The sequence below is a fragment of the Streptomyces sp. NPDC001828 genome (assembly GCF_042892175.1).
GTDB lineage: Bacteria > Actinomycetota > Actinomycetes > Streptomycetales > Streptomycetaceae > Streptomyces.
This window is the reverse complement of record NZ_JBIATV010000011.1, coordinates 111682-168119: the sequence shown is the minus strand read 5'-3', so window position 1 is coordinate 168119 and position 56438 is coordinate 111682. Positions and strand designations below refer to the sequence as shown.

The window sequence follows — 56438 nt, the reverse complement described above, 5'->3', positions numbered from 1 at the left end:
CTGCTGGCCGAGTACGTCCAGGCCCGCGATGTGACCCTGCTGCTGGCGGACTACGGCTTGAGCGTCCTCCAGCCCGTGACCCACTTGCCGCACACGGGTGAAGCGACAGGCGTCCATGACGGCAGTCCCGCGGGACGGGCGTTCACCGGCCAGGCCCCCGTCGTGGAAGTCACCGACGAGCCCGGCGCCGTCCGGGCCCATCTACCGATCACCGTGCGAGGTGACCGGCTGGGGGTTCTCTCCGTCGATCTTCCCGAGACGGCCGTCTCGGGCACGTCGGAGGTGCTGGACCTCGCCACCTTCGCGACAGCTCTGGGGCATGAACTGCTCGTCGCGGAGCGCGACACCGATCTGTACCTCCAGGCCCGACGGCGCAGACGGCTCACCCTCGCGGCGGAGATGCAGTGGCAGCTCCTGCCGGGACGCGGTTTCGAGAGCGACGAATTCACCCTCGGCGCCCACCTCGAACCCGCCTACGCGGTTGGTGGCGACAACTTCGACTGGAGCGTCACCGACGACTCGCTGACCATCACCGTCACCGACGGTCAGGGCCACGGCATCCAGGCAGCCCTCCTGACCAGCCTCACGGTCAACGCTCTGCGCAACGCCCGCCGGGCCGGCATCTCCCTCGCCGACCAGGCATGCCTCGCCGACCAGGCGGTCTACGGCGAATACGGCGGCGAGCTGTCGGCCCCGAGCCTGTTGCTGCGCGTCGACTTGGCGACCGGCAGGACCTGCGCTGTGGACGCGGGGTCGCCCCAGCTGTTCCGCCACCGCCAGGGCACCGTGGAGCGCGTCCCGCTCGATGCCCAGCTGCCGCTCGGCATGTTCGAGGAGACCCAGTACAACGAGGAGCGGTTCAGCCTTGAGGCCGGTGACCGTCTGATCATCGTGAGCAGCGGTGTCCACGCTTCGCAGAACAAGGCGGGTAGCTCCTTTGGCGAGCTGGCGCTCCGGGAGACCGTCGCTGCCGCACGCGGTGTATCGACGCACGAGACGGCCCGTGCCGTGGTGGACGGGCTGATGCAGTACCACGGGGGCGGAGAGCTGTCCGCCGACGCGGCGGTCCTCTGCCTGGACTGGAGGGGCAGACGGCCGACGGCGGACTAGGTGGCCCGGCCGCGACACCGAGGTCAGGAGGGCTCAGGAAATCAGGGCTTCAGCGCTCAGGGATCGTGTTCTCGGCCTGAACGGCTTCGACGTCTTGGACGGCTTCGGTAAAGGCGCGCAGGCCGACGAGGAGTGCCTCACCCTGAGCCGCGGGCACGTGCAGAAGAACCTGGTTGATCGCGGCGAGTCGACGCTCGGCCAACGCTTCCAGAATGTGCCGGCCGTGCGGAGTCAGCGTCAGCTCGATCTCGCGACGATTGGTCGACGGGCGGCGCCGATCGAGCAGCCCCGCCGCCTCCAGCCTGTCGCACAGTCTGCTGGCCGCGGGGGGCGCGGCACCGATGCGTTCCGCCAAGCCAGTGAGGTTGATGCCCGGCGAGCGACGGGCGATCAGGAGCGCCTCCAGCTGAAGGGCGGACAGGCGTGGCACCGCTCCTTGTGCCGCGGCGTTCCAGGTCACGATCAGAGCTTCGGCGGCTTCGGACACCTGCTGGGCGAGCGCAAGCACAGAATCGTCATCCGAAGATCCCGCGCGGTCCATATGGCCGACTCTCCCACTGAGCTGGTGCACATCCCCTTCAGATCCCACCCGTCTCGCTACGGGTCCCCGAACGGTCTCCACCTAATATGCCCGCGCTGACCAATCTATGCCTGTCCACGTCATCTTCCGCGTCGGAAGGACGCGAGTTCCGTGCCGGAAGAACGCGAGCTACCGTGGCCTACGCGCGCGAGGCCGGGCGCCGAGGGGGTTGACCAGGAGCCGGGCCGGACCGATCACCTCGCTCCTGACTTTCATGGACGTGGCGGCAGTGGGTAGGCGCACGTGAGCGAGAGAAGACAGCTTGTGATGCAACGCCGATCCAGGATGGGGGAATGAGGTCCATGGTCGCCGCCCTCGAAGACCGCGCATCGACCGAACAGGACTCTGCGGTGCCCCTCCGATTCAGTGCCGCCTGGGAGACGACCGAGTTCTCCATCGCCGATGCCAGAACAGCCGTGCGTACGCTGCTCGTTCAGGCCGGGTACCGCCCCGACGAGCAGCATTGTCTGGACGCCCAACTCGTCGTGAGCGAGCTGGTCACCAATGCGCTGCGCCACGCGCCGGGCTCGGGCAGCCTCGCGCTGGAGGTGAACGAGGGCGCGGACCTGTTGGAGATCACCGTGCGCGACGGCTCGCCGAATCCGCCTCGACCGCAGGTGCCCGACGCCGCGCGAATCGGCGGGCACGGCCTGCTGCTGGTCACCCGGGTGTGCGCCCAGCTGCACACCCGGCTCCTGACGTCCGGCAAGCAGGTCATCGCCTGCCTCCGTTTGGGCGGCTTGGGCAGCGCCCCGGACGAGGATCCGGCAGCCATGAGGTGAGTCACCGCGCCTCGGCACGGCTCAGGGGCTTCCCGGTGTGGTGGGGTTGCCTTCGAGCCCACTCGAAGGTGTTCTCTGGTGAGAGACCGCCGTCCCGTACAGACCGTACGGATGACGAGTTTCCTTGAGGAGCACACCATGACGCAGAAGATCTGGTTCATCACCGGCGCCTCGCGCGGCTTCGGCAGGGAGTGGGCCATCGCCGCCCTCGAACGCGGCGATTCGGTGGCCGCGACCGCGCGCGACCTCTCCACGCTGGGTGACCTCCGCGAGAAGTACGGAGAACGACTGCTGCCCCTGCGGCTCGACGTGACCGACCGTGACGCCGGCTTCGATGCGGTACGGCAGGCGCACGAGCGGTTCGGGCGCCTCGACGTGGTGGTCAACAACGCCGGTTACGGCCACTTCGGCATGATCGAGGAACTCACCGAGGCCGAGGCGCGCGCCCAGCTGGAGACCAACCTGTTCGGCGCCCTGTGGATCACGCAGGCGGCGCTGCCGTTCCTGCGTGAGCAGGGCGGCGGCCACGTTCTGCAGGTCTCCTCCATCGGCGGCATCAGCGCCTTCCCGATGGTCGGGATCTACCACGCCTCGAAGTGGGCGCTCGAGGGCATGAGCCAGGCGCTTGCCCAGGAAGTCGCGTCGTTCGGCGTCAAGGTCACGCTGATCGAGCCGGGTGGGTTCGCCACCGACTGGGCGGGTTCCTCGTCGAGCACGTCCGATCCGCTGCCGGCGTACGCCGACTTCCACGAGCAGGTGCGGGAGCAGCGCCGCAAGCGCGTCGGCACGCCGGGCGATCCGACCGCGTCCGCCGCTGCCGTGCTGCGGATCGTCGACGCCGAGGAGCCGCCGCTGCGCTGCTTCTTCGGTACGGCGCCGCTGGGCATGGCCAAGGCCGACTACGAGCAGCGTCTCGCGGTGTGGGAGAAGTGGCAGCCCGTGGCAGAGCTGGCGCAGGGCTGACCCTGGGGCCCGGCGCGCGGGGTATGCGCGGCCGCGTCGCGCGGCAAGCCCGTGCGCGAAACAGGGGGCCGACCGGAGAGAACCCGGTCGGCCCCCTGCCGGGACGGCGATGTGCGGTCAGGGGCGGTGGCGCCGGCGCGGCAGGCAAGCGTCGACGCTGCCGTACGTGTCGGTGTGCCCCCCGACGGTCCGGCGGTTACGGGCCGGCCGGAAGCGTCGCAGTGCGCTCCCTTGCCGAGGGCCTTCCGGGGGCGGCCCCTTGTTACTCTCCCCGATCATGCGAGCTCTCTTCCCAGGATCCTTCGATCCGGTCACCCAAGGGCACGCGGACATACTCCGCCGTGCTGCCCTCCTCTTCGACGAGGTCGTGGTGTGTGTGATGTTCAATGCGAACAAGACCGGTCGCTTCCCCGTCGCCGAACGGCTGGACCGACTCCGCGCCGCGGCAACCGAGTTGAGCAACGTCACGGTCGACTCCCACACTGGCGGCCTGCTGGTCGACTACTGCCGCCGGGCCGGAATCGACGTCGTCATCCGGGGAGTCCGCGGCGTTGCGGACCTGGACTACGAAATGCCGATGGCCCGCATGAACCACGAACTGGCCGGTGTCGAAACGTTCTTCATCGCCGCAGACCCCGGCCTGGCCCACATCTCCTCCACCCTCGTCACCACGATGCGTCAACTGGACGCTGTTCCCAAGTGATGAGTTGAGCCGCTGCCCGACGGGCCGGGGCGTGGAGATATCGCCTTCCCGGAGCACGTGCGCTCCCTCTTCGACGACGGAGTGGACCCGGCCCGCAGGTTGTCCCGGCGGAATCCGGCGGACGGGACGCGCCTGCCGGCGCTGCTCGGGGGAGCCGCCGGTGGCGGTCCGATGCCGGACGGGCGCCTGTCGCGCGGGGTCCCAGACCTTGCTTCACCTATCGAGATTCGATAGATTTCCATCGTAGCTCGATGGAAGGATGGGTCATGGGAAAGCTGGCAGTGCGTGCGCTGCGCGCCGTGCTCGGGGTGGTGCTCACCGGCACCGTGTGCGTACAGGCACTGATGGTGTGGGCGTTGATCAGCGGGAAGGACCCGGAGGACGGGTCGCTTCCGCTGACCGCCCTGCGCGTGATCACGATCCTGGGCGTCGGGGCGGCCCAGGTCGCCCTGGTCTGTGTGTGGCGGCTGGTCACGATGGTGCGCCGCGGCACCGTGTTCTCCCACGCCGCCTTCCGGTACGTGGACGTCATCATCGGCGCGATCGTCGCGGCCGCCCTCGTGTGGTTCGCGGTCACGGCCGTCAACGCGCCCGGCCAGCGGGACGACCCCGGCGTCACCTTCATCATGGGCGGGATCGGCCTGGCCATCCTGGGAGTCGCGCTCATCGTGCTCGTGCTGCGGATGCTGCTCGCCCAGGCCGTCGCCCGCGACGTCGAAGCGGCGCGCATGCAAGCCGAGTTGGACGAGGTGATCTGATGCCGATCGCCGTCGACATCGACGTGATGCTGGCCAGAAGGAAGATGTCCGTGGGCGAACTCGCGGACCGCGTGGGGATCACGCCCGCCAACCTGGCGGTGCTCAAGAACGGCCGCGCCAAGGCGGTGCGCTTCGCGACGCTCGCCGCGCTCTGCGAGGTGCTCGAGTGCCAGCCGGGCGACCTCCTCCGCTGGGAGGCCGAGGAAGCAGAGGAAGCCGAGGGCGCCGGGGACGACGCCGGGGACGCCGAGGGTGCCGGGGGTTCGTGGCATCCGGCGACGGCGCCTCCGTAGAAACCCGCTTGGCGGACTGGGGAGGCCCCTGCTACTTTTCCGGTGGCCGTGCGAGAGAACGAGGAGGTGGTACCCGTGAACACAACTACGTGGGTGCTCTCCTCCGGGGTCACGGTCGGGCGATAGGTCGTCCGGGAGCGCCATTCCAGCGCATTCCCGAAAGGCACGACCATGCACTTCACTTCTGAACGGCGTCTCGACGACGGTGTCCTCGAGCGCGCATTCACCCTCGGCGACATCCCCGGCATCCTGTGGACGCCCGCGTCCGCCGCCGCGTCCGCACCGACGCCGCTGATCCTGCTCGGCCCCCCTCCCCTCGGGCTGGGCAAGGTGTACCCCCGGCTGGTGGCCCGGGCCCGGCACGCCGCGGCGGACGGCTTCGCCACGGCCACCATCGAACTTCCGGGCAAAGGCGACCGGCCCCGTTGGCCCGCCGCCGAGCAGGCGCTCGCCGACCTGCGCCGGGCTCTGGAGGCCGGCGAGCCGGTCAGCGACGAGATCATCGACGCCGTCATCCTCCCGCTGGTCGACAAGGCGGCCCCGGAATGGCAGGCAGCCCTGGACGCCCTCCTGTCCCTGCCGGAGATCGGCGGCCCGGTCGGGTACTCGGGGGGAGTGATCTCCATCGGAGTCCGGCTCGCGGTGGTCGAGCCCCGCATCGTGGCCGCCGGCCTCTTCGCGGGGAGCTTCGTGCCGCGCGCCGTCTTCGAGGAGGCGCGGCGGGTCACCATTCCGCTGCACGTCCTGCTGCAATGGGACGACGAGGGGAACGACCGGCAGGCGGCCCTGGACCTGTTCGACGCCTTCGGCTCCCAGGAGAAGTCCCTGCACGCCAACATGGGCGGCCACACCGGGGTCCCGCAGCACGCGGGAGAGGCCGCGGCCCAGTTCTTCACCCGCCACCTGAAGTGAGACCGGCCCCTCGGGCCGGCGGCAGACGGTAAGCGGCGCCGGCCGTGATGCCGTCATCGAGGGCTCCGGCTCTCGATGACGGCGCCCGGGGGACCTCCGCCCGAGCGCACGCGAGGCGCCCGCTCGCTCGGTGGCCGATCCGGGGGCGCAGTCGCGTCGGCCTCCGCGTACGCCGCGTCACGACCCAACTCCCCACAGCGGAAAGGGAGTCGGTGTTGGACCAATCGTGCTCGACCCATCGTGGACAGGGCGGGGACGGGTCTGCGAGGCTGATCTCGCGCCGGGCCATGAGGCCCGCCGTCTGGATCAAGGTGCCGTAGGTCCCCACTTGGGAGGGGTTGCGTTCCGTGCCAATATCCGAATCCACCGTGGCCGCCGTCAGCGAGACCGTGCTCAAGGTCGTCTCCGATGTGCTCAAGCAGCCGGTGGCCCTGACGGACAACCTGCTGATGCTGGGCGTCGACTCGCTGGTGGGTACCCGCATCGTCGTCATCATCCGCTCCGAACTCGCAGTCGACGTACCCCTGTTGACGCTCTTCGAGAACCCCGTGCTCCAGGACTTCGTGACCGAGGTGGCGGAGCTGGTTCAGGAGAACGACGGCTGAACGTCTCTGAGCGCTGCGTGGGGAGGCGAGATGCGGAGAAGCGGACCGACGGTGCCGCTGACGATGGCGCAGGAACCGATCTGGCTGGAACAGCTCAGACACCCGGACCGGCTGAACGCGGGGTTCTTCTTCGCCACCATCCACGGACCGGCGGCGGCCGGTGACGTGGCGGCCGCCTGCGCGTCGGTCTGCCGCCGTCACCCGGAGCTGCGCGGGACCGTCGAGGAGCGTGACCAGCGCTACTGGTTCCGGATCAACGACCTCGACGACGTATTCGAGTTCGAGCAGGCGGCGCTGCCCTGCCCGGCGGGTACCGAGCAGGACGCGGCGCGCGCCTGGTACCTGGCCCGGCGGCCGCTCGACTGGGACCTGACCGCCCGGGCGCCCATCCGCTTCATCCTCCTGGACCACGGCGGGGACCGGCGCACGCTGGTCGTCGCCGTGCACCACATGGCCTTCGACGGCCGTTCCAAGTTCGTGTTCGCCCGGCAGTTCGCGCGGGAACTGTCCGCGATACGCGGACGCGGCGGCCTCACCGGCGCGGAGCCCAGGTCCACCGAGCCCATCGAGAAGTCCGAGCTCACCGCGCCCATCGAGGAGTCCGAGCCCGTCGCCCCGCTCGCGGCCTCCGACGAGCCGGACCCGGCGACGCTGGCGGCGGCGACGCGCTACTGGCGCGGCTGCGACCTGCCCTCGTTCCCCAGCCTGGTGCTGCCCCGGCCGGACAGGGCGACGCCGGCGTCGGGCACGGCCGCGACGCCGCGGTTCGAACTGCCGGACGCGGCGTTCCGGGGGCTCCGCGCCCTCACGGCCGAGGCCGGAACCAGCTTCTTCTCGGGGCTGCTTGCCGCGACCGCCGCACATCTCGCCCGATACGGCAACGACCGGCTGGCCCTGTGCATCCCCGTCGACACGAGCACCGAGGCCACCCGGGACCGGATCGCCATGCAGGTCAACATGGTTCCGTGCGCGATCGTGCTGGAACCGGGGGCGACGTTCCGGGACCTGGTGGTGGCCGCCGGGCAGGCCGTCGCGACCGTCGACCGGTTCCGGCGGGTCCCCTTCCACCTGCTCATGCGCGAACTCCGCCGCGCCTACGGCACGGACGTCGGCCCGGGCATCTTCGACCGCTTCGGAGTGTCGTACCCGCGCGTCGCCGCCGACCTGGGGGAGGTGGCGGGCCTGCGGATCGAGTGGGAGTTCTTCGCGCCGAACTCCTCGCAGTCCTTCCAGACCACGCTGCAGTTGCGCACGACGCCGGACGGCGCCTTCGGCCGCCTCGACTACGGAACCTCCGTCTTCGACGCCGAGACCGCCGAGGACTTCGCCGACGGCTGGTGCCGGACCCTGGAGCACGCCCTTCGAGACCCCAACTCACCTGTTGTGCAAGGTAGTTCGATGCCCACGGCCGCAACGCCCGCGCGGGCGGCGGATGCCGTATCCGGGCCGAAGCCGGTGCCGACGCCGGTGCCGGCGGGAGCGGGCACTGTGGTCGTCCCGGTCGAGCGGTTCCTGCCGACCGAGGACCGGCTGGAGCACGTCAAGGCCGGCGGCCGGATCGTGCTGGTGCTCGACCACGAACAGGCCGGGCAGGTCGCCTGGGGGGAGTGGCAGCCGGACCCCGGCACCCCCGACGCGGCCCTGCCGCTGCCCCATCTCACCGGCCGGTGGCGTCCGGCCGTGGTCGCTCCGGACGGCCAGGAACTGCCCGCGCGCACGCCGGGCCTGCTGGTCCTGCGTCCGCCTGGCGGCGGGGACGACGTGCCGACGGGGTTCCGCGCGCGCATCGACGGCGAGCGGCGCCTGTGCTTTCTCGGACCGGCCGAACGGGCCGGCGACTTCGGAGGCCGGCTCCTGGAAGGGGGACAGGCCGAGCGGCGGATCGCCGCGCTGCCGGGAGTGCGCGACGTCGTCGTCGTACCGGGGGAGGACGCGGCCCATCCCGCGCCCGGCGTCCTGGTGGTCCCCTCGGCCGAGACCGGCTCGGATCCCGGGGCTCGGCGCACCTGGCGGCGGCGGGTCCTTCGGGTCTGGCCGCCGGAGGCGCCCCGGCCGACGCGTGTCGCACTCGTCGACGCGCTGCCGCTCGACCCGTCGGGTGCGGTGGACCTGCCACGTGTCCGGACGATCTGCCGCACCGGCCGACGCCCCCTGGACGGCCTCGGGCCCGCAGGCCCCGGCACCGCGTGACGCAAAGGCCCCTTACGGAACCGATCAAGGAGACCGCAGCGGCCGTGTTCGACGGCGTACCGGTCCGCGTCGAGGAGAGCAGCGCGAGTACGTCGAGGACCACTGAACCGACCGGCCGGGCCCATCGCCCCGCGCCCCCTTTCAACAGGAGTCACTGTGTGCGGAATTGGCGGCATCATCTCGTTCACTGCGGACCTCAGCGAACGGCACCGGACCGCTGACGCGTTCGCGGCGGCGCTGCACGACCGCGGTCCCGAGTCGGGCGGCCGCCGGCTGAGCCGGCACGCGATGCTGGTGTTCACGCGGCTCGCGGTCATCGACCCGGCCGGCGGCGGGCAGCCGATGGTGGGCCGCAGCACTCCGGCCGGCGGCGGCCGGCCGGAGCCGGTCGTCCTGGCCTACACCGGGGAGGTCTTCAACTTCAGGGAGCTACGGGGCGAGTTGATCCGGCGGGGCCACCGTTTCGATACCGACAGCGACACCGAGGTCGTGCTGCGCGCCTACGAGGAGTGGGGGCCGGCCTGCGCCGAACGGCTGCGAGGGATGTTCGCGTTCGCCGTCTGGGACGCGGCCGCCGAGCAACTCCACCTCATCCGCGACCGGTTCGGCATCTACCCCCTCCACTACACGCTCACCGGCGAGGGATTCGCGTTCGCCTCCGAGCCCAAGGCGCTGTTCCGCACCGGCCAGGCCCGGCCGGTGGTCGACCGCGACGGGCTGCGCGAACTCCTCGGCTACACGCCCACCCCCGGCCTGACGGTCTTCCGCGATGTCCGGGAGGTGATACCCGGCGAGATCGTCACCTTCGGCCGGAACGGCCTCGCCCGCCGCCGCTACTGGGACCTGCCGGCGCGCGAGCACACCGACGGCCTGGCCGAGACCATCGCCACCGTGCGGGAGATCCTCGAGGACAGCGTGCGCCGCCAAGTGGTCTCCGACGTGCCGCTCGGCGTGATGCTCTCCGGCGGCCTCGACTCCGGCATCGTGTCCGCGCTGGCCGACCGCGAGGTGGGCGCCGCGGCCGGCGGCGACCGGCTGCGCACCTTCTCCATGGAGTACGTGTACAACCTGGCGAACTTCCGCAGCGACGAGATGCACGAGTCCCCGGACAGTCCGCACGTGGCCACCATGGTCGAGCACCTCGGCGCGGACCACAGTGAACTCCTGGTGACCACCGACGACTTGATGGACCCGGTGCAGCAACTCGCCGTCGTCAACGGGATGGACCGCCCGATCATCGGCCTGGAGACGCACGTCGCGTTCCGCCGCCTCGCGTCACGGATGCGGCCGACGGCGACCGTGGCGCTGTGCGGGGACGGCGCCGACGAGCTGTTCGGCGGCTACATCTGGTTCCAGGACCCCTGGTACGTGCAGGCGCCGACGTTCCCGTGGATCGGCCCGTTCCACGGCATGGAGATGCACTCCGGACTCGTCGACCGGCAGCTCTACCAGGAGCTGGACGTGCCCGGCCACATCGACCAGCGCTACCGCGAGGCCCTCGCGGAGACCCCGCTGACCGGCGAGGAGACCGCCGAGGACCGCCGGATGCGGGAGATCACCCACCTCAACCTCACCCGCTACCTGCGCACCGTCCTGGACCGCCGCGACCGGATGGGGCAGGCCGGGCCGCTGGAAGGCCGGGTGCCGTTCGTCGACCACGTACTGGTGGAGTACGTCTACAACATCCCCTGGGCCATGAAGAACCTGGACGGCCGGGAAAAGGGGCTGCTGCGTGCCGCGATGGGGGACCTGCTGCCGGACAGCATCGTGCGCCGCGGCAAATCGCCCTTCCCCACCGCCCAGGACCCGGCGTACAGGCAGTCCCTGCGCAAGCAGTTGCAGACGATCAGCGAGGACAGGTCCAGCGCGGTCGCCGAACTCCTGGACCCCAAGCGGGTCGAGGCGGTCCTCTCGGACCCGTCCCAGGGCCTTGGCGCGGGCGTGAACCGGCTGAGCATCGAGGCGGCCCTGCAACTGCACTACTGGACAACGGAATGCGGTGTGGAGTTCGCGCTGTGACCCTCTCCCGCGCCCAGGAGCAGATGTGGTTCCTGTACCGGATGGAACCGTCGGCGGCCTACACGGTGCCCGGCGCCTACGACCTCACGGGGCCACTGGACGTCGACGCGCTGCGGGCCGCCCTGCAGGCGGCCGTCGACCGCCACGAGATCCTGCGCACGGAGTTCACCGAGGACGGCGGCCGCCCGGCCGCCCGGGTGCACCCGCCCAGCCCGTTGCCCTGCCCGGTGGTGGAGCTGACGGGTGAGGCGCGGCTGCGCGAGGCACTGCGGGCGGCCTGCGCCCGCCCGCTGCCGCTGACCGGGCCGCACCGGATGCACGCCGTGATCTACCGGCTCGGCGCCGAACACCACGTGCTGTTCCTGATGTTCCACCACATCGTGGTGGACGGGATGTCGGTGCGGCTGCTCCTGGACGAGGTGCAGCGGCACTACCGGTCCGCCGGCCGGGACACGCCGCAGGCGCCCGCGCCACGGTTCGCCGAACAGGCCGCCGCCGACCAGGCCACCGGCGCCGCTGCCGACGCCGGGCACGTCGCCTACTGGCGCACCCGGCTGGCCGGGCTCGACGACGTCGAACTGCCCGCCGACCGGCCGCGCCCGGCGACCTCGTCGGCGCATCGCGGCGAGCTCCTGCGGCACGACCTGCCGCCCGGCTTCATGTCCGCCGTGACGGATCTGGCGGTGCGGGAGCGGGTCACGCCGTTCATGGTGCTCCTCGCGGCGTTCGCCTGGACCCTGAGCCGCACCACCGGCAGCACCGACATCCCGGTCGGCGTGGCCACGTCGAGCCGGGCGAGCGCCGAGTCCTTCGAGACCGTCGGCCTGTTCGTGAACATGCTCACCGTCCGCAACCGGACCGACCCCGACCTGACCTTCAGCGCGTTCCTGCAGCGGACGCGCCAGGACTTCCTGGCCGACCTCGGGCACTGCGGGCTGCCGTTCGGCCAGGTGGTGCGCGCCCTCGGGCCGCCGCGTCACCGGGGGGCCAACCCCCTGTTCAAGATGGCCCTGGGCTACGAGCGCAGGAGACCGGACGACGAACTGGCACCCGGCGTGGCCCTGCGGGCCCGGGACGTGCGCGAAGTCGCCACCGGCCGGGTGAAGTTCGACCTCGACATCCAGGTGTCGGCGGCCGGGGACGCCTCGCTCCTGTACGTCGAGTACTCCCGCGACCTCTACGACCGGTGGCGGATCGAGCAGCTGCTGCGGCACTTCGAGCACGTGACGGCCGCCGCGGTCGCCGACCCCGGCCTGCCGCTGCGGGAGCTCCACCTGGTGGACGAGCGGACCCGGCACGAGCTGATCGGGCGGCTGACCGGACCGCGCCGGGCGACTCCCGCCGCGCTCCTGCACGAGCTGTTCGAACAGCGGGCGCGGGCCGCTCCCGACCGCATCGCCGCGGAGTGCCCGGACGGGAGCCTGAGCTACGCGGCCCTCGACGCCCGCGCCGACGCCGTCGCCGACGACCTGCGCCGAGCCGGGGTCCGGCCCGGAGAGCGCGTGGCCGTCCGACGCGGACGCGGGCTCGCCCTGCTCGCGGGTGTGCTCGGCGCGCTCAAGGCCGGAGCGGCCTATCTGCCGGTGGACCCACGGACCCCCCGAGCTCGGGTGGACGCCCAACTCGCCGACTCCGGCGTGCGGTTCACCCTCGACGACGACGGCGTGCACGCCCTGCCGACGGGCTCGGCCGGCGGACCCCTGACAGCGCCGTCGCGCCCGGCCGCGTACGTCCTCTACACCTCCGGATCGACCGGGCGCCCCAAGGGCGTCGTGGTGTCCCACGCCGCCGCCGTCGACTTCGTGACCCAGTTCGGCGACCGCTTCGGCATCGGTACGGGAAGCAGGGTCCTGCAGTTCTCCAACCTCACCTTCGACGTGTCGGTCCTGGAGATCTTCACCGCGCTGTGCCGTGGCGGGACGGTGTGCATGCCGCCCCTCGAAACCGTCCGTGCCCCCGGTGAACTCGCCGACTACCTGCTGGAGGCACGCGTCGAGGTGGCCGCGCTGCCGCCGACGGTGGCCGACCTCGTACCGGTGCGCGCCGGCCTTCCGCTGCGGGTGCTGTCCCTCGGCGGCGAACCGGTCCCCGCCGCGCTGGCCGCCCGCTGGCACGGGCCGGGACGGCAGGTGCTCAACTCCTACGGCCCCACCGAGACCACCGTCATCGTCGCTTCCCACGTCTGTGGGCCGGACGAGGGCGAGCCGGTTCCGTTCGGACGGCCGCGCGCCAACACGCACGCCTATGTGGCCGACGCCTTCGGGGGCCTGGCGCCCGAAGGCGTGCCCGGCGAGCTGTTCCTGGGCGGAGCGTCGGTCGCCGACGGCTACGAGAACGCGCCCGACGCCACGCGCGCGTCGTTCGTACCGGATCCGTTCGTGCCCGGGCGGGGCACGGTCTACCGGACCGGGGACCGCTGCTCGCTCGGCCGGGATTCCGCGCTGACCTTCCACGGCCGGCTCGACGGACAGGTGAAGATCCGCGGCTTCCGGGTGGAACTCGGCGAAGTGGAGGCGGTCCTGGCCGATCACCGCGATGTCGGCCGCGCCGCCGTCGGCGTCCTAGGCTCCGGCCCGGGCGCCCGGCTCGCCGCCTGGGTGGTGCCCGCCGCGGACCGCTGCGACACGACCCGGCTGATCCGGTGGCTCGCCGAGCGGCTGCCCGCGTACATGGTCCCCGCCACCGTCGAGGTGATCGGCGCCCTGCCGCTCACCCCGCACGGAAAGGTCGACCGGGCCGCGCTCCCGCAGCCGCGGCGGCACTCCGGGGCGCCCGCCGAGCCGCGCAACGCCGAGGAGAAGGCGGTCGCCGAGGCGTTCGCCGCCACGCTGGGCCTGGAGCGGGTTGGTATCCACGACGACTTCTTCGACCTCGGCGGCACCTCCCTGCAGATCATGCGGCTCCTTGAGGAGGTCGGGCGGCGGCTCGGCGGCGCGCCGTCCGTCGGCGACGTCTACGCCGCCCCGACCGCCGCGGCGCTCGCCGAACGCGGGGCACGCGCTCCCCGGGACGTCCCGCCCGCGCAGCTGTCCGCCCTCACCGGCGGCGTACGGACCGACCCCGCCGCCCGGCCGCTGTTCCTGATCCACCCCAGCGCCGGATCGCCGCTGTGTTACGCGCCGCTCGCCCAACTGGTCGGCCCGGGACTGGAGTGCTGGGGTGTCGCGGCGCAAGCGCTGCACGGCGGCCCGCCGCCCGGCTCGGTGGCCGCCATGGCCGACCAGTACGCCGCCCTGATCGCCCGCGCCTGCCCCGACCGCTCGGTGTACGTGGCCGGATGGTCCTTCGGCGGGATCGTCGCGCAGGCCGTCGCCCAACGGCTGCGCCACCGCCTGGACCGCGAGGTCGCCGGACTCGTCCTGATCGACGCGGTGCTGCCCGAGGGTCCGCCGCCGGCCGACGACGCCCTCGCGGACAGCTTCCGCGAGGAGGTCGCCCTGACCCTGGGCGCGGGCGCGGTTGCCGGGGGCCGTACCGGAAACGGACCTGCGGCCGCCGACGAGCTGCGGCAGCGCTTTCCGCTCTACTCCGCGATCGTGCGCGCGGTGTACGGTCACCGGCCGGAACCGGCCGACGTGCCCACCCTGCTGGTGTCGGCGGCGCGGTCCGGGCCGTCCGCGAAAGCGTGGCACGGGCTGCTGACCGGGCCGGTGGCCGAAGAGGTCCTGGACGCCGACCACTTCGGCCTTGTCACCGGTCCTGCGGTGGCCCAACTCGCCTACTGCGTAACCGAGTTCGTCAGTCGGCTTCGATGAGCCGGATCGCTCCCATCGGGCACTTGTAGGCGGCTTCCCGCACCGCCGGATGCCACTCGGTGTCCGGCTCCGCCGTCATCGCCACGACCGTCCCGTCGTCCTCGCGCTGGGTGAACACGGCGGGGACGGTCATGGCGCAGACGCCCGAGCCCACGCACGCCTCGCGGTCCGTCTCGATCGTCAGACGCTCAGACATCCCACTCCACCGGCAGCGCCTTGACCCCCCACACGCCCATGTCGTGCCGCATCTCGATCTCCTCCCGGGGTACCGCCACGCGCAGGCCGCGGAGCCGCTGGAAGAGCACCGAGTAACCGATCCGCAGCTCGGCGCGCGCCAAGTGCTGACCGGGGCAGGCGTGGACGCCGTGGCCGAAGCCCAGGTGACCGGTGGTCGTCCGCCGCAGGTCCAGCCGGTCGGGGTCGTCGAACCGCTCCGGGTCGCGGTTGGTCGCGGGCAGCGAGACCAGCACCACCTCGCCGCGCCTGATGTGCCGGCCCGCCAGCTCCACGTCCTCCAGGGCCCCGCGGAACGGGCCCATGTGGAAGATGGTCTGGTGCCGCACCAGCTCCTCGACGGCGTCGTTCATCCCGCTCATGTCGCCCAGCAGGACGGCGAGTTGATCCGGATTCTCCAGCAGCGCGTAGACGCCGAGCGCGATCATGTTCGCGGTCGACTCCAGCCCGGCGACGAGCAAAGTGACGCCGACGCCGGTCAGCTCCTCGTCGGTGAGGTCGCTCTCGGTCAGACCGCTGAGCAGGTCGTCGCCCGGGTGCGCGCGCTTGGCCACCGTCAGCTTGCTGATGTAGTCGTAGAGGTACGCCCAGGCGCGCGCGGAGTCGATGGTGCTGGTCTTCATGTCGACCAGTACGTGCGAGCGTTGGAGGAACGCCTCGCGGTCCTCCACTGGCACGCCCAGGAGTTCGCAGATCATCGCCGAGGGAATCGGCACCGCGAAGTCGCGCAGGAGGTCCGACGGGGGTCCGATCCGGATCATCTCGTCCAGGCAGGCGTTGGCCATGTCGGTGATCCTCGGCTCCAGCATCGCCATCCGCCGCACCGTGAACTGCCCGGCGAGCAGCCGCCGGTAGCGCGTGTACTCCGGCGGGTCCAGCCGGCTGAACATCCCGGGCAGCGTCGGCATGTGCCGCGTGGTCACCCGGGCCCGCTCGACGGGCCAGCGCCGGTACTCGTTGCGGTTGCTGAACCGGTTGTCGGCGAGCACCTCGCGGGCGAGCGCGTGGCCGGTCACCAGCCAGCCGCGATGTCCGTCGGGGAAGACCAGCCGGCTGAGCGGTGCCCGCTCTCTCAGGGTGCCGAGAGCGTCCGGCGGATGGAAGGGACAGGAGCGAGCCATCGGGAGGCCGTGGATCTCCGGGGTCATCTCCACCATGGACTTCAACATAGCCGCCATCCCGCACCCGGCCAAGGGACCTCGACCGTAAGGAAGTTACTGCTGACGGCTCGTCACCTCGGTGCCAAGTCGGTCCACTTCGCGTCGAGCAGCGCTGCCGGACGCTCACCATTGGCGGCCCGGAACTCCTCAAGGGCGTGCCGGTTGTGCGTGCGGACCGCCTGCGACCAGCCGGCCTCGCCGCCGGCCGAAGGCTCGACCAGCGCCCACTTCGGCTCGATGTCCATGCCCCGCAGCACCTTCGCGTGCAGCGCGTTCACACCGAAGTCGATCCTGCTGCCGCCGCGCCGCGCCGCTTGCTCGATGGGCAGGTAGTAGCCCAGGTTGAAGTAGAGCGCGGTCTTGCGCGCCACCTCGTAGTCCAGGCCGAGCCAGGGCACGATCCACTGCGAACCGTGGACGAACCCGCTCACCGCGCCGACCAGGCGCCCCTCGTCGCGGCAGACCAGCACCAGAGTGTCCTCGCCGAACAGCCGCGCCTGGGCTTCCAGGTTCCCGTGGATGACCGCCGGGTCGATCGGCGGATACCCGTGGTGCTCATAGGTCGCGACGATGAGCCGCGCGATCTCGTCGAAGTCGCCGGGCACGTCGGCCGGACCCCAGGAGAGCCCGCTGTCACGGAAGATGCGGCGCTCGCGGCCGACCTCCGTACGCCGGTGCGCGGAGAGCGAGCGGAGATAGCCGTCGAACGTGGGGGAGGACAGCTCCAGGGTCGCGACGGTGCTCAGCAGTCCGGCCGACGGGTGCCCGTAGCCCGCCGCCGTCAGTTCGTCGAGCCGTGCCCGCGGCACGCACAGGAACGCCGTGTGGTCGGCCCCCAGCGAGCGGGCCAGGGAACGGAACTCGCCCACCATGGCCCTGGCCAGTGCCGCCCGCTCCCGCGACGGCACGTCGGGCCGGATGAGCAAGCCGTCGTTGTGGTAGCCGTACGCCGACCCGCCCAGCACGGACAGGCCCGCGGGCACCCCGGCGTCGGCGTGGATGACGTGCGTCAGCGTGAACGGCCGCGGCATCACGTCCGGGCCGCCCGCGTACGTGGGCAGCGCGGCGACCAGCCGCCCGTCCCCGTCGTGCCACAGCAGGTAGCGGACGCTCGCCGTGAGCCGCTCCTCGAGGAACCGCTGCCAGCGGTGGCAGGCGAAGAACGACGCTTCGGCGGTCACCGCGTCCCACGCCTCGGGCGCGATCTCGTCGACGGACTCCACCGCCGTGCACGTCGTGTCCGGGAGGGAGGAGGTCGTCTCGGTGTCGGGGTCCACGGTGCCGCCCTTCGTACGCGTCGGCCCAACGGCCCTTATGGATCAGTCGAATTGGCGCTTGCCGTGCGCTAGGGTGTCACACCGTGGCGGTTCGGAATCTCACTGGAGGCCCGCAGGGCGAGTCCGGCGACCACCGCGCCAGAAACCTCACGCTGTGGCTCTCCGGCGTCAGCCTCTCCCTCTTCGGCGACTGCGCGCTCTGGCTGGTCGCGGGCCTGTGGGTGAAGACCCTGACGGGGAGCGACGCGGCGGCCGGCCTGACGTTCCTCGCCTACCTGGCTCCCGGAATGCTCGCCCCTCTGCTCGGCATCGTCGTGGACCGGGTACGGCGCCGGCGGCTGCTGATCGCGATCAACCTGGTGATGGCCCCCACGATGTGCCTGGCACTGCTCGCCCACACGAAGTCCGACGTGTGGCTGATCTACGCCGTCCTGCTGCTCTCCGGGCTCGGCTCCAGCCTGCACGCCTCGGCCGGCAGCGCGATGCTGCCCAGGCTCGCCGGACCGGAGGGGCTCGGCCGGGCCAACGCGAAGCTGCGCACCCTCAAGGAGGCCGCCCGGCTGTGCGCGCCGGCCCTCGGCACGGCCCTGTTCGCCACGTGGGGAGCGGCCTCCGTCGTGGTGATCGACGCGGCGACCTACCTGGTCGCGGCCGTGTGCGTCTGCCTGGTGCGGGTCGAGGACCCCAAGCCGCAGTACGAGCGGGGCGAGCCGGTGCTGCGTCAGATGAGCGCGGGCGTGCGCTTCATGTGGCAGTGCCTGCCGCTGCGCGAGACGGCGCTCAGCCTGGTCGGGGTGCTCGCCGTCTTCGGACTCGTCCAGCCGGCCGTGTTCGCCCTGGTCTCCCACGGCCTGCACCTGTCGGTGACGTTCGTGGGCGTGCTCAGCACCTGCCAGGCGGCCGGGGCCATCGTCGGCGGGATCGTCACCGTCAAGGTCGTGGACCGGCTCGGCGCCCGGCGCCTGCTGCTGTGCGGGCTGCTCCTCTACCTCGTCGGATTCGCGGCGCTGCTCATCCCCGCCCCGGCCGGTGCGGTCGCCGGGTTCATCGTGATCGGGGGCGGTGTGGCGCCGGTCGTCGTGGGCTTCTACACCCAGGTGCAGAGCCTGTCGCCGGACGCGATGCTCGGCCGGGTGTCCTCGGTCGCGGACTCGATCATCAGCCTTCCGCAGACCCTGTTCATCGCGCTCGGCTCCGCCACGATCGCGGCGGTCGGCTACCGGTCGATGCTGCTCTTCATGGTGGCCGTGATGGCCCTGTCGACGTGGTTCTACGCCGTCCGGCTGCGTGCCACGCCGACGCCTGCGGTCCTGGCCCCGCGCCCCGCGCAAGGCGCCGCACAGCCTTAGCGGCAGCGGGCACGCCGGAGCGCGGAGGCCGCCTCGGGTCGCCAACTTCCTTTGCCGAGAACCTATTTCGGCCTGTTGCCCGCAGGACCGATGTTGGGCAGGATGGCCATCGCGGGGAGCAAGGCCCGATGAGAGCCGTCCTTCACTTCGTGTGCCGACGGCTGAACCACAACGGGGGGCAAGCGCACGTGTCATCGTCCGTGGCCAGGTCCGATCGAGCCGCCGAGCGGGCACGTGCCGCAGCCACCACCGCCACGGCGCCCGCGCGGCCGCGTCCCCGCCCCCACTTCCGAACCGCCCGGCTACCGGTCCGGTACCGACGCGGGGTGACGGCACGCGGGTGACCGATCTTCCGGACCCGGCCGCTCCGGCACTCCCCGACGAGAGATGGAGGTACCACCGATGGCAGGTGAGTCAGGGCTCGGCGGCACGACGGCGGACGTGGTGGGGATCGGTTTCGGCCCCGCGAACCTTGCGTTGGCCATCGCCCTCCAGGAGCGCTCGGACGCCGGTGCCCTGCGGGCCCGGTTCTTCGAGAGGCAGGCCGAGTTCGGCTGGCACCGGGGCATGCTGATCGACGGCGCGACGATGCAGGTGCCGTTCCTCAAGGACCTCGCCACACCGCGCAACCCCGTCAGCCGGTTCGGATTCCTGTCGTATCTGCACGCGAGGGAACGCATGATGGACTTCCTCAACCGGAACTCCTTCTTTCCGCTGCGCACCGAGTTCCACGACTACCTCGCGTGGGCCGCCGACCAGTTCGCCGACCAGGTGGACTACGGATGCGAGGCGGTCGAGCTGCGGCCGGTGAAGGACCGGGACGGCGTCATCCGCTCCGTGGACGTGGTCGTCGCGCGGCAGGGCGTGCTGTCCACGGTGCGGACCCGTGCCGTGGTCCTCGCCTCCGGCCTCGAGCCGGTCCTGCCGAGCGGCGTCGACGCCGGGGACCGCGTCTGGCACAGCTCGGAGCTCCTGTTCCGGGCGGAGAAGGCCGCGACCGGCGAGCCCCTGGCCTTCGTCGTGGTCGGCGCCGGTCAGAGCGCCGCCGAGGCGGTCGGCTTCCTCCACGACCGGTTCCCGCGGGCCGAGGTGCACGCGGTGTTCGCGCGGTACGGCTTCAGCGTCGCCGACAGCAGCTCGTTCGCCAACCAGGTCTTCGACCCGGTGGCCCTCGACCAGTACTTCGGCGCGCCGCCCGAGGTCAAGGAGATGCTGTTCGACTACCACGCCAACACCAACTACTCGGTGGTCGACGACGACTTGATCCGAGACCTGTACGACCGGGTGTACCGCGAGGGACTGAGGGGCGAGCGGCGTCTGCACGTCCACCGGGTGTCCCGCGTCCGGGGCCACGCGGCCGGCTCCGACGGCATCAGCGTCGACATCGAGTTCCTGCCGACCGGCGCGGTCACCAGCGTCGGAGCCGAAGCGATCGTCTACGCCACCGGCTACCGGCCCGGCGACCCGCTGGCGCTGCTCGGTGAACTCGGTGACGGCTGCCTGCGGGACGAACAAGGCCGATTGCGGGTCGGCCGCGACTACCGGATACAGACCGCCGACGACCTGGAGGCCGGGATATACCTCCAGGGCTCCACCGAGCACAGTCACGGCATCTCCTCCAGCCTGCTGTCCAACACCGCCGTCCGTGCGGGGGAGATAGCCGAGGCGCTGGGGGCCCGCCGGTGACCGGGCGCATCGACCGCATCGACCACATCGGCGTGGTCTGCCTGTCCCTGGACGAGGCCGTGGAGTTCTACCGCTCCACCTACGGGTTCGAGCTGCGCCACGTCGAGGTCATCGAGAGCCAGGGAGTGCGCGAGGCGGTGATGGCGATCGGCACCGCGGCCGACGACCGGGCCCCTTACGTACAGCTCCTGCAGCCGACACGTCAGGACTCCGCGGTGTCCCGGTGGCTGGAGAGGCGGGGGCCGGGCCTGCACCACATCGCCTTCGGCACCGACGACGTGCGCACGGCGGCCGCCTGTCTCGAGGAACGCGGCGTCGTGCCGGTCATCGACCCGCCGGGCACCGGGTCGCGCGGGACGCAGGTGACCTTCCTGCACCCGCGCGACTGTCTGGGCGTACTGACCGAGCTGGTGGCACCCCCGCAGGACCGGGCCGCATCCGACGCCGCCCCGGCGCGGCACTGAGAGGGGGCGCGGCACCATGTACGTTCCGGACGTCTACCGTGTCGAAGGCGACGAGTGGCCGCGCCGCGTCATCGCCGAGCACGCCCTGGCGACCCTCACCACCAACGGGCCCGAGTTCCCGCACGCCACCCACCTGCCGTCGCTGCTCGCCCCGGGCACCCCGGGCGACGCGCCGCTGGTCGGCGCGGAACTCCTCGGCCACATGAACCGGGCCAACCCGCACTGGCGCGCGCTGGCCCCGGGCGCCCCGGCCCTGATGGTGTTCCAAGGGCCCGGCGCCTACGTCACCCCGGCCGTCTACCACGTCGAACCCGCCGCGCCCACCTGGGACTTCGTCTCCGTCCACGTCCGGGGCCGGCTGCGTCCGGTCCAGGACCGCGAGGAGACGCTCCGGATCATCCTGGCGACCGTGGCACACCTGGAGGGGACCGTCGGCGACACGTGGGACCCGACCCCGTCCCTCGGTTACTTCCGCCGGATCCTGCCCGGCGTCGGCGCCTTCCGGCTGGAGATCCAAGCCGTGGACGCGATGTTCAAGCTGAGCCAGGAGAAGGACGACGAAGTGCGGCAACGGGTCGTCGACCGCTTCGAGGACGGCGACGGCCGCCATCGGGGACTGGCCGAGCTGATCCGCGTACACGGTGGAGATGCCTGCGGGCGGGAGGCGCAGATATGACGGACCACGCGACCACGGCCGTGCTGTGGGGCGGTGACGCCGACCCGACCTGCCTGTTCACCGCGTTCTTGGAGACCGTCGCACAGCGGCCGGACGCGCGCGCGGTGGACGACGGCAGCGTCGGGGTGTCGTACGCGGAACTCCTGCGCTGGGCCCGGAGCATCGCCGTCCTCCTCGACGAGCACGGCGTGGCGCCCGGCGACCCGGTCGCCGTCACGGGGCGGCGCGGCGCGGCCGTCGTCGCGGCGATGCTCGGCGTCACCCTGCACGGCGCGGTCTACGTGCCCCTCGACCCCGAGTATCCGGCGCCCCGGCTCCAGCACATGCTGGGGGACAGCGGCGCCAAGGTCCTCCTGCACGAGGGGCCCGCCGCCGCCCTGGACAGCGCGTCTGCGGCGGTGGAGATACCGGCCCTCGGCGAACTCCCGGCCCCGGACGGCCTCCTGGCCGCCCGGCGCCCCGCCGCGTGCCGGCCCGACACCGCCTTCTACGTCATCTACACCTCCGGCAGCACCGGCTGGCCCAAGGGCGTCGCGATCCCGCACAGCTGCCTGGACAACATGGTCCAGTGGCAGGCCACGCACTCGCCCCGGCCCGACCTGCGCACCGCCCAGTTCGCCCCGCTGAACTTCGACGTCTTCTTCCAGGAGGTGCTCGGCACCCTGCGCGGCGGCGGCACGGTGGTGATCGCCCCGGAACGGCTGCGCCGGGATCCGGTCGGGCTGCTGGACTGGCTGGTCGAGGAGCGGATCGAGCGGCTCTTCCTGCCCTTCGTCGCCCTGCAGATGCTGGCGACCGTGGCGGGCGCGACCCCGGACCTCGGCGGTGTCCGGCTCGCCGAGGTCAACACCGCGGGCGAGCAGCTGGTGGCGACCGAGCAGATACGGGAGATGTTCCGGCGGCTGCCGGGCGCCCGGCTGGTCAACCACTACGGCCAGAGCGAGTCCGCGATGGTCTCCTCGCACATCCTTCCCGCCGACCCCGGGCAGTGGCCGGCGACACCGCCGATCGGCGTCCCGCTCCCGGGCTGCGAGCTGCTCGTCGACCCCGAGTCCGCGGACGACCCGACGGTCGGTGAACTCCTCGTCGCCGGCCTTCCGGTGTCCCTCGGCTACCTGCACCAACCCGAGCTGACCGCACGGCGGTTCACCACGGTACCGCCCACGCCGCACGGCCACACCCGGACGTTCCGCACCGGCGACCTGGTGCGACTCCGGGACGGCGTCGTGCGGTTCCTGTCCCGCATGGACGACGACGTCAAGATCCGTGGCTACCGCGTGAACCTGACCGAGGTCGACGTGCACCTGCTCGGCCGCCCCGGCGTCGGGGCCGCGGCCTGCGTCGCCATGGAGACCGCCGGCGGAACGCGTGTCCTGCGCGCCGCCGTGACCGCCGACGCCGACGGCCCGCCACCCGACGTGGCCGCCGCCCTGGACCGCCTGCGCGAGGTGCTGCCCGAGGCGTCGGTGCCGCTGTCCATCACCGTGCTGAGCGACCTGCCGCGCACACCGAGCGGGAAGACCGACCGGGACGCCGTGGCCGAGCTGATCGCCGCGGACGTCCACCACCGCTGAGAGGGGACGGAACCAGTATGGACGCGCTTGCCGAAGCCGTGGTCAACGGTGCGCCCGGGCACGAACTCGAGCGCATACCCGTTCCCGACGACTACGTCGCGGTGCACACCCGCGCCGAGGACGCGGGCATCTTCCAGGGCGCCGAGGACAAGGACGTGCGCCGCTCGCTGCGGGTCGGCGCGGTGCCGATGCCCCGGCTCGCCCCGGACGAGGTGCTGATCGCCGTGATGGCCAGCGGCATCAACTACAACACCGTGTGGTCCGCCACCTTCGACCCGGTGCCGAGCTTCGCGTTCCTCAAGCAGTACGCGCGGCAGGGCGGGGACGCGGCCCGGCACGACCAGCCGTTCCACGTGCTCGGCTCGGACGCGGCCGGTGTCGTGGTGCGTACCGGCGCGGGGGTCCGCCGCTGGGCGGTCGGCGACCACGTGGTGGTGGCGACCGCGCACGTCGACCACGAGGAGCCCGCCACCCACGGGGACGCCATGCTCGGAGGGGAGCAGCGCGCCTGGGGATTCGAGACGAACTTCGGCGGCCTGGCGCAGTACGCCGTGGCCCGCGCCAGCCAGCTGATCCCCAAGGCCGGGCACCTGACGTGGGAGGAGGCCGCGAGCGTCCCGCTGTGCGCGGGCACCGCCTATCGCATGCTGGTCAGTGACAACGGCGCCCGCATCAAGCAGGGCGACGTCGTCCTCATCTGGGGCGCGGCAGGCGGCCTCGGCGCCTACGCGGCGCAGTTCGTCCGCAACGGCGGCGGCATCGCCGTCGGCGTGGTCAGCTCCGACGAGAAGGCGGAGAGCGCCCTGCGGATGGGCTGCGACCATGTCATCGACCGGCGGGAACTGGACCTCGACGAAGGCCCCGCGGTGGCCGGCAAGCAGCTCGGCAAGCGCATCCGGCAGGCGGTCGGCGAGGACCCGCACGTCGTGTTCGAGCACGTCGGCCGGGCCACCTTCGGCACCTCGGTCTTCGTCGCCCGGCGCGGCGGCACCGTCGTCACCTGCGGCTCCAGCACCGGATACCAGCACGAGTTCGACAACCGGTACCTGTGGATGCGGCTGAAGCGGGTGATCGGCAGCCACGGCGCGAACCTCGAAGAGCAGTCGCAGGTCAACCGGCTCGTCTCGCTGGGGCGGATCAAGCCGGCCCTGTCGGTGACGTATCCGCTGGCCGAGGCTCCGCAGGCCGCCCGTCTGGTGCAGGACAACGAGCACATCGGCAAGGTCGGCGTCCTGGGCCTCGCGCCGGAGGAAGGGCTCGGCGTCACCGACCCGATCCTGCGCAAGGGACTCGGCGAGGCGAACATCACCCCGCTGCACCGCTGAGCGGACCCGAAAGGAGCGGTCATGGCACGGCCCGGCGAGTACCCGTATGACGCGGGCATCCATCCGACCGGCTACACCACCAAGCTGTGGACCATGCGGCAGCTCGCCGGTCTGGCCAGCGCGGCCTCCACCAACGAACGGTTCCACTACCTGCTGGACCTCGGCGAGACCGGGCTTTCGCTGGCCTTCGACCTGCCCACGCAGCTGGGCCTTGACCCCGACGACCCGATGGCCGACGGGGAGGTCGGCCGTACCGGCGTCTCGATCGCCACCGTCGACGACCTCGCCGCGGTCTTCAAGGGGATCCCGCTCGACGACGTCTCGGTGTCGATGACCATCAACGCCACCGCGCCGATGCTGCTCGCGATGTGGGTGGTGGTGGCCGAGGAGTCGGGCGTCGATCCGGCCCGGCTGCGCGGCACGCTTCAGAACGAGATGCCCAAGGAGTTCCTGGCCCGCAAGGCCGTCGTCTACGACCTCGACACCAGCATGCGCTACTCGCTTGACGTGATGGAGCACTGCGTCCGGCACCTGCCCCGGGTCAACCCCGTATCGCTCTCCGGCGGGCACGCGCGTGAGGCCGGGGCGAGCAGGCCGCTGGAGATCGCGTGCGGGATCGCCGACGCGGAGACGTACCTCCAGGGCATGATCGAGCGCGGACTGGACGCGGACGAGGTGGCCCGCCGCTTCACCTTCATCTTCGGCGCGCACATGGAACTCCTCGCCGAGGCAGCCAAGTTCCGCGTCGCGCGGTCGATGTACGCCAGGCGGCTGCGGGAGCGCTGGGGCGTCACCGACGAGCGGGCGATGCGGATGCGGGTCCAGGTCAACACCTTCGGCTCGGTGCTCGCGCATCAGGAGCCGCTCAACAACGTGATCCGGGCGACGATCCAGGCGCTCGCCGCGGTGCTGGGCGGCGTGCAGTCGCTGCACGTGTGCAGCTTCGACGAGGCGTACCAGACGCCGGGGGAGCTGGGCGCGCGGATCGCGCTGCGCACTCATCAGATCCTGGCGGAGGAGACCGATGTGGCCCGCTATGTCGATCCCCTGGGGGGATCGGAGGCGGTGGACGCCCTCGTCGCCGGGATGACCGCCGAGGTCGAGGACTGGCTCGACCGGATCGAGGAGCATGACGGCATGCTGGGGAGCATCCGCAGCGGCTGGCTCGAGTCCGAGATCGACGAGCTGGCCCACCGCGACCCCGGACCCCGGGTGGGCGTCGGGGACCGGATGTACTCCGAGACCGAGCAGGAGGTCCTGCGCCGCGAGCGCCACGCCACGCCCGACTCAGTCCAGCGCGAGGTCGAACGTCCCAGCTGTGCGCCGGAGTTGGCGGCGGTGCGGGAGGCGGCCCGGGGCGGCGCCAACGTCCTGCCCGCCCTGATCGAAGCCGCCCGGGCCCGCGCGACCATCGGCCAGCTCCGCACCGCGCTCACCCCTCCACCCTCCTGACCCCGCGAAAGACGATCCGCTCATTCCCGCCGTGACCAAGGACGATGGAGGTGGAGGCCGTGTCCGAGACTCCGGCCCGCCTGGCAGGACTTCCGTTGCGGCGGGAGTGCCCGTTGGCGCCGCCCGCACCGCTCGCGCGGCTCCGGGAGCAGCGCCCGCTGATCCCCATGACGTACCCGGACGGTCACGACGGCTGGCTGGTGACCAGCTATGACCTGGCCAGAGCCGTCCTGGGCGACCTCCGCTTCAGCAACCGCAACGAGCTGCGGCACTATCCCGTACAACTGCCGCGAGCTGGGGGGAAGTCGTCCCGCACCCCGCCGGGCATGTTCAGCCGCATGGACCCGCCGGACCACACCCGCTACCGGCGGCTGCTGGCCCCGTACTTCAACGTGCGGCGCATCCGGCTGCTCGCGCCGCGCGTCACCGGGATCGTCGGGCAGTTGCTGGACCGGATGGCCGAGCAGGGGCCGCCCGCCGACCTCGTCGAGATGCTGGCGCTGCCGATGCCCTCGCGGGTCATCTGCGAACTGCTCGGCGTTCCCTACGAGGACCACGAACGCTTCCAGCAGGACAGCGCGACCCTGTTCGATCTGACGGCGGAGGTCGGGGCATCGAGCCTGGCCTGGGCATCCCTCTACGACCGGCTGCGCCGACTCGTCCTGGTCAAGCGTGCCGCGCCCGATGACGATCTGCTCAGCTACCTGACCGGGTGCGACCTGAGCGACGAGGAAGTGACGTTCATGGGGATCACCCTGCTGGTCGCCGGGCACGAGACGACCGCGAACATGCTGTCCCTCGGCGTCTTCGCCCTGCTCGAACACCCCGGTCAACTGGCCCGGCTCCGGGCGGAACCCGCGCTGATCGAGCACGCCGTCGAAGAACTCATGCGGCACCAGACCATCATTCACGCCGGGCCGACGCGCGCCGCCCTGGAGGACGTGGAGCTGGCCGGGGAGGTGATCAGGGCCGGGCAGGTGGTGACCGTGTCGCTGCCGGCGGCCAACCGCGACCCGCTCCGCTTCCCCGAGCCGGACGTGCTGGACATCTCGAACGCCGCCGCCCAGGGGCAGTTGGGCTTCGGCTTCGGCATCCACCAGTGCACGGGGCAGCAGTTGGCGCGGCTGGAGATGAGCATCGCCCTGAGTGAACTGCTCCAGCGGTTTCCCACGGTCCGCCTCGCCCGGCCGGCGCGGGAGATTCGCACACGGGACACGATGACCATCTACGGCGTCCACAGCCTGCCGCTCACCTGGGACGGCGAGGAGGGCTGAGCCCGGGACAGCGGGGCTCAGCCCCGGGAGCGGGCCGGGTGAGTCCGGACAGCGGGGCTCACGTTCGGGAGTGAGCCCCGCCAACCCCCTTCCAGACAGCGCCAGTTGGCGCTCACCGGCCGGTTCCGGGGCCGGCGCCGCAGGCCCACGCCTAGCCCCGGGCGAAGACTCCCGGCGGGAAGGCCCCTGCGGAGCGGGCCCGGCCGGTCAGCCGTCCTCCGATCTCCGTCAGATGCTCGACCCCGGCCTCGCCGAGATGCTCGTAGGGCGCTGCGGCGAGCCGGTCGGTCATCTCCTCCACCTCACGGCGCAGTTCGACGCCGCGCGGGGTGAGGGCCCCCTCGGCGTCGAGCAGGCCGCGGACGCGCAGCCGTTCCTCGGCCGCGTCCCACTCCTGCCTGCTCCAGCCCCGGCTGGCGCAGGCGAACTCCGGTGTGAAGCCGTTGCCGGTCGCGGTGTGGCTGACCAGCGCCTCCAGGCCGTCGAGCCCCGCCGCCGACAGGGCCACCAGGTGTCCGTCGCCGCGGTGCTCGCGCAGCAGGGTGATGAAGTACCACAGCGCCAGATGGGGCCGCTCCGGCCTGGGCAGCGCGGCGTGCGCCGCGTACAGGGGGCGGCCCGCGACGCCGCACGCCTCGGCGGCCGTGGCGGCGAGCCCGGCGGCTTCGGACACTTCGGGGTCCTCGGCGATGTCCTCGCCCAGGAGGCGTCGCAAGGATCCGTCCGCCGCGGCCAGCCGGGCGCCCAGCACCGCATCGGGTGAGGCCAGCTCCCAGGCACGCGGCAGGTGACGGGCCACGAGCCCCGGGTCGAAGTTGTAGAACGTGGCGGCGACCACGCCCGCTCCGACGGCCCCCATCGCCGCCGCGCGCCCCGCGAAATAGGCCATTCGGCCCGCCTCAAGACCGACGGCGGTGAACTCTCTCTCGGCCTCGGGGGCGAAGTAGATCTGGGAGTGCAACGGATTGAGGGAGTCGTGGCAACGCTTGCCAGGTCGCGGCAGAGAGCTCATCTGCGCACCCTAACGGCATGCCCTCCAATCGGAGCGGGCCTCGGCGGCGGACCCAGGTCGCTTCGGGCCCGCTGTCCTGGCCACCGCCGGCCGCTGTGATGCGGCACTCAGTCGGTTTGATCACGCGGAGATCGGCAACCAGAAAGATGCACAGTGCAAATAGTGGGCACCGAGACCGTCCCTGACACGGACCACGCCGAGCGGCTGATGGCGGCCGATCCGTCCCCGTGACAGCCGGACGGGAGCGCCCACGCCTCCCTCGTCCCGCGTCGGGCGGTCTCCGGCCCCTCGCGCGGTCTTCGCCTCCATGCTCCGAGTTCCACCACCGACCCGAGAAGAGGACGCCCGATGACCCAGCAGACCGCTTCCGCAGACCACGGCGCGCATCCCGTACGCGTTCACGCGGCGGACCCGGGTGCCGTGGAGGCCGACTTCTACGACATCAAGGACCTGCTCGAACCGGACGACCGCAAGCGGCTGGACACCGTACGCGACTGGATGCTCGACAACGTCCGCCCCGTCGTCAATGACCAGTGGGCGAAGGCCGAGTTCCCCCGCCAACTGATCGCGGGGCTGCGTGATCTGGACATTGCCGGGATCCAGTTCGACGGGTACGGATGCCCGGGCCGGGGCTCCCTGGTCGCCGGCATGATCAGCATGGAGATCGCCCGCGTCGACCCCTCCTTCGCCACCTTCTTCGGCGTCCACAGCGGGCTGGGCATCGCCACGATCATGCTGTGCGGCTCCGAGGAGCAGAAGCGGCGCTGGATCCCCGAACTGGTCCAGTGGAAGAAGATCGCCGCCTTCGCCCTCACCGAACCCGACGTGGGCTCCGGCGCCTCGCGCGGTCTGACGACCACGGCCCGTCGCGAGGGCGACACCTGGATCCTCAACGGCCGCAAGAAGTGGATCGGCAACGCCACCTTCGCGGACCTCGTCGTGGTCTGGGCCAAGGACGAGGCCGACGACCAGGTCAAGGGCTTCGTCGTGCACAAGGACGCGGCCGGCTTCACGCCCGAGAAGATCGAGGGCAAGGTGTCCCTGCGCATGGTGCAGAACGCCGAGATCGGCCTCGACCACGTCCGTGTCCCCGAAGCCGACCGCCTCCAGGAGGCCCACTCCTTCAAGGACACCGCCCGGGTGCTGCGCACCACCCGCCTGGGAGTGTCCTGGAACGCGCTCGGCTGTGCGATGGGTGCCTACGAGGCCGCTCGGCAGTACGCGCTGGACCGCGAACAGTTCGGCAAGCCCATCGGCGCCTTCCAGCTCGTCCAGGACAAGCTCGCCCAGATGCTCGCCAACATCACCGCCTGCCAGACGCTCAACGTACGGGCCGCCCAGCTGCAGAACGAAGGCCGGCTGACCGACCAACAGGCCTCGCTGGCAAAGATGTTCAGCACCACCCGTACCCGCGAGACGGTGTCCTGGGCCCGCGAACTCCTGGGCGGCAACGGCATTCTCCTCGAACACGACGTCGCCCGGTTCTGGGCGGACGCCGAGGCCCTCTACTCCTACGAGGGCACCCGCGAAATGAACTCGCTGATCGTCGGCCGCGCCGCGACCGGAATCAGCGCCTTCGTCTAAACACCGCCCAGAGGCAACCAGGACCACAGCGCCCAAGGCCAGAGGCACCCAAGACCAGAGGTGCCCAAGACCAGAGGCATCCAAGGCCAGAGGCACCCAAGAAGGGACCGCACCACATGACCGGCACCACACCCGACCGGGCCACCGGCAGCACGGCGAACACGGACGGCGCGACGCCGGGCCCCCTGGACGGCATCCGCGTCGTGGATCTGGCCAGTGTCGTCATGGGCCCCTACGCCGCACGGATCCTCGGTGACCTCGGCGCCGAAGTCGTCAAGATCGAACCACCGACGGGCGACGTGATGCGCCAGCTCCACAAGCGCCGCGAGAACGGGCTCGGCGCCCTGATGCTCAACCTCAACCGCAACAAGCGCTCGGCCGCCCTGGACCTGAAGAGCCCGGCGGGACACCGGGCGGCGCTCGACATCATCGCCGACGCCGACGTCCTCATCACCAACATGCGGCCGCGCGCGCTCAAGAAGCTCGGCCTGACCTACGACGATCTGGCCGAGGCCAACCCCCGCCTGGTGTACTGCCAGGCCGCCGGATTCCGCGCCGACAGCCGCTATGCCGACCGGGCCGCCTACGACGAGGTCATCCAGTCCACCTCCGGCATGGTGGACCTGATGCGCCGCGCCACCGGCAAACCCTCCTACGTCCCCACCGTCCTCGCGGACAAGGTCTGCGGCCTCGCCATCGTCCAGGGCGTCATGGCGGCACTGCTGGCCCGGGTGCGCACCGGCCGGGGCCAGCGGGTCGAAGTGCCCATGGCCGACACGATGTTCGCCTTCACCCTCCTGGAACACATCGGAGGACGCGCCTTCGAGCCGCCGCACGGAGACGTCGGCTTTCCCCGCTCCCTGGCACCGGGCCACGAAGCGCTGCCCACCAAGGACGGATACGCCTGCATCCTGCCGTACTCCATCGCCAACGTGCGCGCCTTCTTCACCGAGGTCGGCCGTGCGGACCTCCACGACGACCCGCGCTTCGCCGACCGCGCGAGCATGAGCCTGCACATCGGCGAACTCTACGAACTCATCGGACAGCACACGCCCGAGCGCACCACGCGGGAGTGGGAGAGCTTCTGCGCGGACGCCAGCATCCCCTTCGCACCCGTCCTCGACCTGGATCGGGCCGGCGAGCACGAGTACTGGGCCGAGGGCGGCATGCTCGCCGTCACCGATCACCCCACCGAGGGGCTCTACCGACTCATCGGCAGCCCACTGGCCTTCTCCGACACCCCCACCTCGCTGCGACGCCACTGCCCCGAACTCGGCCAGCACACCGACGAAGTGCTGACGGAACTCGGCTACACAGACGAGCAGTTGGCCGCCGTGCGGACTCGGGGCGCGGGTGCGTAGACCAGGGTGACGGCGCCCTCCGCCCGGCCGGCGCCGCCCGTGGCGTGCGTGCCCATGCTCACGTCCATGGGCCGCTCCGACGAGCCCGCGCTGTCCGACCCCGCCCCTACCGTGGGGACATGACCGATCGTGTGCCACTGCCGCCCGCCCTCCATCCGCTGTTCCCGGACGGCACCGCCGAGCAGTCCTCCCTGTCGACTTCGCTGCCGCCGGGCCGCCTGATCGTCCCCGCGACATCCGAGGGCGAAGCCCCGGTCATGTGGCTGAGCGACGGGCCGGCGCCGGCCGGGCTCTGGGAGCAGCTCCAGGGGGAGCACCCGCGATCGGGGCTGTGGCCCCTGCTCCTGAAGCACCCGGTGGGCGAGCCGGCCTTCCGCCCCTGGGCCACGGGTGAACTCGACCCGGACCAGACGTCCTTGCCCGTCCGGCGCGACCCTTCCGCCGTTCTGCGCGACTGGTGGAACTCGTCGGCCGTGGCCCGCCCCGACGACCCGCAGGACGTGGCGGACCGGCTGCTGATGCTTGAGCCGTACGGCTCCGACTGGCCGGGCCTCGCCCCTTGCCCGAGCCCGGCGCGGGAGGACGGTCCGGGCGCGGCCGCGGCCGCTGCGGCCGGCTGGCTGCTGCACCATGACCCCGGGCTGCGGATCGGCCTCGTCCGCGCGGCCGGTGGCGCCGAGGCACTCACCCGCTGCGGCTGGACCGGCGCGAGCAACCACGCGGGCACCGGCGAGATCGCGGCCGTCCTCCGCGACTGGGAGCGGCGCCACGGCGCCCGGCTCGTCGAACTCGGCTTCAGGGGACTGCGGTTGAGCGTGCCCGCCCGGCCTGCCGACCTGGACGAGGCCCTGCCGCTGGCGGCCGAGCACGTCGCGTTCTGTCCCGACAACGTCCTGCGGGGCACCGAGAGCCTGACCGACTACGCGGAGGAACTCGTCCTGGAGAAGTGCTGGTCGTTCTGGTGGGCCTGACCGCACACGGCGCGGCCGTCGAACGCCGGGTCAGGCGTGCAGGGCGTTGATCGCGTCCTCGACGGTGGGCTGGAAGTTGAAGAGCTGATCGAGGCCGATGATGCGGAAGACATGCATCAGGTCGGGGTTGACGCCGACGAGGGACAGGGGGGCGCCGGCCGCGCGCGCCCGCCGGTCCGCGCCGATCAGCACGGTGATGCCGGTGGAGTCGCAGTAGGTGAGGCCGGAGAGGTCGATCAGTACGGGGACCTCGGGGCCGAAGGGGGTCTCCTGGATGACCCGGGTGAGCTCCGGCGCCGTGTGATGGTCGAGTTCACCGGATGCGGCCACCACCGTGGCCCCCCGGGAGTGGGTGTGTCGGGTGGCGGTCAGAGTGGGGTCGGTCACCGGTTCTCCTGAGCGGGTGGGGGCGTGCGGTGGGGCGGGACGGGCAGGGCGAGCAGTGCGGTGCCGTCGCTCACTCCGGTACCCAGATCGGTGAGGAGTTTGTACACCGTGGCCGGCGGACTGTCGGCGCCCCGGGTCGCGTCGGCGGACAGATGGCCGGTGAGCCCCTCCTCGCCGAGCGTGCTGCCGTCCGCGGTCCGCGCCCCGATGAGCCCGTCGGTGCCACCCCGCCCCTCCTGGTCGACCGTGCCTGTTGGTGCGAGGCGCGGCTGTCCTATTCTACGGATCACGTCAACGGGCTCTCCCCGGATGGTCCAGCGGCCATGCGGGTATCTCAAGGTCATCAGGGCCGTGGCGCGCGGAGGGGCGACAGCGCGACGGGCGCCGACAGGCTGTGCTCGGGCATCGGCTGTCGTGAACGAAGGGGTGGGCAGTGACGCGTTCCGAGGATGCCGGGCCGGAGGAGACGGCGGCGGCCGGAACCGACGTGTTCGCCGCTGACACGGTGCTCGGCCGGGATCTGGCTCTGGTGGACTGGGCGGGGACCACCCCGCTCGGGGACCCGGAGGGCTGGCCGCAGAGTCTGAAGACGACGGTGAGCATCCTGCTGTCGTCGAAGTTCTCGATGTGGATGGCCTGGGGGCCGGAACTCACGTTCTTCTGCAACGCCGCCTACCGGCGCGACTCCCTGGGCCGCAAGTACCCGTGGGCGCTGGGGCGGCCGGCGAGCGAGGTCTGGGCGGAGATCTGGGGCGACATCGGCCCGCGCATCGACACCGTGCTCACCACCGGCGAAGCCACCTGGGACCAGGCGCTGCTGCTGTTCGTGGAGCGCTCCGGATACCTGGAGGAGAGCTACCACACGTTCTCCTACAGCCCGCTGCGCGACGACGCGGGGCTCGTCGTCGGGATGCTGTGCGTGGTCAGCGAGGAGACCGAACGGGTCATCGGGGAACGGCGGATGGCCACGCTGCGCGACCTCGGGTCCGACCCCAGCGTGGTGCGCACCGAGCAGGAGATGCTCGACTTCGCGCGCGTACAGCTGAGCCGCAATCCCCATGACCTGCCGTTCACGCTCACCTACCTCTTCCAGGACGACGGCAGTGCGGCACTGGCCGCCGTCACCGGAATCCGGGAGGACCACGCGGCCGCCCTGAAGCTCGTGCCGCCGGGCTCCGAGACGGTGTGGCCGACGGAGGCCGCGGCGCGCGGGGAGTCCGTCCTCACCCCGCTGGACGGCGCCGTGTTCGCGGACCTGCCGAAGGGGGAGCGGGCCGAGGCGCCTCTGCAGGCGCTGGTGGTACCGCTGCGGCAGCAGGGCGGCGCGCCGTACGGATTCATGGTGGTCGGCCTCAACCGGTACCGGGACCTGGACGACGGATACCGCGGCTTCGTCGAGCTGGTCGCCGGACACGTCGCCACCGGAGTCGCCAGTGCCCGCAGCTACCAGGCGCAGCAGCGCCGCGCGGAGGAACTCGCGGAGCTCGACCGCGCGAAGACGACGTTCTTCTCCAACATCAGCCACGAGTTCCGTACGCCCCTCACGCTGATCATGGGACCGGTCGAGGAGCTGAGGAACCGGCTCACGGACGCGGGCGCCCGGGAGGAACTGGAGGTCATCCACCGCAACGGGCTGCGGCTCGGCAAGCTGGTCAACACCCTGCTCGACTTCTCCCGCATCGAGGCGGGCCGGATGCAGGCGAGCTACGAGCCGGTCGACCTGGCGGCGGTGACCGCTGAACTGGCCAGCGTGTTCCGCTCCGCCGTCGACCGGGCCGGCCTGGACTTCCGGGTCGACTGCCCTCCGCTGCCCGAACCGGTCCTCATCGACCGGGGCATGTGGGAGAAGGTGGTCCTCAACCTGCTCAGCAACGCGCTGAAGTTCACCTTCGAGGGCTCGATCCGCGTTGGCGTGGGCGCCGACGACGGCGTGGCGGTGGTGACCGTCGACGACACCGGAATCGGTGTCGCGGCACAGGAGATGCCCCGGCTGTTCGAACGCTTCCACCGCATCGAGAACGCCCGCTCCCGCTCCAACGAGGGCAGTGGCATCGGGCTCGCCCTGGTGAAGGAACTCGTCGCACTGCACGGCGGCGAGATCAGCGCCACCTCGGTCGAGGGCCGGGGCACCAGGTTCACCATCCGGCTGCCCTTCGGCTCCGCGCACCTGCCCCCCGACGCGATCCTGTCGGAGCCCGGTCACGGCGCGGCCCCCATGACCGATCCCTATGTGCAGGAAGCACTGCGCTGGCTGCCCGGCGAGCAGGCCACGGCGGTGCCCGTCCCGGTCGAGGGCGTCGTGCACGGGGTCGCCGCGAACGGCAGTACCGATGGGCAGGCCGCCGGGCCCGAGTTCCTGGCGCACGTTCTGATCGCCGACGACAACGCCGACATGCGCGAGTACCTCATCCGCCTGCTGAGCGGTGCGGGGTATCGGGTCAGCTCGGTCAGCGACGGCCGCCAAGCGCTGCGAGCCATCCGCGCGAAGGCCTTCGACCTGGTGATCAGCGACGTCATGATGCCCCACATGGACGGGCTCGCCCTGGTCGCGGCGCTGCGGGCGGACTCACGGACCGCCTCGGTCCCGGTGCTGCTCCTGTCCGCGCGGGCCGGGCAGGAGGCCTCCATCGAGGGCCTGCGGGCCGGTGCTGACGACTACCTGGTCAAACCGTTCGCGGCCGCTGAACTCCTCGCCCGGGTACGGGCGAACGTCGAACTGGCACGGCTGCGCGGCCATCACGCCCGCTGGCGCACCGCACTGGTGGACTCCCTGCAGGAAGCCTTCTTCGTCTGCGACGAGGACGGCGCCGTCATCGAGATCAACACGGCGTTCACCGACATCCTCGGTTACGGGCCCGAGGGCCTGCCGTACCGGCCGACCCACCCCTGGTGGCCCGACGCCGCCACCGACGCCGAGGCGCATCAGCAGGTCAGCGAGGCCTTCGCCCAACTGCTCGGCAACACCAAGGGCTCCTACACCATCCCGATCACCCACCGCGACGGCCACCGGCTGTGGGCGACGGCCACGTTCAACCAGGTCGACGATCCCGACACCGGTCGTCGCGTCACCGTCGGCACCTTCCGCGACGTCACGGCCGAGCACTACGCCATCCAGCGCGAGAGTGCCCTGGCCGCCCTGAGCACCTGCCTGTCCCGGGCCACCAGCCTGCCCCAGGCGCTGGCCGGGGCCCTCGACGAACTGAAGAAGCTGTGGCGCGCCCGCTGGGTCATGGCAGCCGTCTTCGACCACGGTGACGAACCCACGCTGACCTCCACCGACGCGACCCCTGCCTGGCCGGACCTGCCCGCCGAACGGCGCGGGACGCTCGACGCACTCCGCCAGGGGCCGATCCTGACCCCGCTCGCCGACCCCACCGGAGCCGGCATCCTCCTGGAGTTCCCCGACGGCCCCCTCGCCCTGTGGATCCACCTGGGCGAGAACCGGCCCTTCACCGGGGAGGACCAGCTGCTCCTCTCCCTCCTCGCCGGCCACCTCGCGCAAGGGCTGAACCGCGCGCACCAGATCGACCAGCAGCGCGAGACGGCCATCGCCCTGCAGCGGGCCATCCTCGGCCCCGCTCAGCTGCCCGACGGTTTCGCCGTCCGCTACGAACCCGCCACCCAGCCGCTGGAGGTCGGCGGCGACTGGTACGACACCGTCACCCTGCCCGACGGCCGCATCGGCATCGTGGTCGGCGACTGTGTCGGCCGGGGCCTCGAAGCCGCCAGTGTCATGGGCCAACTGCGCAGCGCCTGCCGGGCGTTGCTGCTCCAGGACGCCAGCCCGGCGCAGACGCTGATGGCCTTGGACCAGTTCGCCGCCGGCGTTCCGGGCGCGGTCTGCACCACCGTCTTCTGCGGCGTACTCAACGCCGACACGGGGCAGTTGACGTACTCCAGCGCGGGCCATCCGCCCGGCATCCTCGTCCAGCCGGACGGCGCCACCCGCCTCCTCGAAGACGGCCGGTCCCTCCCGCTGGCCGTCCGGACCGGCAGCCAACGCCCCGAAGGCACCTGCGTCATCCCGGCCCGGTCCACGCTGCTGCTCTACACCGACGGGCTCGTCGAGCGCCGCCGCCGTCCGCTCAGCGCGGGCATCGACCAGGCCAGCGAGGCGCTCCAGGAGGGCCGGAACACCGCGGTCGACGAACTGGCCACCGACGTCATGTCCAGGCTGGCCCCCATAGGCGGCTACGACGACGACGTCGCCCTGCTGCTCTACCGCCACCCGGCGCCGCTGGAGATGTCGTTCCCCGCCGAGTCGTCCCAGCTCGCCCCGGTGCGCAAGTCGCTGCGCAGCTGGCTCGACCAGTGCGATCTGCCCCCCACCACGGTGCAGAACGTCCTGGTGGCCGCGGGCGAGGCCTGTGCCAACGCCATCGAGCACGGGCACCGCGACACCCCCGGCCACACCATCTACTTCCGGGCCGAGGCGTACGTCGACGATCTGCACCTGACCATCGCCGACACCGGTCGCTGGAAGACCCCGCAGCCGGAGCTCAACACCCACCGGGGCCGCGGGATGAGTCTCATGCGGGCCCTGATGCAGCAGGTCACCATCACGCCCGGCCCGTCCGGTACCACCGTCGACATGCACACGAGGATCTCCTGATGACCACTCCCTTGACCCTCACTCACGGACGACGGCCCGACGGCGCCGAGCTGTTGGTCGCGGACGGCGAGATCGACATGAGCAACGCCGGGGAGCTGGCCGCCGCCCTCGCGCGGACGGCCGGCCCGCTGGTCCTCGATCTCTCCGGCGTCGAATACCTCGACAGCGCCGGCCTCAGCGTGCTCTTCCCGCACGCCGACCGCCTCCAGCTCGTCACCAACCCCCTCCTGGACCCGGTCCTGACGATCTCCGGCCTCACCGATCTCACGACCGTCCACGGGGCGTAGCCGAGCCGGGGCGGAACGGCGCGGGGGCCCTGTTCACCCCCGGCGCAGTGCGGAGCGGCCCGCGTAGCGGGCCGAGTCGCCCAACTCCTCTTCGATGCGGATCAGTTGGTTGTACTTCGCCGTGCGGTCGGAGCGGGAGAGCGAGCCGGTCTTGATCTGGCCGCAGCCGGTCGCCACCGCCAGGTCCGCGATGGTGGTGTCCTCGGTCTCGCCCGAGCGGTGTGACATCACGGCCGTCCAGCCCGCCCGGTGGGCCGTGGCCACCGTGGCCAGTGCCTCGGTCAGGGTCCCGATCTGGTTGACCTTGACCAGGACCGAGTTGCCGACGCCGGTACGGATGCCCTCGCGCAGCAGGGTCTCGTTGGTGCAGAACACGTCGTCGCCGGTGAGCTGGCAGCGGTCGCCGACACGGGCGGTCAGCTCGCGCCAGCCGTCCAGGTCGTTCTCCGCCATCGGGTCCTCGATGGAGACGACCGGGTAGGCGTCGATGAGCTTGGCCAGGTAATCGGCGTTCTCGGAGGGGGTGCGGCGCACTCCCTCGCCCGCGTAGTCGTACACCCCGTCGCGGAAGAACTCCGACGACGCCGGGTCCATGATCAGGCCGATGTCGGTGCCGGGGCGGTAGCCGGTGCGCTCGATGGCGGCCATCACGAAGTCGAGGGCCTCCTCGGCGGTACGCAGCGCGGGCGCGAAGCCGCCCTCGTCGCCGACACCCGTGGAGTGCCCGGCGGCAAGCAGGTCGCGGCGCAGGGTGTGGAAGACCTCGCTGCCCATGCGGACGGCTTCGGCGAAGGTGTCCGCGCCCACGGGCGCGATCATGAACTCCTGGAAGTCCAGCGGATTGTCGGCGTGGGCGCCGCCGTTGACGATGTTCATCATCGGCAGCGGCAGGAGGCGGGCGTCGGCGCCGCCGAGGTAGCGGTAGAGGGGCTGGCGGTGCGCCGCCGCGGCGGCCTTGGCGGCGGCGAGGGAGACGCCGAGGACCGCGTTGGCGCCGAGCCGGGACTTCGTGGCCGTGCCGTCGAGGGCGATCAGCGCGGCGTCGAGCCCCTGCTGGTCCGCCGCGTCCCGGCCGCGCGCGGACGCCGCGATCTCCCCGTTGACGTGGGCCACCGCGCGGTCGACGCCCTTGCCGTGCCAGCGCGCGGAGTCCCCGTCACGCAGTTCCACCGCCTCCCGGGCGCCGGTGGAGGCACCGGAGGGGACGGCCGCCCGGCCCAGGGAACCGTCCGCGAGGACGACGTCGACCTCGACCGTGGGGTTGCCCCGGCTGTCGATGATCCGGCGGGCGGTGACGGTCTCGATGGTGGCGTTGACGGTTCCAACCGGCTGTGCGGACATGGGAGTTCCTTCCCGTTGTCATAGGCCGGGCTCCGGCTGCGACAGCGCTGGCGCTGAGCCCGACAACACCAAAGCCTACAGCAATGCTGCTCAGTTTTGCTGTACAGCATTGCTGTGCAGGTCGGGTGCGCGGCTCTGCTGACCAGCGGGGTAAAGTGCCCTATGCCCACCCCGGAAGCCGCCGCCATCGCCACCGAACTGCGCACTGCGATGGGCAAGCTCACCCGACGCGTCAAGCACGAGGACCGCATCCCGCTGGGCCAGGCCGCCGTCCTCGGAGCGCTCGACCGCAACGGCCCCATGACCACCAGCGACCTCGCCGCCGATCAGCGCGTACGCCCCCAGTCGATGGCCCGCGCGGTGGGGCTGCTCATGGAACAGAACCTGGTCACCCGCCGGGCCCACCCCACGGACGGCCGCAAGTCGCTGGTCGATCTCTCGGACGCCGGCCGGGCCGCGCTCGAAGCGGAGCGCGGCCGCAGGGCCGGTTGGCTCGCGCAGGCCATCGAGGCCGAACTCACCGATGGCGAAAGGGAGTTGCTGGCGCGGAGCGCCGCTTTGCTGGAGCGGCTCGCCACGCGCTGACCGAGGCGGCCGCGCTCGCCTGATGGTTCGTCAGGAAGCCCGCCGGAGCAGCAGGATGTGATCGGTGACCTCGGCCCTCTGGCCGCCGGGGCCCGTCGCGGTCCGGCGCGAGGCTTCGGCGCGTTCGATCGTCCACGCCGACGGGTCGGCGCCGATGCCCGCCGCGACCTCGTGCGGGGTCGGGAAGTGCGCGTCGGGGTCCTGGTTCCACGACCACGGCGCGGTCGAGCCGTGGTCGACGACCAGCAGCCGGCCGCCCGGGCGCAGCGCGTGCGCCGCCCCGCGCAGCACGCTCGACCTGTCCAGGTCGAAGGGGGTGTGCAGATAGTGGGCGTTGACCAGGTCGAACCCGCCCCGGGGAAAGGACTCGTGCAGGTCGTGCCGCGCCGCGGTGACCCGGTCGCCCAGGCCGCCCGAGCGGGCCAGGTCGGTGAGGCGGGCGACCGCCACCGCCGAGATGTCGACGGCGTTCACCCGCCAGCCCTGGCGGGCGAGCCACAGCGCGTCGCCGCCGTTGCCGCAGCCCAGGTCCAGCGCGCGGCCGGGCGGCAGGGCCGTGACCACTTCGGTGAGACGGACGTTCGGCCGGGGATCGGTGACCACCGGGCGCGCCGCGTAGACGTCTTCCCAGTACGTGACCGCGTCGACCGCGTCGACCGCGTCGGCCGCATCGGGGGTGCTCATGGAGGGCTCCTTGTGTCGGGATGCGCCGAGTCTTGCCGGGCGCCCGCGATTTGGCACGAAAAGTTGCCGCTCTGGCAAGATGGGCGGATGGACCGTGGAACGGAAGACGTGCTGGGAGCCGTGGGGCCGAGGCTGCGCGCGCTGCGGCGCGAGCGAGCGATCACCCTCGCCGACCTGGCCGCGACGACCGGCATCTCGGAGAGCACCCTGTCCCGCCTCGAGAGCGGGCAGCGCAAGGCGACCCTGGAGCTGCTGCTGCCGCTGGCCCGCACGTACGACGTGCCGCTGGACGACCTCGTCGGCGCCCCGCCCACCGGCGATCCCCGCATCCATCTGAAGCCGATCCAGCGGTTCGGAATGACCTTCGTGCCCCTGTCCCGGCAGCCCGGCGGTGTGCACGCGTTCAAAATGATCATTCCCGCCCGCCCCGAACCGCCGGCCCCGGCCCCGCAGACCCATGAGGGCCACGAGTGGCTGTACGTGCTCAGCGGGCGCCTGCGGCTCGTGCTCGGCGAGCGCGACCTGACCCTGCCGCCGGGCGAGGCCGCCGAGTTCGACACGTCCGTGCCGCACTGGCTGGGCAGTTCCGACGGTGGCGCGGTCGAGCTCCTCGTCCTGTTCGGACTGCAAGGGGTGCGCGCGCATGTGCGTGGCGGTGCCGGTACGCCGTCCCGGGGCGGCCGTTGACGGCGAGCCGGCACAGGCACCCCCGCCGGCCCCGCCGCCCGCATTCAGCGGGGCCGGCGCTCCGTGACGAGCAGGGTCTGAAGGACCCGGCCGCAGTCGCCCGACCCGTCGTACATCAGCCCCGTCGCGAGGCCCGAACCGGCAGGGCTGGCCGCCGTCTCCGAGCGCAGGCACAGCCATTCGCCGACCGGGTCGCGGTGCAGGGCGAGGGTGATGTCCGTGTTGATGACCAGGCCCTCGCGGTGGTCCAGCTCGAACGCGACGGCCCAGCTGCTGTCGGCCAGCGTGAGCGCCCGGGTCAGTGCGGTGTCCTGCTCCCCGGCCACCAGCGGGACGCGCTGGCGGGCCCAGACGGTACCGGGACCCGGCGAGTCGAAGCTGCGGCCGTCCTCGAACCGCCACTCCATAGCGGAGACGTAACCGCCCAGGTAGGCCCCCGTCATGCTGCCGAGCGCCCGCGGTCCCGGCAGGGGCGGCGCGGCGGGACCGTGCCGCAACGAGGGGGTGTCGGCGGGGCTGGCCACCATGCGCCAGGCGCGGGCGAGCAGCACCGGCTCGCCGTCGGCCGTCAACTCGCCCTCCAGGAGCTCGACTCGGGCGCCGGAGCGCACGGCCCGCACCTCCACCCGCAGGTCCGCGACCGGCACCGGACGGAGCAGCTCCACGGTGACGCGGGCGATCCTCGACCCGGGCCGCCCGGCGTGCCGTTCCATGGCCCGCCCGACGAGGGCCGACGGGGGACCGGCGTGCTGGGTCTTGGGACTCCACGGGCCCGCGGTCGCCGGCGTGCTCTCGAACGAACCGTCGGCGAGCTCGCGGTAGAAGAACTCGGGCGGCGAAGCGGAATCGGAAGCGGAATCGGGTTCAGGGCTCATGGCGGAAATCTGGACCATGAGGCACCGGCCGGGCAAGGGCCTTCGCCGTCGCACCGCCCGAGTCGCTCGACGCGCATCGGCCGGCTCGGGCCGGCGCTCAGGCCGGCAGGCGGCTGGAGTGGGAGGAGCGGCGGGCCGCGGACAGCAGTGCGTGGATCTGGGGTCCCGCGTGCTCGATGTCCTTGACGGGCCGGGGGAACGGCAGTCGTACGTCCTGGTGGGTGGCCGGGTATTCCAGGCGCAGGGTCAGACCGTAGCGGTCGAGCGCCACGGGAAGCACCCGCGTCAGGGCGCTCTTCACCTGGGGGCGCACGAGCCGGAGCAGCAGCGGGACGAGGTCCTTGTGGCTGTCGACGAGGTGGTTCAGCATGCTCGCCTCGCGGGTGGCCAGCGGATCGAGGTCCGTCTCCTGGAGCGCGTCCAGGGAGATGTCCGTACGCCCCTGGGCGTCCTCGATCCAGGCGCCGGTGAACTCCATGCAGGTGCTCGACGCGGAGTCCGGGTCGTAGGGGGCGGTCAGGAGTCCCGAAAGGGTCACGCGGGCGCGCAGCCGGTCGCGTACGGCGGTCGGGGCGATGTCGGTGAGCTCCAGGCGGGCCGGGAACGGGCCGCTCCGCTGCCCGTGGGCGAGGTCACCGGGCTCGTGCAGATGGATGCGGCCGGCGGCGCCGCCATCGCCGGCGCAGTACACCTCGTGGTGGCGGCCTTCCGTCACCACGGTCATCGAATGGGCCGCCGCGAGGATCGCCCGCACGCGCTCGGCGGGGGTCGGCGTGGTGGAGCGGACGCGGAATGGGCGCATACGAGTTCCCCCTGGGAGGCGGCGTCGATACCCAAGCCCTTCTGCTTAGGTATGCCTAACCTAACCTATCCGGCGGGTGTCTTCGTCGGCGCCGTGGCGGAAGGGGCGGACGTGACGCGCGATGGGCCGGGCAGCGCAAGTGAAACCCCTTATGGCCAACGGGAATTGCCCACTTTCGAGGGACACCACGGCCCGGCGGGGCCTCGCTACGATCGGCGGCACTCCTGGGTTCCCTGAAATTTCACCGCCGTGGGCATCCGCCCGACGGCCGGAGACCCGGGGGTACGACCAGGCGCGCGGCCGCCAAGGGGCTTCGCGCAGTTCAGAGCGAGAGAGGCGAAAGCTGATGGCAGGTTATGGCAACGGCGTACGGGCCGACGAGATCGCGAACGCGGTGTGGGTGAAGGCGACCGCGAGCGACGCCTACAACGACTGCGTTGAAATTGCGCGGCTCCCCCAGGGGGAGGTGGCGCTGCGCAACTCCCGCTTCCCCCAGGGACCGGCGTTAGTCTTCACCTCCTCCGAACTGGCGGCCTTCCTCGACGGGGCGCGCAAGGGGGAGTTCGACACCATGGTTGGCTGAAAACCCGGGGACACGGGTTGTGGCGGCCACCCCGCTTCCTCAGGATGGGCGCGTATCGGCGACGGTCGCCGTGCGCTGGAGGAGTCAGGGTGGCCGCACGCGTTCTCGATCTGGTCCCGGGTGAGGAGCCGGAGAGGCCGCGCGCGAGCGCCGCGCCGCCCGCGCGCGTGCTGGGCATCCGGCTGCGCGAGATGCGGCTCGAAGCTGGGCTGCGCGGCCAGGACGTGGTGGCGGCGGGGGCGATCGGCTCGGCCTCGAAGCTCAGCCGGTACGAGACGGCCAACGGCGATGCCAGGCCCGACACCGAGACCGTGACCCGGCTCGCCACGCTCTACGGCTACGACGACCGTGAATCGCTGCGGGCGCTGACGAGCCTCGTGGACGACGCGAACCAGCACCGCTGGTGGACGGACTACCGCGACGTGGTGGACACGTCGCTGCACAACCTGATGGCGGTCGAGAGCGCGGCCAAGGAGATCCGCACCTTCTGCGACTCGCTGGTGCCCGGCCTGCTCCAGACCTCCGACTACGCCCGCGCCATCATGCAGGCCCCCTATCTGGGCAGACCGGACCACCCGACGATCGACCGCCGCTGGGAGGTGCGGCGGCGCCGACAGCAGATACTCGAGTCGCCCGAGGCGCCGGACTTCTCGGCGGTGATCTCCGAAGGGGCGCTGCGCAAGTGGGTGGGCGGCCGCAAGGTGATGCGCGGTCAGCTGCGCCATCTGTTCAACCTCGCCGAGAACCGCGACCGGGTGCACATCCGGATCTTCACCGACCGGGCCTGCGCACAGGTGTGTCCGCCGACCACCGCGATGACGGTCTTCAAGTTCCCGCCCCGGGAAGAGCCGGACATGGTCTACACCGAGGGGCTGAACAGCGGCGGGACCTGGCTGAGCGAGCCCTGCGACGTCGATCTGCACGCCGCGTCGATGACCGAGCTGATCCAGCACAGCCTGGGCAAGCGGGAAACGCTGGCCCTGCTTGAGCGGCTCATCGCCGGCTTCGCGGACGACGAGGAACCGGCCTCCGGGGACTAGGGCCGGACGATCTTTCCGACGCCGCCGTACTCGATCCACTCCTGGGTCGCCTGGCGCGGAAAGATGTCGGTGTCCGGGTACCAGGTGGAGACCTCCACGGGCTCCTCGGCCTTCTGCAGGGTGAGGCCGTGGAAGTACCGCCGCACCTCCGCCGTGGAGCGCACCCGTCCCCAGGTGCCACCGGTGGCCTCGCGCATGAACTCCGTTACCTCGTGGCGCAGTTGGGGATTGTCGCTGGCGAGCTGGGAGACGACCAGATAGCTGCCGTCGGGCAGCCGGTCGGCGACGTCCTTCACCAGCCGCCAGGGGTCGTCCTCGTCCGGGACGCAGTGCAGGACGGACACGAAGAGCGCGGCGACGGGCTCCCCGTCCTCGACCAGACGGCGCACCTCGGGGCGCCCGAAGTTGCCCTCGACGTCGCGCATGTCGGCCTCGATGACCGCGGTGGTCTTCAGGTCCTCGGCGAGCATGAGCCGCCCGTGCGCGTGCACCAGGGGGTCGTTGTCGATGTAGACGACCTGGGCGCCGGGCTGGGTCTCCTGGGCGACCTGATGGACGTTGGGGCGGGTGGGAAGCCCGGAGCCGTGGTCGATGAAGCGGCGGATGCCGCACTCCTGGGCGAGGTAGCGCACCGAGCGCACCAGGAAAGCCCGGTTGATCAGGGCGAGTTCCCGGGTGCTGGGCGCGATCTCCAGGAGGGTGCGGCAAGCCTCCCGGTCCGACTCGTAGTTGTCGGTCCCGTTGATGAGGAAGTCGTACATGCGCGCCACGCTCGGCGTGCTCACGTCGATGGAAATGGCTCTCTCCCCGTTCAGGCGCGGCCTGATCAACTGGGCTGCGGCTACCGCCGGTTGACAGGAGAGCCATGCTAGAACCCAACTGGCCCGCTGTGGAGGGCAGTTGGACGCGGGCGCGGCGGGGCTAGGCGATTCTCGGCCCGGTAGGGACCGCCGGCCGGTGCGTACGGCGGCCTCGGCCGTCTACAGGCGGGTGACGCGGAGGTAGATGACCACGGTCCGGTCCGCCCACGCCACCGGCGCGGCCATCACCAGCGCCTCCGGAGGCAGGCCCATCCACACCACGCCCGCCACCGTGGCGGTCACGAGCACCGAGGCCCAGCGGGCGGTGACGGCGAGGATGCCGACCACCGCGGTCTGGGCGATCACATGCAGGGGGATGCCGGTGCCGGGCCGCTCGGGGAGCAGTAAGGCGAGCTTCCGGTAGACGCGTTCGAGCACGGTGTTCTCCTCTGAGTGGCCCTGGGGTCTGGGTGAACCGGGTCCGGTGGACCTGGGTCCGGGTGGTTCCGGGCCGGACAGCCCTGGTTCTGTCCGGGCACCGAACACAATCACCGCTCGGGGCGGCCCCGCCATCGCCGGAAAACCCTGAAAACGGAACGGGAACTCCGCCCGCCACGCCCGTACCGCGACCCGCCGCCCCGCAGCACCGGCCCATACACGCCGGCGCGCTGCGGGGCGGTCGTGCGAAGTGCGTCGGGTACTCACACCCCCGCACAACCCGAACGTATGAACATGGGAACGCCGTAACCAATCGCGGCCGAAATTTCACCTTGACCCGGGCCGCCCGACGGCGTGCACACGAGAAGAGCGACGCCCCCGGGTGGGGGCGCCGCTCTTGGTGTTCCTCGCGCTGGGGTCAGACCCGGTCGGCCGCGATGAGGACGTACTGGAAGGAGCCGTCCCGGTAGGAGTTGATGAACGCCTCCTCGATGCCCGTGACGAGCGAGGACGTGGCCCGCAGCTCCCAGTAGGGCAGGGTGTCGGGGGTCAGGTCGATGACGGCCTGCGGCACCAGGCGGTTGTCGGCCATCGCGCGCAGGTACTCGCGGCGCGAGTGGATGTTGCACTCGAAGTGCGCGTTGATCTGCGAGACCCACTTCGAGGGCTGGCCGTACCGCGGGTTCCAGCAGCCGGTGATGGTCACATAGCGGCCGCCCACCTTCAGGATGCGGGAGTGCTCGGCGAACAGGTCGTCCAGGTCGACGTACATGCTGGACTCGTTGTTCCACGAGCCCGCCGCTTGCCCGGTCTCGAAGGGCGTGGACAGCATGTTGCAGACCTGGGAGCGGACGTGGTCCTGGATGCCGAGTTCACGGGCCCGGTTGTTGGCGAAGTCGGCCTGCTTGGCCGACAGGGTGACACCCTCGACCTTGCAGCCGAAGCGCTGGTGCGCCATCACCATCGAGCCGCCCCGGCCGCACCCGGCGTCGACCAGGGTGTCGGCACGGCCGATGTCACCCAGGTGCCCCAGGAGGAACTCGGCCTGCGCCGACTCCAGCCGGTGCAGCTCGGTGATCAGCTTCTTCTCGCTCTCGCTGTCATCGGCGTCGCCGAGCGCGGAGTGGTCGACGTCGCCGATGCCGTAGTGGTGGTGGTAGAGACCGTCGACATCGCCGAGCCGCAGGTTCACGGGCCGCGCTTCCCCGTCCCAGTAGCGCGCGATGTCGCCCTGGTAGGGCGTCGCCGGGCCCGGGATGAACAGGGAGGCGCCGGTGGCGGTGAGTTCGGTGCTGGTCACAGATGAGTCCATTCTTCCTACCAGAAGTCGGGCAGGCTGTAGCGATAGGTGTTCGTTTGGTGCCAGTGGTGGTTTCCGTCGACCCAGGCGGCCACGCCGCGCAGGAAGCGCTGCACGTTCGGGAGCGGGCAGTCGGCGGCCAGGGCCGCGGCCGCTGTCTCGAAGTCGTGCATGAGGTCGTTGTGGACCTCGACCGATTTCAGGTAGGCCTCCCGGTCGGAGCGGCCCTCCCGTTCGGCGATCACGACGGGCAGGTTCAAGTGCCGCCCGGGCGCGTCGAGTTCCTTGGTGTACGAGTACAGGTCGTTCACGATGGTCGTCGCGTTTCCCGCGAGCGCGATGACCTTCTGCATGGCGGCCTGCGCGTGCAGGTCCGCCGGCAGTTCGTAGCCACCGACGGTGTCGGTGATGGTGGGACAGGGGCGGAAGTTGTTGAACTGGCGCATCGCCAGGTACTCCCACACCTCGGGGACGTGGTCCTGCTGCGCCCAGGCCGCCTCGGCGAGGTACCCCATGTGCAGCCGGGCCATGTCGTGCCGGAACCGGTCGGCCTGCGAGGCGCTGGCCGCCCCGGCGAAGTACTCCATGGCGGAGCGGTACGCCCGCCGGGGCGCGTCCGAGTGCAACGACTCGGCCCACTGCGGCTGGTACTCCCCGGTCGTGTGCAGCGGGTCCAGGGCGGTGTGGGCCAGCAGGAGCCTTTCGCCCAGTCCGATGGGTGAGCCGCCGTGGTCCTCGCAGTAGCAGTCGTCCACCGCGTTCTCGGCCACCATCAGACGGGTCGCGAGCATCAGGTGGTCGACGGACGGCGCGTCCGGATGGCAGCCCACCATGTAACGGCCCACGGAGAAGCCGTCGAACTCCTCCTCCCAGTCGTCCGGATACAGCGAAACCTCGTCCAGCGCCCAGGACTTGATCCTGCGGCTGACCTCCTCGACCCGCACCGGATCGGGTTCGGCCACCGGGTGGTGGTAGAGGCCCGGGATCGGGGTCCCCTCCACCACCGACGGCCGCGCCGGTACGGGCGCCTCCTCCCGCAGGGTCAGGCGCAGGCCCGAGGTGCCGAGCCCGCTGGGTCCGCGCAGGAGCCGGTCCAGGTCGGTGCTCGCGGGCGGCACCTCGACTGCCGGCACCTCGGTCGCCGGCGCGGCGGGGGGAGGCGGGGCGGCCTGAGCCGGGACGGGCAGGGTGGGTGCGCGCGGCGGCGAGGGCGGAGTGGGGCCCGGCGGGGCGCTCGTGGCGGGACCCGGTGGGGCGCTCGTGGCGGCCTTGATGTCACGGGCGCGGGCCGCCGCGTCGGCGAGGGCGTACGCCCCGAAGTGGGCGGTGGCCTCGGGCAGACTCGACTGGGGAGGGGGCAGATCGGGCGCGGGCAATCCATGGCTCCTTGGTGGGGTGGACGGCTGTCCCCGGACGGTTCGGGCATGCTCGACCGGCCCCGGTCGATGGACGGGGACGAGCAGAGCGGTGTCGAGCGGTGTCGAGTGGGCCGGCTACCTGGGCCGGCGGGCGATCTGCACGTTTTCCAGGACGCCGACCGCGTCCGGTACGAGGATGGCGGCGGAGAAGTAGGTGCTGACGAGGTAGGAGGTCAGCGCCTTCTCGTCGAGGCCCATGTAGCGGACCGAGAGACCCGGTTCGTACTCGTCCGGCAGGCCGGTCTGGCGCAGCCCGATGACGCCCTGGCTGTCCTCGCCGGTACGCATGATGAGGATGGAGCTGGTCTGCTCCTGGGTGATGGGGATCTTGTCGCAGGGCAGGATCGGCACCCCGCGCCAGGCCTGCACCAGTTGCCCGTCGAGATCGACCTGGGCGGGACGCAGACCGCACGCGTTGAACTCGCGGCCGATCGCCGCGATCGTCCTCGGGTGGGCCAGATAGAACTTGGAACCGCGACGACGGCAGAGCAGTTCGTCCATGTCGTCCGGGGTCGGCGGCCCCGAGCGCGGCTGGATGCGCTGCTTGAAGTCGGCGTTGTGCAGCAGGCCGAACTCACGGCTGTTGATGAGCTCGTGCTCCTGGCGCTCGCGCAACGCCTCGATGGTGAGCCGGAGTTGCTCCTTGGTCTGGTTCATCGGCCCGTTGTAGAGATCGGCCACCCTGCTGTGGACCCGCAGCACGGTCTGTGCCGCCGAGAGTTCGTACTCGCGCGGCCTCGGCTCGTAGTCGACGAACGCGCCGGGCAGTTCGTGCTCTCCCTCGTGCCCTGCGGACATCGAGATCTCCGCCTCGCCGCGGTGGTTCTGCCGCCGGCGGGGCAGCGCGGCGAACCTCTCCACGTGGTCCCGCAGGGCCGGCGCGGAGGCACGCACGGCCGCGAAGTCGGCGCGGGAGAGCGTGAGCAGGGTGCCCGAGGTCTCGGCGGTCGCGGTGTGCTCCCAGCGGGCGTCCTCGTCGAGCAGGGCGTACTCGCCGAAGTGGTCGCCGTCGCCCAGCACGTCGAAGGAAAGCTCGTCGCCGTATCCGCCGACGGAGGTCTGGCCCACGCGGCCGTGGGCGATCAGATGCAGCCGGTCCGCCGGGGCGCCCCGCTCCACCAGCGTCTCGCCGGCCGCGAAGTCGCGCTGGACACAGCGGCCGGCGAGGGCGGTGAGCACCTCCACGTCGTCGAAGCCGCGCAGCAGCGCCAGTTCACCCAGCTGTCCCGGGATCACCCGCACAGCGGCGCCGTCCTGAACGAACTCCACCTTCCCGTCGCCGACCGTGTACGTCAGACGACGGTTGACCCGGTACACCCCGCCCCTGACCTCCACCCAGGGGAGCATCCGCAGCAGCCAGCGGGAGCTGATCTCCTGCATCTGCGGGGCGGACTTGGTGGTGGTGGCAAGGTTGCGAGCGGCCGCCGTGCCCAGACTGGACTGCGGCCGTGGCGGCTCCAGTTGAGTGTCCGGGCTCGAGTCAACAGTCATCGGGCGAGCTCTCCTTGGTCGGGGCGGCGACGGGCGTACGGGACGCACCGGGCAAGAGGAAGGAAAGGGGTGTACGAACGGATTCCGTCCAGAGCCAGAAGGACACTAACGGCCGGTTCGCCCCCCGGACCAAGGGAAGCCGGGGACATTAACTCGATACGATGATCGCGCCGTCGCGATGTTTGCCCAGGTACCGGCGGGATTCGGCCACGCTGCGGGGTCCTTGGGGCCGGCCGCCGGCTTTCGTGCGGGGCGCGGCCGGCGGGCCGCCGCGGCCGGGCGTGACCCCGTTCGCGCAGGCGGGGCCCGGACCGGGAGCCGCCCGGGCCGTCCGTACGCCGCCGCCACGGCCGGGGCTCCGCGAGCTCCCCCTCGCACCGGGGCATCGGGAATGCGACACGGCCCACGGAATCGCACAGTTCGGGCTTGCGCCCGGGGAAGCCTGTCCGGCCCGGGGTGCCGGCACCCGCGTCCGTCCACCCTGTGGGCGGCCAGGTGGCGGATCTTGCCCATCGCGCCGGTCCAACCGCAGGTCAGCGGTGTGGAGGCGGAGCCTGAAGTGGCGCAATGCTGCGGCAACACTACGAGGCGGGTCCGGCCGGTACGTTCCCTGCCATGCCAGCAGAACCCGCCCCCGCCTCGCTTCCGGTCGCCGCCGCGCGCCGTCGGCGGCTGCGCGCCGACCAGGCCCGGCAGCTCGCCGACCTGCTGCGCCACCAGATCCTGGCGGGCGGCTTCCCCGGCGGCGCGCTCCCCCTGGAACACGCCATCGCCGCCGACTACCGCGTCAGCCGCAACACCGTGCGCCAGGCCCTGGAGATGCTGCGTGACGAGCAGCTGGTCGACCGGCAGCCCGGCGTCGGCACCGTGGTGGTCTGCGAGAAGAAGTATCCGCACGGCCTTGACCGCCTCCAGGGTCTGGCCGAGACCCTGCACGAGCACGGCAGGGTGACCAACGAGGTGCGCACCGTCGGTCCGGTGCGTGCCCCGAGTCCGGTGGCGCACCGGTTCGGCCTGCCCGAGCAGAGCGATGTGCTGTGCGTCGAGCGGCTGCGCCGCCTGAACGGCCTTCCGCTCTCGCTCGACCTGTCCTATCTGCCGATGGACGTGGGCGGTGAGCTGCTCGGCTGCGACCTGGAGAACACCGACGTCTTCCGCCTCCTCGAATCGCTGACCGGCGGCCCGCTCGGCCACGCCGACGTCACCCTGGAGGCCGTCAACGCCGACGCGCACTCCGCCGCCGTGCTCCAAGTCCCGCGCGGCGCGGCCGTGTTGATGCTGGAGCGCCTGACGCACCTGCCCGACGGGCGCCCCGTGGACCTGGAGTTCATCCGCTTCCGCGGCGACCGCATCAGCATGAGCGGCGTGCTGCACCGCTCCCTCTGAGACCCAACGCCCCTTCCCTCAGCCCCTTCCCTGGAGACAGCCATGCCTCTCGTACCGCAGCGCGTCGACGTGCCGGTCACGATCGACGAGTCCAAGTGCATCGACGGCTGCACGCTCTGCGTCGACATGTGTCCGCTGGACTCCCTCGCGATCCACGCGGACAACGGCAAGGCGTACATGCACGTGGACGAGTGCTGGTACTGCGGCCCCTGCGCGGCCCGCTGCCCCACCGGCGCGGTCACCGTCAACATGCCCTACCTGCTCCGGTGAAGGGCCTCATCGTGAAAGGCCTCGTGGAGAAGGGCCCCCTCGTGAAAGGCCGCACCGTGAAAGGCCCAGCCACCATGCCCAGCAAGCGAGTCGCACCGCTCCTCGCCCTCGCCCTGACCCTGCCGCTGGCCACCGCCTGCGGGGGCTCGGCAGGCGCCGACAGCGGGGGCGGGGCGAAGACGGTCACCGTCACCGTCGGCTACCAGTCCAAGACCATCAACACCGTCACCGCGGGCACCCTGCTCCGCTCCCTCGGCTACTTCGAGCAGGAGCTCGGCGCCCTCGGCAAGCGGGACGGCACCACGTACAAGGTGACGTGGCAGGACTACGCGACCGGCGCCCCGATCACCGCCCAGATGACGGCGGGGAAGATCGACATCGGATCGATGGGGGACTTCCCCCTCCTGATCAACGCGGCCCGGGGCAAGGAGCTCAAGCAGCCGACCAGGCTGGTGTCGGTGACCGGCTACAACCTGCGCGGTGGCCTCAACACCGTTGTGGTGAAGCCCGGTTCACCCCTGAAGTCGTTGACGGACCTGCGCGGCAAGAAGGTGTCCACGAGCATCGGCTCGGCCGCCGACGGCACGCTGGCGCGCGCCCTGAAGGAGGCGGGCATCGACCCGGACAAGGGTGTCCACAAGCTCAACCAGCAGCCGAGCGTGGGTGCCTCCGCACTCGCCGCGGGCAGTGTCGACGCGCTCTCCCAGTTCGTCGCCTGGCCCGGCCAACTGGCCTTCGCGGGCCAGGCGGAGGCCCTGTACGACGGCGCCGAGCTGAACCTTCCGACCTTCCACGGGGTCACCGTCCGCGAGAAGTTCGCCACCGAGCACGCCGGCGTCCTCGACGCCTTCCTCGCGGCCCAGCGCCGTGCCACCGACCGTCTGCGCGCCCAGCCCGTCGCCGCCGCCGAGTCGGTGGCCAAGGAGACCGGCCTGCCCGCCGAGGTCGTCTACCTCTACAACGGCGCGAACGGCATCGCCACCTTCGATCCGGCCCTGCGCCCCGAGCTGATCGACGCGCTCAAGAAGGACGTCCCCGTCCTCAAGGCCGAGAAGCTGGTGGACGACGTCGACGTGGACGCCTTCGTCGACTCCGCGCCCCTCCGGCGCGCGGTCCGGGCCCCCGCCTGTCCGCAGGCGCCCGTGGCCAAGCCCGAACTGTGGCTCAAGGGGCAGGAGACCACCCGCTCCTTCGCGAGTCCCAAGGAGCTCCTGAAGGCGGCGAGGGGCGCCGATGTACGGGCCGCGTACGTGCCCGACGCCGTGACCGGCACCCTGTGGTTCGCCGACCGGGCTGTCTGGGTCGCGGACGGCGCCGATCTGCGCGCCTTCGTCACCCCGGCCGGTGCCCAGTCGTATGTCGCCCAGCACGCCGGGGCCAGGACCGTGAGTTACGCCGACGCCCTGAAGCTGGCGTCATGAGCGCGGGACGGTGGCTGCTGCGGGCCGCCTCGCTCGCCGCGGCGCTCGGCCTCTGGCAGCTCCTCACCTCGCTCGACGTCGACCTCTGGCTGCGCTTCGAGCAGTTCCCCACCGTCGGCGAGGTGGCCTCCGCCTTCGCCGACCGGGCCACGACCGCCGAGTACTGGCAGGACCTGGGGTTCAGCCTGCGCCGGATCACGATCGGGTTCCTGCTCGCCGCGATCCTGGGCGTGGCGACCGGCACGGCCGTGGCGCGCTCGCGCTGGGCCGCCGACCTGCTCGGCCCGCTGATCGAGGTGGTGCGGCCGGTGCCGGCGATCGCCCTGGTGCCGGTGGCGATCCTGCTGCTGCCCACCAACGAGCAGGGCATCGTCTTCATCACCTTCGCCGCGGCCTTCTTCCCCGTGGTCGTCTCGACCCGGCACGCGGTGCGCGCGCTGAGCCCGGTGTGGGAGGAGGCCGTGCTCACCATGGGCGGCGGCCGGCTGCGCGTGCTGGTCTCGGTGGTCCTGCCCGGCGCGCTGCCGGGCATCTTCGGCGGCCTGTCGGTGGGGGTGGGCGTGTCGTGGATCTGTGTCATCTCCGCCGAGATGATCTCGGGGGAGTACGGGGTGGGCTACCGCACCTGGCAGGCGTACACCGTCGTCGACTATCCCGCGGTCTTCGTCGGCATGGTCACCATCGGCGCCCTCGGCTGGCTGACCTCGGCCGCCGTGGAACTCCTCGGCCGCCGCGCCACCTCCTGGCTGCCCCGTCCGGCCGGTGCCGGCCGGGTCTCCCGTCGGACCGTCACCCCCGCTCCCGTGAAGGAGCCGGTCACCCCCGCCCCCGCGAAGGAGCCGGTCGCATGAGCACCACGACGGCACTGCCCGCCACCGCCGCCGCGACCGGCGCCGAACTCACCCTGAAAAAAGCCGAGTTGGGGCATCCGGGAGGTCCGCCCGTGCTCGCCGCCCTCGACCTGCGCGTGATACCGGGGGAGGTGCTGACCGTCGTGGGGCCCTCAGGCTGCGGGAAGTCCACCCTGCTGCGCACCCTCGCGGGACTGCTGCCCCCACTGGGCGGCGAGGTCACCCAGGACGGGCGGCCGATCGCCCGCCCCGGCGCCGACCGCGCGCTGGTCTTCCAGCACGACGCCCTGCTGCCCTGGCGGACCGTCCGCGCCAACATCGAACTGCCGCTGGCGATCCGCCGCACCCCGAAGGGCGAGCGGCGCCGGGCCGCGACCGAGTGGCTCGACCGGGTCGAGCTGTCCGGACACGCGGCCAGACTCCCGCACCAGCTGTCCGGCGGACAGCGTCAACGCGTGCAACTGGCAAGGGCGTTGGCGGGCCGGCCCCGCGCGGTCCTGATGGACGAGCCCTTCGGCGCACTCGACGCGCACACCCGGGCCGGGATGCAGGACCTGCTCGTGGACATCCTGCGCGACACCGGAGCGACCGTCGTCTTCGTCACGCACGACGTGGACGAGGCCCTCCACCTGGGCGACCGGGTCGCCCTGCTCGCCACGGGCCAGGTGCTCCCGGTCCCGCACCCCCGGCAGCGGGACGCGGCAGGGGCCCCGGCCACCTCGGCGCTGCGCCGCCGCATCCTCGCCTCCCTCTGAAAGGCCCCTCGTGGACACGCCCCTGACCATTCCCGCCCTGGCCGACGCGACCGAAATCGCCTGCGACGTCCTGGTCATCGGCGGCGGCACCGCCGGCACCATGGCCGCGCTCACCGCCGCCGGACGCGGCGCGAACGTCCTGCTCCTGGAGAAGGCGCACGTCCGGCACTCCGGCGCCCTGGCCATGGGCATGGACGGGGTCAACAACGCGGTCATCCCGGGCCGGGCCGAACCCGACGACTACGTCGCCGAGATCACCCGGGCCAACGACGGCGTCGTCGACCAGTCCACCGTGCGCCAGACCGCGACCCGCGGCTTCGACATGGTCAAGCGCCTGGAGTCGTACGGCGTCAAGTTCGAGAAGGACGAACACGGCGAGTACGCGGTACGCCAGGTGCACAGGTCCGGCTCCTACGTCCTGCCCATGCCGGAGGGCAAGGACGTCAAGAAGGTGCTCTACCGGCAGCTGCGGCGGCGCGAGATGCGGGAGAAGATCCGCATCGAGAACCGGGTCATGCCGGTACGGGTCCTCACCGTCGAGGGGCGGGCCGTCGGCGCGGCCGGATTCAACACGCGCACCGGCGAGTTCGTCGTCGTACGGGCGGGCGCGGTCGTCCTGGCCACCGGCCCCTGCGGCCGGCTCGGCCTGCCCGCGTCCGGCTACCTCTACGGGACGTACGAGAACCCGACGAACGCGGGCGACGGCTACGCCATGGCCTACCACGCGGGAGCCGCCCTCACCGGCATCGAGTGCTTCCAGATCAACCCGCTGATCAAGGACTACAACGGCCCCGCCTGCGCCTACGTGGCCAACCCCTTCGGCGGCTACCAGGTGAACCGGCACGGCGAACGGTTCGTCGAGTCCGACTACTGGTCGGGCCGGATGATGGCCGAGTTCGCCGCCGAACTCGCCTCCGACCGGGCCCCGGTGTACCTCAAGCTGAGCCATCTGCCCGAGGAGACCATCGGCGCCGTCGAGTCGATCCTGCACACCACGGAGCGGCCCACCCGGGGCACCTTCCACGAGGGCCGGGGCCACGACTACCGCACCCACGACATCGAGATGCACATCTCGGAGATCGGCCTCTGCGGCGGCCACTCCGCGTCCGGCGTACGCGTCGACGCGCACGCCCGCACCACCGTGCCGCGCCTGTACGCCGCCGGCGACCTGGCCTGCGTACCGCACAACTACATGATCGGCGCGTTCGTCTTCGGCGACCTGGCAGGCGCGGACGCCGCTCAATTCTTCTGCTACGACGGCGAGTTGCCGCAGGATCAGGTGGCCGCCGCGCACGAGCTCGTCTACCGGCCGCTGCGCAACCCGGACGGGCCGCCGCAGCCACAGGTGGAGTACAAGCTGCGGCGGTTCGTCAACGACTACGTGGCGCCCCCGAAGTCCGGCGCCAAGCTGTCGCTCGCCGTGGAGGCCTTCGAGCGGATGACCGGCGAGATCGCCGGGATGGGCGCGCGCACCCCGCACGAGCTGATGCGCTGCGCCGAGGTGTCGTTCATCCGGGACTGCGCCGAGATGGCGGCCCGCTCCTCGCTCGCCCGCACCGAGTCCCGCTGGGGCCTCTACCACGAGCGCCTCGACCATCCCGAACGGGACGACGCGGGCTGGCTGCACCACCTCGATCTGCGCAAGTCCCCCTCCGGAACAATGGAGTTCACCGCCCGCCCGGTCGAGCCGTACGTGGTCCCGGTCCCCGAATTCACACCGGCCGGCGGGCCGGAGCGGCCGCTCGGGGAAGCCGCGCTGATCCCGGTGGCCACGGCGGGCCCCGGCGCCGCCGCCCCAGCCGCACGACCGGCGGGGGTGGCGGCCCCGGCCCCTTCGGAGCCCGTCGCGGCGGCGGCGTCCGACCCCGCACTGCTGCGGCTGCTCGCCCTGGCCGAGGAGTCCCCCGACCTGGACGCGCTCCACCCCTACCTCGCCGACACCGACCCCGCGATCCGCGCGGCCGCCGTCGCCACGCTCGGCGAGACCGTGCCGTCCGGGGCGGGGCCCGCACTGGCCGCGCGCCTGCGCGACAGTGCGCCCCAGGTGCGGTCCGCCGCCGCGGCAGCCCTTCGCGAACTGGTCGAAGTGCTGCCCGCGCAGCCCGAGTTGGGGCAGGCGCTGCGCGCCGCGCTCGACGTGCCCGACGCCGCCGTGCGCACCGCCGCCCTCGAAGTGCTGAGGGCGCTGCGCCTGGGGGAGGCGCCGGTGTACGCGGCCGCGCTCGCCGACGCCGACATCGAGGTCCGCCTCCACGCCGTGCGCGGCCTCGTCTCGGTGGACGCGGTCGGGGACCTCGCCTCGGCGGCGGCCGACCCCGCGCGCGAGGTGCGGGTCGCGGTCGCCCGGGGGCTCGCC

Annotated in this window: 50 protein-coding genes (2 of these 50 only partly in view); 34 read left to right on the top strand and 16 right to left on the bottom strand. The window is 71.8% G+C overall.

Features of this window, described 5'->3' with window-relative positions; translation table 11 throughout:
• A protein-coding gene (locus ACFYZA_RS28085) for a PP2C family protein-serine/threonine phosphatase (RefSeq protein WP_388493387.1) crosses the window boundary here: on the top strand, positions 1-1110 show its 3' portion. Its footprint begins 90 nt before the window's first position; only the last 1110 of its 1200 coding nucleotides appear in the window; its start codon lies beyond the left edge, outside the window; the stop codon is at positions 1108-1110.
• A 49-nt stretch (positions 1111-1159) separates the two neighbouring features.
• Here the strand turns inward: ACFYZA_RS28085 and ACFYZA_RS28080 are convergent, their stop codons facing one another.
• Positions 1160-1651, bottom strand: a complete 492-nt coding sequence (locus tag ACFYZA_RS28080) for a MarR family transcriptional regulator (RefSeq protein ID WP_388493385.1) — start codon at positions 1649-1651, stop codon at positions 1160-1162.
• Positions 1652-2040: 389 nt separating this feature from the next.
• Between ACFYZA_RS28080 and ACFYZA_RS28075 the strand changes: the two genes are divergently transcribed.
• The 10 genes from ACFYZA_RS28075 (at position 2041) to ACFYZA_RS28030 (ending at position 14670) form a co-directional block, all read left to right on the top strand.
• Positions 2041-2472, top strand: a complete 432-nt coding sequence (locus tag ACFYZA_RS28075; RefSeq protein ID WP_388493383.1) for an ATP-binding protein — start codon at positions 2041-2043, stop codon at positions 2470-2472.
• 138 nt (positions 2473-2610) lie between these two features.
• The gene (locus ACFYZA_RS28070) at positions 2611-3435 is read left to right on the top strand and encodes an SDR family oxidoreductase (RefSeq protein WP_388493382.1); all 825 of its coding nucleotides are present in this window, start codon (positions 2611-2613) and stop codon (positions 3433-3435) included.
• A gap of 277 nt (positions 3436-3712) precedes the next feature.
• Positions 3713-4138 carry a pantetheine-phosphate adenylyltransferase gene (coaD, locus tag ACFYZA_RS28065; protein WP_388493381.1) on the top strand — a complete coding sequence of 142 codons (426 nt, stop codon included), beginning with the start codon at positions 3713-3715 and terminating at the stop codon, positions 4136-4138.
• Positions 4139-4404: 266 nt separating this feature from the next.
• Positions 4405-4896, top strand: coding sequence for a DUF2975 domain-containing protein (locus ACFYZA_RS28060; protein WP_382595967.1), 492 nt, complete (start codon positions 4405-4407; stop codon positions 4894-4896).
• Positions 4896-5189, top strand: coding sequence for a helix-turn-helix domain-containing protein (locus tag ACFYZA_RS28055; protein WP_388493380.1), 294 nt, complete (start codon positions 4896-4898; stop codon positions 5187-5189). The genes ACFYZA_RS28060 and ACFYZA_RS28055 overlap by 1 nt, the downstream gene beginning before the upstream one ends.
• Positions 5190-5360: 171 nt before the next feature.
• Positions 5361-6101: an alpha/beta hydrolase gene (locus tag ACFYZA_RS28050; RefSeq protein ID WP_388493378.1), complete on the top strand. Its 741-nt coding sequence runs from the start codon at positions 5361-5363 to the stop codon at positions 6099-6101.
• 347 nt (positions 6102-6448) lie between these two features.
• Complete coding sequence (locus tag ACFYZA_RS28045) at positions 6449-6706, top strand: phosphopantetheine-binding protein (RefSeq protein WP_382595959.1); 258 nt, start codon at positions 6449-6451, stop codon at positions 6704-6706.
• A gap of 30 nt (positions 6707-6736) precedes the next feature.
• Entirely contained in the window at positions 6737-8896 is a 2160-nt protein-coding gene (locus ACFYZA_RS28040; protein WP_388493377.1) for a condensation domain-containing protein, read from the top strand.
• 156 nt (positions 8897-9052) lie between these two features.
• On the top strand, positions 9053-10915 hold the full coding sequence (asnB, locus tag ACFYZA_RS28035; protein ID WP_388493375.1) for an asparagine synthase (glutamine-hydrolyzing): 1863 nt from the start codon (positions 9053-9055) through the stop codon (positions 10913-10915).
• The gene (locus ACFYZA_RS28030; RefSeq protein ID WP_388493374.1) at positions 10912-14670 is read left to right on the top strand and encodes an amino acid adenylation domain-containing protein; all 3759 of its coding nucleotides are present in this window, start codon (positions 10912-10914) and stop codon (positions 14668-14670) included. Before asnB ends, ACFYZA_RS28030 begins: the two co-directional genes overlap by 4 nt.
• Here ACFYZA_RS28030 and ACFYZA_RS28025 read toward each other — a convergent pair.
• From ACFYZA_RS28025 to ACFYZA_RS28015, 3 genes are all read right to left on the bottom strand, one after another.
• Positions 14654-14866, bottom strand: coding sequence for a ferredoxin (locus ACFYZA_RS28025; protein WP_388493372.1), 213 nt, complete (start codon positions 14864-14866; stop codon positions 14654-14656). The two genes, ACFYZA_RS28030 and ACFYZA_RS28025, sit on opposite strands and share 17 nt — an antisense overlap.
• Positions 14859-16061 (bottom strand): cytochrome P450, encoded by a 1203-nt coding sequence (locus ACFYZA_RS28020; protein ID WP_388493371.1) that lies wholly within the window; start codon positions 16059-16061, stop codon positions 14859-14861. Before ACFYZA_RS28020 ends, ACFYZA_RS28025 begins: the two co-directional genes overlap by 8 nt.
• A gap of 74 nt (positions 16062-16135) precedes the next feature.
• The gene (locus ACFYZA_RS28015) at positions 16136-17341 is read right to left on the bottom strand and encodes a GNAT family N-acetyltransferase (RefSeq protein ID WP_388493370.1); all 1206 of its coding nucleotides are present in this window, start codon (positions 17339-17341) and stop codon (positions 16136-16138) included.
• Positions 17342-17424: 83 nt separating this feature from the next.
• On the opposite strand from ACFYZA_RS28015, the gene ACFYZA_RS28010 reads away from it, so the two are divergent.
• From ACFYZA_RS28010 to ACFYZA_RS27975, 8 genes are all read left to right on the top strand, one after another.
• Positions 17425-18690, top strand: a complete 1266-nt coding sequence (locus ACFYZA_RS28010; RefSeq protein WP_388493368.1) for an MFS transporter — start codon at positions 17425-17427, stop codon at positions 18688-18690.
• A 402-nt stretch (positions 18691-19092) separates the two neighbouring features.
• On the top strand, positions 19093-20376 hold the full coding sequence (locus ACFYZA_RS28005) for a lysine N(6)-hydroxylase/L-ornithine N(5)-oxygenase family protein (RefSeq protein ID WP_388493366.1): 1284 nt from the start codon (positions 19093-19095) through the stop codon (positions 20374-20376).
• The gene (mce, locus tag ACFYZA_RS28000; RefSeq protein ID WP_388493365.1) at positions 20373-20840 is read left to right on the top strand and encodes a methylmalonyl-CoA epimerase; all 468 of its coding nucleotides are present in this window, start codon (positions 20373-20375) and stop codon (positions 20838-20840) included. Before ACFYZA_RS28005 ends, mce begins: the two co-directional genes overlap by 4 nt.
• 16 nt (positions 20841-20856) lie before the next feature.
• Complete coding sequence (locus ACFYZA_RS27995; protein WP_388493364.1) at positions 20857-21516, top strand: FMN-binding negative transcriptional regulator; 660 nt, start codon at positions 20857-20859, stop codon at positions 21514-21516.
• On the top strand, positions 21513-23090 hold the full coding sequence (locus ACFYZA_RS27990) for an amino acid adenylation domain-containing protein (RefSeq protein WP_388493362.1): 1578 nt from the start codon (positions 21513-21515) through the stop codon (positions 23088-23090). The genes ACFYZA_RS27995 and ACFYZA_RS27990 overlap by 4 nt, the downstream gene beginning before the upstream one ends.
• Before the next feature lie 17 nt (positions 23091-23107).
• Positions 23108-24415: a crotonyl-CoA carboxylase/reductase gene (gene ccrA, locus ACFYZA_RS27985; RefSeq protein ID WP_388493360.1), complete on the top strand. Its 1308-nt coding sequence runs from the start codon at positions 23108-23110 to the stop codon at positions 24413-24415.
• A gap of 21 nt (positions 24416-24436) precedes the next feature.
• Positions 24437-25867 (top strand): methylmalonyl-CoA mutase family protein, encoded by a 1431-nt coding sequence (locus ACFYZA_RS27980; RefSeq protein WP_388493358.1) that lies wholly within the window; start codon positions 24437-24439, stop codon positions 25865-25867.
• A gap of 59 nt (positions 25868-25926) precedes the next feature.
• The gene (locus ACFYZA_RS27975) at positions 25927-27141 is read left to right on the top strand and encodes a cytochrome P450 (RefSeq protein ID WP_388493356.1); all 1215 of its coding nucleotides are present in this window, start codon (positions 25927-25929) and stop codon (positions 27139-27141) included.
• Positions 27142-27292: 151 nt separating this feature from the next.
• Here ACFYZA_RS27975 and ACFYZA_RS27970 read toward each other — a convergent pair whose 3' ends face one another.
• The gene (locus tag ACFYZA_RS27970; RefSeq protein ID WP_388493354.1) at positions 27293-28153 is read right to left on the bottom strand and encodes a hypothetical protein; all 861 of its coding nucleotides are present in this window, start codon (positions 28151-28153) and stop codon (positions 27293-27295) included.
• A 348-nt stretch (positions 28154-28501) separates the two neighbouring features.
• Between ACFYZA_RS27970 and ACFYZA_RS27965 the strand changes: the two genes are divergently transcribed.
• From ACFYZA_RS27965 to ACFYZA_RS27955, 3 genes are all read left to right on the top strand, one after another.
• Complete coding sequence (locus ACFYZA_RS27965; RefSeq protein ID WP_388493352.1) at positions 28502-29737, top strand: acyl-CoA dehydrogenase family protein; 1236 nt, start codon at positions 28502-28504, stop codon at positions 29735-29737.
• A gap of 116 nt (positions 29738-29853) precedes the next feature.
• Positions 29854-31098: a CaiB/BaiF CoA transferase family protein gene (locus ACFYZA_RS27960; protein ID WP_382595908.1), complete on the top strand. Its 1245-nt coding sequence runs from the start codon at positions 29854-29856 to the stop codon at positions 31096-31098.
• 119 nt (positions 31099-31217) lie between these two features.
• Positions 31218-32069, top strand: a complete 852-nt coding sequence (locus ACFYZA_RS27955; RefSeq protein WP_382595906.1) for a DUF4253 domain-containing protein — start codon at positions 31218-31220, stop codon at positions 32067-32069.
• Between the two features lie 30 nt (positions 32070-32099).
• On the opposite strand, the gene ACFYZA_RS27950 is transcribed toward ACFYZA_RS27955, so the two are convergent.
• The gene (locus ACFYZA_RS27950) at positions 32100-32456 is read right to left on the bottom strand and encodes an STAS domain-containing protein (protein ID WP_382595903.1); all 357 of its coding nucleotides are present in this window, start codon (positions 32454-32456) and stop codon (positions 32100-32102) included.
• Entirely contained in the window at positions 32453-32746 is a 294-nt protein-coding gene (locus ACFYZA_RS27945; RefSeq protein ID WP_388493350.1) for a hypothetical protein, read from the bottom strand. The genes ACFYZA_RS27950 and ACFYZA_RS27945 overlap by 4 nt, the downstream gene beginning before the upstream one ends.
• A gap of 143 nt (positions 32747-32889) precedes the next feature.
• Between ACFYZA_RS27945 and ACFYZA_RS27940 the strand changes: the two genes are divergently transcribed.
• The gene (locus ACFYZA_RS27940) at positions 32890-37068 is read left to right on the top strand and encodes a SpoIIE family protein phosphatase (RefSeq protein WP_388493348.1); all 4179 of its coding nucleotides are present in this window, start codon (positions 32890-32892) and stop codon (positions 37066-37068) included.
• Positions 37068-37355, top strand: a complete 288-nt coding sequence (locus ACFYZA_RS27935) for an STAS domain-containing protein (protein WP_382595894.1) — start codon at positions 37068-37070, stop codon at positions 37353-37355. Before ACFYZA_RS27940 ends, ACFYZA_RS27935 begins: the two co-directional genes overlap by 1 nt.
• Before the next feature lie 33 nt (positions 37356-37388).
• Here ACFYZA_RS27935 and eno read toward each other — a convergent pair whose 3' ends face one another.
• Positions 37389-38696 (bottom strand): phosphopyruvate hydratase, encoded by a 1308-nt coding sequence (gene eno, locus ACFYZA_RS27930; protein ID WP_388493347.1) that lies wholly within the window; start codon positions 38694-38696, stop codon positions 37389-37391.
• A gap of 162 nt (positions 38697-38858) precedes the next feature.
• On the opposite strand from eno, the gene ACFYZA_RS27925 reads away from it, so the two are divergent.
• On the top strand, positions 38859-39281 hold the full coding sequence (locus tag ACFYZA_RS27925; RefSeq protein WP_382595888.1) for a MarR family winged helix-turn-helix transcriptional regulator: 423 nt from the start codon (positions 38859-38861) through the stop codon (positions 39279-39281).
• A gap of 30 nt (positions 39282-39311) precedes the next feature.
• On the opposite strand, the gene ACFYZA_RS27920 is transcribed toward ACFYZA_RS27925, so the two are convergent.
• Complete coding sequence (locus ACFYZA_RS27920) at positions 39312-39965, bottom strand: class I SAM-dependent methyltransferase (RefSeq protein WP_388493346.1); 654 nt, start codon at positions 39963-39965, stop codon at positions 39312-39314.
• 87 nt (positions 39966-40052) lie between these two features.
• On the opposite strand from ACFYZA_RS27920, the gene ACFYZA_RS27915 reads away from it, so the two are divergent.
• Complete coding sequence (locus tag ACFYZA_RS27915; protein ID WP_382595882.1) at positions 40053-40652, top strand: helix-turn-helix domain-containing protein; 600 nt, start codon at positions 40053-40055, stop codon at positions 40650-40652.
• Positions 40653-40696: 44 nt separating this feature from the next.
• Here ACFYZA_RS27915 and ACFYZA_RS27910 read toward each other — a convergent pair whose 3' ends face one another.
• Entirely contained in the window at positions 40697-41527 is an 831-nt protein-coding gene (locus ACFYZA_RS27910; protein WP_382595879.1) for a thioesterase family protein, read from the bottom strand.
• Between the two features lie 97 nt (positions 41528-41624).
• Entirely contained in the window at positions 41625-42329 is a 705-nt protein-coding gene (locus ACFYZA_RS27905; protein ID WP_388493345.1) for a DUF2470 domain-containing protein, read from the bottom strand.
• A 346-nt stretch (positions 42330-42675) separates the two neighbouring features.
• On the opposite strand from ACFYZA_RS27905, the gene ACFYZA_RS27900 reads away from it, so the two are divergent.
• A complete protein-coding gene (locus ACFYZA_RS27900; protein WP_382595873.1) occupies positions 42676-42912 on the top strand; it encodes a DUF397 domain-containing protein in 237 nt (78 codons plus the stop codon).
• Positions 42913-43001: 89 nt separating this feature from the next.
• Entirely contained in the window at positions 43002-43952 is a 951-nt protein-coding gene (locus ACFYZA_RS27895) for a helix-turn-helix domain-containing protein (protein ID WP_382595870.1), read from the top strand.
• Here the strand turns inward: ACFYZA_RS27895 and ACFYZA_RS27890 are convergent.
• From ACFYZA_RS27890 to ACFYZA_RS27870, 5 genes are all read right to left on the bottom strand, one after another.
• On the bottom strand, positions 43949-44767 hold the full coding sequence (locus ACFYZA_RS27890; protein WP_388493531.1) for an SAM-dependent methyltransferase: 819 nt from the start codon (positions 44765-44767) through the stop codon (positions 43949-43951). The two genes, ACFYZA_RS27895 and ACFYZA_RS27890, sit on opposite strands and share 4 nt — an antisense overlap.
• A 165-nt stretch (positions 44768-44932) precedes the next feature.
• A complete protein-coding gene (locus ACFYZA_RS27885) occupies positions 44933-45190 on the bottom strand; it encodes a hypothetical protein (RefSeq protein ID WP_382595867.1) in 258 nt (85 codons plus the stop codon).
• 418 nt (positions 45191-45608) lie between these two features.
• A complete protein-coding gene (locus tag ACFYZA_RS27880) occupies positions 45609-46490 on the bottom strand; it encodes a geranyl diphosphate 2-C-methyltransferase (RefSeq protein WP_388493342.1) in 882 nt (293 codons plus the stop codon).
• Positions 46491-46507: 17 nt separating this feature from the next.
• Complete coding sequence (locus ACFYZA_RS27875) at positions 46508-47866, bottom strand: family 2 encapsulin nanocompartment cargo protein terpene cyclase (protein ID WP_388493340.1); 1359 nt, start codon at positions 47864-47866, stop codon at positions 46508-46510.
• 117 nt (positions 47867-47983) lie between these two features.
• Positions 47984-49399, bottom strand: coding sequence for a family 2B encapsulin nanocompartment shell protein (locus tag ACFYZA_RS27870; RefSeq protein WP_382591375.1), 1416 nt, complete (start codon positions 49397-49399; stop codon positions 47984-47986).
• A gap of 615 nt (positions 49400-50014) precedes the next feature.
• On the opposite strand from ACFYZA_RS27870, the gene ACFYZA_RS27865 reads away from it, so the two are divergent.
• The 6 genes from ACFYZA_RS27865 to ACFYZA_RS27840 form a co-directional block, all read left to right on the top strand.
• Entirely contained in the window at positions 50015-50785 is a 771-nt protein-coding gene (locus ACFYZA_RS27865) for a GntR family transcriptional regulator (RefSeq protein ID WP_388493339.1), read from the top strand.
• A gap of 42 nt (positions 50786-50827) precedes the next feature.
• Positions 50828-51055, top strand: a complete 228-nt coding sequence (locus ACFYZA_RS27860) for a ferredoxin family protein (RefSeq protein ID WP_382591369.1) — start codon at positions 50828-50830, stop codon at positions 51053-51055.
• 74 nt (positions 51056-51129) lie between these two features.
• Positions 51130-52476: an ABC transporter substrate-binding protein gene (locus ACFYZA_RS27855; RefSeq protein ID WP_388493338.1), complete on the top strand. Its 1347-nt coding sequence runs from the start codon at positions 51130-51132 to the stop codon at positions 52474-52476.
• Entirely contained in the window at positions 52473-53327 is an 855-nt protein-coding gene (locus ACFYZA_RS27850) for an ABC transporter permease (protein WP_388493336.1), read from the top strand. The genes ACFYZA_RS27855 and ACFYZA_RS27850 overlap by 4 nt, the downstream gene beginning before the upstream one ends.
• Positions 53324-54082 carry an ABC transporter ATP-binding protein gene (locus ACFYZA_RS27845; protein WP_382591360.1) on the top strand — a complete coding sequence of 253 codons (759 nt, stop codon included), beginning with the start codon at positions 53324-53326 and terminating at the stop codon, positions 54080-54082. Before ACFYZA_RS27850 ends, ACFYZA_RS27845 begins: the two co-directional genes overlap by 4 nt.
• Positions 54083-54092: 10 nt before the next feature.
• Positions 54093-56438 carry the 5' portion of a fumarate reductase/succinate dehydrogenase flavoprotein subunit gene (locus ACFYZA_RS27840; RefSeq protein ID WP_388493335.1) on the top strand. The gene runs 378 nt beyond the window's last position, so only the first 2346 of its 2724 coding nucleotides appear in the window; it begins with the start codon at positions 54093-54095; its stop codon lies off the right edge, out of view.

Excerpts from the sequence above, each read along its gene's own strand:
- ACFYZA_RS27980 (WP_388493358.1), top strand. The coding sequence starts at position 24,437 with ATGGCACGGCCCGGCGAGTACCCGTATGACGCGGGCATCCATCCGACC.
- ACFYZA_RS28080 (WP_388493385.1), bottom strand. The coding sequence starts at position 1,651 with ATGGACCGCGCGGGATCTTCGGATGACGATTCTGTGCTTGCGCTCGCC.
- ACFYZA_RS27865 (WP_388493339.1), top strand. The coding sequence starts at position 50,015 with ATGCCAGCAGAACCCGCCCCCGCCTCGCTTCCGGTCGCCGCCGCGCGC.
- ACFYZA_RS28060 (WP_382595967.1), top strand. The coding sequence starts at position 4,405 with ATGGGAAAGCTGGCAGTGCGTGCGCTGCGCGCCGTGCTCGGGGTGGTG.
- ACFYZA_RS27935 (WP_382595894.1), top strand. The coding sequence starts at position 37,068 with ATGACCACTCCCTTGACCCTCACTCACGGACGACGGCCCGACGGCGCC.
- ACFYZA_RS28040 (WP_388493377.1), top strand. The coding sequence starts at position 6,737 with ATGCGGAGAAGCGGACCGACGGTGCCGCTGACGATGGCGCAGGAACCG.
- coaD (WP_388493381.1), top strand. The coding sequence starts at position 3,713 with ATGCGAGCTCTCTTCCCAGGATCCTTCGATCCGGTCACCCAAGGGCAC.
- ACFYZA_RS27995 (WP_388493364.1), top strand. The coding sequence starts at position 20,857 with ATGTACGTTCCGGACGTCTACCGTGTCGAAGGCGACGAGTGGCCGCGC.
- ACFYZA_RS28025 (WP_388493372.1), bottom strand. The coding sequence starts at position 14,866 with ATGTCTGAGCGTCTGACGATCGAGACGGACCGCGAGGCGTGCGTGGGC.
- ACFYZA_RS27970 (WP_388493354.1), bottom strand. The coding sequence starts at position 28,153 with ATGAGCTCTCTGCCGCGACCTGGCAAGCGTTGCCACGACTCCCTCAAT.
- ccrA (WP_388493360.1), top strand. The coding sequence starts at position 23,108 with ATGGACGCGCTTGCCGAAGCCGTGGTCAACGGTGCGCCCGGGCACGAA.
- ACFYZA_RS27860 (WP_382591369.1), top strand. The coding sequence starts at position 50,828 with ATGCCTCTCGTACCGCAGCGCGTCGACGTGCCGGTCACGATCGACGAG.
- eno (WP_388493347.1), bottom strand. The coding sequence starts at position 38,696 with ATGTCCGCACAGCCGGTTGGAACCGTCAACGCCACCATCGAGACCGTC.
- ACFYZA_RS27920 (WP_388493346.1), bottom strand. The coding sequence starts at position 39,965 with ATGAGCACCCCCGATGCGGCCGACGCGGTCGACGCGGTCGACGCGGTC.
- ACFYZA_RS28070 (WP_388493382.1), top strand. The coding sequence starts at position 2,611 with ATGACGCAGAAGATCTGGTTCATCACCGGCGCCTCGCGCGGCTTCGGC.
- ACFYZA_RS27925 (WP_382595888.1), top strand. The coding sequence starts at position 38,859 with ATGCCCACCCCGGAAGCCGCCGCCATCGCCACCGAACTGCGCACTGCG.
- ACFYZA_RS28020 (WP_388493371.1), bottom strand. The coding sequence starts at position 16,061 with ATGGTGGAGATGACCCCGGAGATCCACGGCCTCCCGATGGCTCGCTCC.
- ACFYZA_RS27850 (WP_388493336.1), top strand. The coding sequence starts at position 52,473 with ATGAGCGCGGGACGGTGGCTGCTGCGGGCCGCCTCGCTCGCCGCGGCG.
- ACFYZA_RS27960 (WP_382595908.1), top strand. The coding sequence starts at position 29,854 with ATGACCGGCACCACACCCGACCGGGCCACCGGCAGCACGGCGAACACG.
- ACFYZA_RS27905 (WP_388493345.1), bottom strand. The coding sequence starts at position 42,329 with ATGCGCCCATTCCGCGTCCGCTCCACCACGCCGACCCCCGCCGAGCGC.
- ACFYZA_RS28005 (WP_388493366.1), top strand. The coding sequence starts at position 19,093 with ATGGCAGGTGAGTCAGGGCTCGGCGGCACGACGGCGGACGTGGTGGGG.
- ACFYZA_RS27910 (WP_382595879.1), bottom strand. The coding sequence starts at position 41,527 with ATGAGCCCTGAACCCGATTCCGCTTCCGATTCCGCTTCGCCGCCCGAG.
- ACFYZA_RS27855 (WP_388493338.1), top strand. The coding sequence starts at position 51,130 with ATGCCCAGCAAGCGAGTCGCACCGCTCCTCGCCCTCGCCCTGACCCTG.
- ACFYZA_RS27965 (WP_388493352.1), top strand. The coding sequence starts at position 28,502 with ATGACCCAGCAGACCGCTTCCGCAGACCACGGCGCGCATCCCGTACGC.
- ACFYZA_RS27990 (WP_388493362.1), top strand. The coding sequence starts at position 21,513 with ATGACGGACCACGCGACCACGGCCGTGCTGTGGGGCGGTGACGCCGAC.
- ACFYZA_RS28055 (WP_388493380.1), top strand. The coding sequence starts at position 4,896 with ATGCCGATCGCCGTCGACATCGACGTGATGCTGGCCAGAAGGAAGATG.
- ACFYZA_RS27915 (WP_382595882.1), top strand. The coding sequence starts at position 40,053 with ATGGACCGTGGAACGGAAGACGTGCTGGGAGCCGTGGGGCCGAGGCTG.
- ACFYZA_RS27900 (WP_382595873.1), top strand. The coding sequence starts at position 42,676 with ATGGCAGGTTATGGCAACGGCGTACGGGCCGACGAGATCGCGAACGCG.
- ACFYZA_RS28050 (WP_388493378.1), top strand. The coding sequence starts at position 5,361 with ATGCACTTCACTTCTGAACGGCGTCTCGACGACGGTGTCCTCGAGCGC.
- ACFYZA_RS27870 (WP_382591375.1), bottom strand. The coding sequence starts at position 49,399 with ATGACTGTTGACTCGAGCCCGGACACTCAACTGGAGCCGCCACGGCCG.
- ACFYZA_RS27955 (WP_382595906.1), top strand. The coding sequence starts at position 31,218 with ATGACCGATCGTGTGCCACTGCCGCCCGCCCTCCATCCGCTGTTCCCG.
- ACFYZA_RS27845 (WP_382591360.1), top strand. The coding sequence starts at position 53,324 with ATGAGCACCACGACGGCACTGCCCGCCACCGCCGCCGCGACCGGCGCC.